At 60.1% G+C, this 56,723-nt stretch carries 56 protein-coding genes (1 of these 56 cut by a window edge); 42 read left to right on the top strand and 14 right to left on the bottom strand.

The features are described from left to right. Window positions 1-817, bottom strand: an 817-nt coding sequence (locus tag AC2GXZ_RS26535) for an ABC transporter family protein (RefSeq protein ID WP_483762245.1), incomplete at its 3' end; no start/stop codon positions are given. A 208-nt stretch (window positions 818-1,025) separates the two neighbouring features. On the opposite strand from AC2GXZ_RS26535, the gene paoA reads away from it, so the two are divergent. Genes paoA through paoC form a run of 3 tightly spaced genes read left to right on the top strand, consistent with a single transcriptional unit; the run spans window position 1,026 to window position 4,816 of the window. Further along, complete coding sequence (paoA, locus tag AC2GXZ_RS26530; RefSeq protein WP_483762228.1) at window positions 1,026-1,661, top strand: aldehyde dehydrogenase iron-sulfur subunit PaoA; 636 nt, start codon at window positions 1,026-1,028, stop codon at window positions 1,659-1,661. Beyond that, window positions 1,658-2,608, top strand: a complete 951-nt coding sequence (locus AC2GXZ_RS26525; protein WP_483762227.1) for an FAD binding domain-containing protein — start codon at window positions 1,658-1,660, stop codon at window positions 2,606-2,608. The genes paoA and AC2GXZ_RS26525 overlap by 4 nt, the downstream gene beginning before the upstream one ends. Before the next feature lie 3 nt (window positions 2,609-2,611). After that, window positions 2,612-4,816: an aldehyde oxidoreductase molybdenum-binding subunit PaoC gene (paoC, locus tag AC2GXZ_RS26520; RefSeq protein ID WP_483762226.1), complete on the top strand. Its 2,205-nt coding sequence runs from the start codon at window positions 2,612-2,614 to the stop codon at window positions 4,814-4,816. A gap of 75 nt (window positions 4,817-4,891) precedes the next feature. Here paoC and AC2GXZ_RS26515 read toward each other — a convergent pair whose 3' ends face one another. The 4 genes from AC2GXZ_RS26515 to AC2GXZ_RS26500 form a co-directional block, all read right to left on the bottom strand. Next, window positions 4,892-5,125: a hypothetical protein gene (locus AC2GXZ_RS26515; protein ID WP_483762225.1), complete on the bottom strand. Its 234-nt coding sequence runs from the start codon at window positions 5,123-5,125 to the stop codon at window positions 4,892-4,894. 184 nt (window positions 5,126-5,309) lie between these two features. Continuing rightward, window positions 5,310-6,206 (bottom strand): hypothetical protein, encoded by an 897-nt coding sequence (locus AC2GXZ_RS26510; RefSeq protein WP_483762224.1) that lies wholly within the window; start codon window positions 6,204-6,206, stop codon window positions 5,310-5,312. Between the two features lie 184 nt (window positions 6,207-6,390). Further along, window positions 6,391-6,837, bottom strand: coding sequence for a hypothetical protein (locus AC2GXZ_RS26505; RefSeq protein ID WP_483762244.1), 447 nt, complete (start codon window positions 6,835-6,837; stop codon window positions 6,391-6,393). 848 nt (window positions 6,838-7,685) lie between these two features. Further along, the gene (locus tag AC2GXZ_RS26500) at window positions 7,686-7,937 is read right to left on the bottom strand and encodes a membrane lipoprotein lipid attachment site-containing protein (RefSeq protein WP_483762223.1); all 252 of its coding nucleotides are present in this window, start codon (window positions 7,935-7,937) and stop codon (window positions 7,686-7,688) included. A gap of 279 nt (window positions 7,938-8,216) precedes the next feature. On the opposite strand from AC2GXZ_RS26500, the gene AC2GXZ_RS26495 reads away from it, so the two are divergent. Further along, window positions 8,217-8,474: a hypothetical protein gene (locus AC2GXZ_RS26495; protein WP_483762222.1), complete on the top strand. Its 258-nt coding sequence runs from the start codon at window positions 8,217-8,219 to the stop codon at window positions 8,472-8,474. A 6-nt stretch (window positions 8,475-8,480) separates the two neighbouring features. Continuing rightward, entirely contained in the window at window positions 8,481-11,114 is a 2,634-nt protein-coding gene (gene ligD / locus AC2GXZ_RS26490; protein WP_483762221.1) for a DNA ligase D, read from the top strand. Between the two features lie 10 nt (window positions 11,115-11,124). On the opposite strand, the gene ku (AC2GXZ_RS26485) is transcribed toward ligD, so the two are convergent. The 3 genes from ku (AC2GXZ_RS26485) to AC2GXZ_RS26475 all read right to left on the bottom strand — a co-directional run bounded on the left by ku (AC2GXZ_RS26485) (window position 11,125) and on the right by AC2GXZ_RS26475 (window position 14,052). Then, window positions 11,125-11,937, bottom strand: coding sequence for a non-homologous end joining protein Ku (gene ku, locus AC2GXZ_RS26485; RefSeq protein ID WP_483762220.1), 813 nt, complete (start codon window positions 11,935-11,937; stop codon window positions 11,125-11,127). A 15-nt stretch (window positions 11,938-11,952) separates the two neighbouring features. Next, window positions 11,953-12,840 (bottom strand): non-homologous end joining protein Ku, encoded by an 888-nt coding sequence (gene ku / locus AC2GXZ_RS26480; protein WP_483762219.1) that lies wholly within the window; start codon window positions 12,838-12,840, stop codon window positions 11,953-11,955. A 321-nt stretch (window positions 12,841-13,161) separates the two neighbouring features. Continuing rightward, window positions 13,162-14,052, bottom strand: coding sequence for a LysR family transcriptional regulator (locus AC2GXZ_RS26475; RefSeq protein ID WP_483762218.1), 891 nt, complete (start codon window positions 14,050-14,052; stop codon window positions 13,162-13,164). A gap of 255 nt (window positions 14,053-14,307) precedes the next feature. Between AC2GXZ_RS26475 and AC2GXZ_RS26470 the strand changes: the two genes are divergently transcribed. From AC2GXZ_RS26470 to AC2GXZ_RS26350, 25 genes are all read left to right on the top strand, one after another. Beyond that, window positions 14,308-15,723, top strand: coding sequence for an NAD(P)H-dependent oxidoreductase (locus AC2GXZ_RS26470; protein ID WP_483762217.1), 1,416 nt, complete (start codon window positions 14,308-14,310; stop codon window positions 15,721-15,723). A 55-nt stretch (window positions 15,724-15,778) separates the two neighbouring features. Then, window positions 15,779-17,161, top strand: a complete 1,383-nt coding sequence (locus AC2GXZ_RS26465) for a CitMHS family transporter (protein WP_483762216.1) — start codon at window positions 15,779-15,781, stop codon at window positions 17,159-17,161. Window positions 17,162-17,228: 67 nt separating this feature from the next. Beyond that, a complete protein-coding gene (locus tag AC2GXZ_RS26460; RefSeq protein ID WP_483762215.1) occupies window positions 17,229-17,900 on the top strand; it encodes an arylsulfatase in 672 nt (223 codons plus the stop codon). A 4-nt stretch (window positions 17,901-17,904) separates the two neighbouring features. After that, entirely contained in the window at window positions 17,905-19,182 is a 1,278-nt protein-coding gene (otnK, locus tag AC2GXZ_RS26455) for a 3-oxo-tetronate kinase (RefSeq protein ID WP_483762214.1), read from the top strand. Further along, window positions 19,179-19,814, top strand: coding sequence for a 3-oxo-tetronate 4-phosphate decarboxylase (gene otnC, locus AC2GXZ_RS26450; protein WP_483762213.1), 636 nt, complete (start codon window positions 19,179-19,181; stop codon window positions 19,812-19,814). Before otnK ends, otnC begins: the two co-directional genes overlap by 4 nt. Before the next feature lie 29 nt (window positions 19,815-19,843). Continuing rightward, a complete protein-coding gene (locus tag AC2GXZ_RS26445) occupies window positions 19,844-20,578 on the top strand; it encodes a TSUP family transporter (protein WP_483762212.1) in 735 nt (244 codons plus the stop codon). Between the two features lie 237 nt (window positions 20,579-20,815). Beyond that, window positions 20,816-21,313, top strand: coding sequence for an RNA polymerase sigma factor (locus AC2GXZ_RS26440; protein WP_483762211.1), 498 nt, complete (start codon window positions 20,816-20,818; stop codon window positions 21,311-21,313). 27 nt (window positions 21,314-21,340) lie between these two features. Then, window positions 21,341-22,339, top strand: coding sequence for a FecR family protein (locus AC2GXZ_RS26435; protein WP_483762210.1), 999 nt, complete (start codon window positions 21,341-21,343; stop codon window positions 22,337-22,339). A 159-nt stretch (window positions 22,340-22,498) separates the two neighbouring features. Then, entirely contained in the window at window positions 22,499-24,907 is a 2,409-nt protein-coding gene (locus AC2GXZ_RS26430; RefSeq protein ID WP_483762209.1) for a TonB-dependent siderophore receptor, read from the top strand. A gap of 12 nt (window positions 24,908-24,919) precedes the next feature. Then, window positions 24,920-25,759, top strand: a complete 840-nt coding sequence (locus AC2GXZ_RS26425) for an ABC transporter ATP-binding protein (RefSeq protein ID WP_483762208.1) — start codon at window positions 24,920-24,922, stop codon at window positions 25,757-25,759. Next, window positions 25,752-26,783 (top strand): FecCD family ABC transporter permease, encoded by a 1,032-nt coding sequence (locus AC2GXZ_RS26420; RefSeq protein ID WP_483762207.1) that lies wholly within the window; start codon window positions 25,752-25,754, stop codon window positions 26,781-26,783. Before AC2GXZ_RS26425 ends, AC2GXZ_RS26420 begins: the two co-directional genes overlap by 8 nt. Further along, a complete protein-coding gene (locus tag AC2GXZ_RS26415; RefSeq protein ID WP_483762206.1) occupies window positions 26,780-27,859 on the top strand; it encodes a FecCD family ABC transporter permease in 1,080 nt (359 codons plus the stop codon). Before AC2GXZ_RS26420 ends, AC2GXZ_RS26415 begins: the two co-directional genes overlap by 4 nt. Next, window positions 27,856-28,833, top strand: coding sequence for an ABC transporter substrate-binding protein (locus AC2GXZ_RS26410; RefSeq protein ID WP_483762205.1), 978 nt, complete (start codon window positions 27,856-27,858; stop codon window positions 28,831-28,833). Before AC2GXZ_RS26415 ends, AC2GXZ_RS26410 begins: the two co-directional genes overlap by 4 nt. Before the next feature lie 190 nt (window positions 28,834-29,023). Then, window positions 29,024-30,106 (top strand): LLM class flavin-dependent oxidoreductase, encoded by a 1,083-nt coding sequence (locus tag AC2GXZ_RS26405; protein ID WP_483762204.1) that lies wholly within the window; start codon window positions 29,024-29,026, stop codon window positions 30,104-30,106. A 35-nt stretch (window positions 30,107-30,141) separates the two neighbouring features. After that, window positions 30,142-31,338: an acyl-CoA dehydrogenase family protein gene (locus tag AC2GXZ_RS26400; RefSeq protein WP_483762203.1), complete on the top strand. Its 1,197-nt coding sequence runs from the start codon at window positions 30,142-30,144 to the stop codon at window positions 31,336-31,338. Window positions 31,339-31,367: 29 nt separating this feature from the next. Next, entirely contained in the window at window positions 31,368-32,246 is an 879-nt protein-coding gene (locus AC2GXZ_RS26395) for a fumarylacetoacetate hydrolase family protein (RefSeq protein WP_483762202.1), read from the top strand. Window positions 32,247-32,256: 10 nt separating this feature from the next. Further along, window positions 32,257-33,066, top strand: coding sequence for an ABC transporter permease (locus tag AC2GXZ_RS26390; RefSeq protein ID WP_483762201.1), 810 nt, complete (start codon window positions 32,257-32,259; stop codon window positions 33,064-33,066). 2 nt (window positions 33,067-33,068) lie between these two features. Next, window positions 33,069-33,884: an ABC transporter ATP-binding protein gene (locus tag AC2GXZ_RS26385; RefSeq protein ID WP_483762200.1), complete on the top strand. Its 816-nt coding sequence runs from the start codon at window positions 33,069-33,071 to the stop codon at window positions 33,882-33,884. A 28-nt stretch (window positions 33,885-33,912) separates the two neighbouring features. Beyond that, a complete protein-coding gene (locus AC2GXZ_RS26380; protein ID WP_483762199.1) occupies window positions 33,913-34,995 on the top strand; it encodes a PhnD/SsuA/transferrin family substrate-binding protein in 1,083 nt (360 codons plus the stop codon). Window positions 34,996-35,005: 10 nt separating this feature from the next. Then, a complete protein-coding gene (locus AC2GXZ_RS26375) occupies window positions 35,006-36,010 on the top strand; it encodes a ketopantoate reductase family protein (protein ID WP_483762198.1) in 1,005 nt (334 codons plus the stop codon). Window positions 36,011-36,237: 227 nt separating this feature from the next. After that, window positions 36,238-36,735 (top strand): hypothetical protein, encoded by a 498-nt coding sequence (locus AC2GXZ_RS26370; RefSeq protein WP_483762197.1) that lies wholly within the window; start codon window positions 36,238-36,240, stop codon window positions 36,733-36,735. Window position 36,736: 1 nt separating this feature from the next. Beyond that, a complete protein-coding gene (locus AC2GXZ_RS26365; RefSeq protein WP_483762196.1) occupies window positions 36,737-38,404 on the top strand; it encodes a GMC oxidoreductase in 1,668 nt (555 codons plus the stop codon). A 19-nt stretch (window positions 38,405-38,423) separates the two neighbouring features. After that, entirely contained in the window at window positions 38,424-39,476 is a 1,053-nt protein-coding gene (locus AC2GXZ_RS26360) for an ABC transporter substrate-binding protein (protein WP_483762195.1), read from the top strand. Continuing rightward, on the top strand, window positions 39,473-40,261 hold the full coding sequence (locus tag AC2GXZ_RS26355; protein WP_483762194.1) for an ABC transporter permease: 789 nt from the start codon (window positions 39,473-39,475) through the stop codon (window positions 40,259-40,261). The genes AC2GXZ_RS26360 and AC2GXZ_RS26355 overlap by 4 nt, the downstream gene beginning before the upstream one ends. Then, on the top strand, window positions 40,261-40,965 hold the full coding sequence (locus AC2GXZ_RS26350) for an ABC transporter ATP-binding protein (protein ID WP_483762243.1): 705 nt from the start codon (window positions 40,261-40,263) through the stop codon (window positions 40,963-40,965). The genes AC2GXZ_RS26355 and AC2GXZ_RS26350 overlap by 1 nt, the downstream gene beginning before the upstream one ends. A gap of 258 nt (window positions 40,966-41,223) precedes the next feature. On the opposite strand, the gene AC2GXZ_RS26345 is transcribed toward AC2GXZ_RS26350, so the two are convergent. Then, window positions 41,224-42,642, bottom strand: coding sequence for an FAD/NAD(P)-binding protein (locus tag AC2GXZ_RS26345; protein WP_483762193.1), 1,419 nt, complete (start codon window positions 42,640-42,642; stop codon window positions 41,224-41,226). Between the two features lie 234 nt (window positions 42,643-42,876). On the opposite strand from AC2GXZ_RS26345, the gene AC2GXZ_RS26340 reads away from it, so the two are divergent. The 12 genes from AC2GXZ_RS26340 (at window position 42,877) to AC2GXZ_RS26285 (ending at window position 54,065) form a co-directional block, all read left to right on the top strand. Then, on the top strand, window positions 42,877-43,809 hold the full coding sequence (locus tag AC2GXZ_RS26340) for an aliphatic sulfonate ABC transporter substrate-binding protein (protein ID WP_483762242.1): 933 nt from the start codon (window positions 42,877-42,879) through the stop codon (window positions 43,807-43,809). A gap of 12 nt (window positions 43,810-43,821) precedes the next feature. Beyond that, the gene (locus tag AC2GXZ_RS26335) at window positions 43,822-44,664 is read left to right on the top strand and encodes an ABC transporter permease (RefSeq protein ID WP_483762192.1); all 843 of its coding nucleotides are present in this window, start codon (window positions 43,822-43,824) and stop codon (window positions 44,662-44,664) included. Next, the gene (locus AC2GXZ_RS26330) at window positions 44,664-45,437 is read left to right on the top strand and encodes an ABC transporter ATP-binding protein (RefSeq protein WP_483762191.1); all 774 of its coding nucleotides are present in this window, start codon (window positions 44,664-44,666) and stop codon (window positions 45,435-45,437) included. Before AC2GXZ_RS26335 ends, AC2GXZ_RS26330 begins: the two co-directional genes overlap by 1 nt. Window positions 45,438-45,646: 209 nt before the next feature. Continuing rightward, window positions 45,647-45,841, top strand: a complete 195-nt coding sequence (locus AC2GXZ_RS26325) for a hypothetical protein (protein WP_483762190.1) — start codon at window positions 45,647-45,649, stop codon at window positions 45,839-45,841. Window positions 45,842-45,855: 14 nt separating this feature from the next. Then, window positions 45,856-46,002 carry a hypothetical protein gene (locus AC2GXZ_RS26320; protein WP_483762189.1) on the top strand — a complete coding sequence of 49 codons (147 nt, stop codon included), beginning with the start codon at window positions 45,856-45,858 and terminating at the stop codon, window positions 46,000-46,002. Window positions 46,003-46,257: 255 nt separating this feature from the next. Beyond that, a complete protein-coding gene (gene ssuD / locus AC2GXZ_RS26315; protein WP_483762188.1) occupies window positions 46,258-47,427 on the top strand; it encodes an FMNH2-dependent alkanesulfonate monooxygenase in 1,170 nt (389 codons plus the stop codon). 172 nt (window positions 47,428-47,599) lie between these two features. Then, a complete protein-coding gene (locus AC2GXZ_RS26310) occupies window positions 47,600-48,391 on the top strand; it encodes a MetQ/NlpA family ABC transporter substrate-binding protein (RefSeq protein WP_483762187.1) in 792 nt (263 codons plus the stop codon). A 2-nt stretch (window positions 48,392-48,393) separates the two neighbouring features. Further along, complete coding sequence (locus AC2GXZ_RS26305; RefSeq protein ID WP_483762186.1) at window positions 48,394-49,557, top strand: methionine ABC transporter ATP-binding protein; 1,164 nt, start codon at window positions 48,394-48,396, stop codon at window positions 49,555-49,557. Further along, complete coding sequence (locus AC2GXZ_RS26300; RefSeq protein ID WP_483762185.1) at window positions 49,538-50,191, top strand: methionine ABC transporter permease; 654 nt, start codon at window positions 49,538-49,540, stop codon at window positions 50,189-50,191. The genes AC2GXZ_RS26305 and AC2GXZ_RS26300 overlap by 20 nt, the downstream gene beginning before the upstream one ends. A gap of 21 nt (window positions 50,192-50,212) precedes the next feature. After that, window positions 50,213-51,463 (top strand): SfnB family sulfur acquisition oxidoreductase, encoded by a 1,251-nt coding sequence (locus tag AC2GXZ_RS26295; RefSeq protein WP_483762184.1) that lies wholly within the window; start codon window positions 50,213-50,215, stop codon window positions 51,461-51,463. A 4-nt stretch (window positions 51,464-51,467) separates the two neighbouring features. After that, a complete protein-coding gene (locus tag AC2GXZ_RS26290; RefSeq protein WP_483762183.1) occupies window positions 51,468-52,697 on the top strand; it encodes an SfnB family sulfur acquisition oxidoreductase in 1,230 nt (409 codons plus the stop codon). 15 nt (window positions 52,698-52,712) lie between these two features. Beyond that, window positions 52,713-54,065 (top strand): LLM class flavin-dependent oxidoreductase, encoded by a 1,353-nt coding sequence (locus AC2GXZ_RS26285; RefSeq protein WP_483762182.1) that lies wholly within the window; start codon window positions 52,713-52,715, stop codon window positions 54,063-54,065. 164 nt (window positions 54,066-54,229) lie between these two features. Here AC2GXZ_RS26285 and AC2GXZ_RS26280 read toward each other — a convergent pair whose 3' ends face one another. The 5 genes from AC2GXZ_RS26280 to AC2GXZ_RS26260 form a co-directional block, all read right to left on the bottom strand. Continuing rightward, on the bottom strand, window positions 54,230-54,391 hold the full coding sequence (locus AC2GXZ_RS26280) for a hypothetical protein (RefSeq protein WP_483762241.1): 162 nt from the start codon (window positions 54,389-54,391) through the stop codon (window positions 54,230-54,232). 139 nt (window positions 54,392-54,530) lie between these two features. After that, window positions 54,531-54,878, bottom strand: coding sequence for an SDR family NAD(P)-dependent oxidoreductase (locus tag AC2GXZ_RS26275; protein WP_483762181.1), 348 nt, complete (start codon window positions 54,876-54,878; stop codon window positions 54,531-54,533). A 178-nt stretch (window positions 54,879-55,056) separates the two neighbouring features. Beyond that, complete coding sequence (locus AC2GXZ_RS26270) at window positions 55,057-55,731, bottom strand: peroxiredoxin-like family protein (RefSeq protein WP_483762180.1); 675 nt, start codon at window positions 55,729-55,731, stop codon at window positions 55,057-55,059. A gap of 91 nt (window positions 55,732-55,822) precedes the next feature. Then, window positions 55,823-56,593, bottom strand: coding sequence for an enoyl-CoA hydratase/isomerase family protein (locus tag AC2GXZ_RS26265; protein ID WP_483762179.1), 771 nt, complete (start codon window positions 56,591-56,593; stop codon window positions 55,823-55,825). A gap of 83 nt (window positions 56,594-56,676) precedes the next feature. Then, on the bottom strand, window positions 56,677-56,723 hold the final stretch of the coding sequence (locus tag AC2GXZ_RS26260) for a glutathione S-transferase family protein (RefSeq protein ID WP_483762178.1). The gene runs 598 nt beyond the window's last position; the window shows 47 of its 645 coding nt (coding positions 599-645); its start codon lies beyond the right edge, outside the window; it ends in the stop codon at window positions 56,677-56,679.

Here is a 56,723-nt window from a genome sequence, read left to right as displayed (position 1 = left end):
CCTCCACCTGGTTTTTGACCTCGGAGATCTGCACGAAGTTGCGCGCAATGTAGGCGATCGATCCGGATGTCACGAATGCGTAGATAACCGCCGCGACCACGAGGAAGCCGGGGATCGTGATAAACTGTCCACCGACCGGCAGCGTCAGAGCGCCGCCGATCGTCCAGAGCACAACGATGAAGGTCGATGCAGATAGAAAGGCGGAGATGACACCTGATACAAAATCCACCGGTGACTCGGTTGCGATCCGCATATCTTCGGAAATGCGCGCTTCCGGGTTTTGATGGTCGCCGTCAATCAGGTTCAATTGGTAATACCTGCCATTGGCAAGCCAGCGTGCGATCAAAGCCTTTGTCAGCCAGGATCTCCAGCGTCGCTGGATCAGCATTCTGACAAATACCTGAATAGTCACCAATGTTACGCTGCCCAATACCAGCGGCGGGAATAGTGCTCCCAGATAATAGACCGACGATGCATCGCGCTGTTCGATCCCATCGAAGATTTCGCGATTCCAGACGTTGATCCCGTATTGAAAACCGACGTTGAGACCAATCAGTGCCAGGAGACCAATTGAGACCGGCCATGCAAACCTGTCGCCGCGGCCACTCCAATAGCCACGCGCGCTGATCCAGAATCTCTTCAAGAGATATGATTTGCGTGCCTGTTCAGCTTCCTCGGGTGTCATTTCCCGATCGGGTTCGATGGCTTCAGGTACTGGCTCGACCTCGCCACGTTGCTCGTCTGCTTGTGGAGCGGCCTCAGCGCCCTGTGATGTCGCCAGTTTGTCAGTTGCCGGATCGATTTTGCCATCGCTCATGAGCGCCATAACGGCGCTCGAGATAAAAGGTTTCACGCCGGCCAGCGGGCACTGCCTATGCGCGCCCAGATTGGTGAATTCAAACGATAGCACCTATCAGCGAGACCGTACTAATCGACCGCCGATCCCGCGCTAATTCGGTCCTTGCGGCTTTCGGCGTCATTCATGTCCGCCGAAAGCTGCTTACCTCACGAAAACGGAGTTGAAGATGCCGGCTACCCAACTCGAAATTTCCAGGCGGGCCTTGCTTATCTCGTCGGCCGCGACAGTTGCGGTAACGAGAGCCGGACCTGATGTCGCGGCAGCAGATGCAGCAGGGACTACAATGACGCATACGTCCACAGTTTCACTGAAGGTCAATGGTAAGGTCCACGACCTGAATATCGATAACAGAACCAGCCTCCTCGATGCACTGCGCGAGCATCTTCATCTAACCGGAACAAAAAAGGGTTGTGATCACGGTCAATGCGGTGCCTGCACCGTCATCGTTGATGGTCGCCGCATCAATTCATGCCTGACACTTGCTGTCATGCACGATGGCGACGAGGTAACCACGATCGAAGGCCTTGGACAGCCCGGAAACCTGCATCCGATGCAGGCGGCTTTCGTCAAGCATGACGGCTTTCAGTGTGGATATTGCACGCCCGGACAGATCTGTTCTTCCCTGGCAGCGCTTGAGGAAATCAAAGCGAATATCCCGAGCCACGTCACCAAGAACCTCACCGAGCAGACGACAATCTCGGACGCGGAAATCCGCGAGCGCATGAGCGGAAATATCTGTCGTTGCGGTGCCTATTCCAACATCGTCGCGGCCATTGCCGAGTTTGCGGGGACAAGAGCATGAAAACCTTCACCTATGAGCGTGCGGCATCGATAGACGCTGCGGCAAAGTCGGCTGCGGCCAATCCGGATGCGAAATTCATTGCTGGTGGCACCAATCTTCTCGACTTGATGAAGTTGGAGATCGAGACACCGACGCATCTGATCGACGTCAATGGGTTGGGTCTGGATGCGATTGAAGCAATGCCTGACGGTGGGCTGCGAATCGGCGCCATGGTTCGGAATACGGATCTCGCCGCTCACGAAACCGTCCGACGCGATTATGGGGTGTTGTCGCGGGCACTTGTCGCGGGTGCATCGGGTCAGCTTCGCAACAAGGCAACGACGGCGGGCAACCTTCTCCAGCGCACACGCTGTCCGTATTTCTATGACACGAACCAGGCCTGCAACAAACGACAACCGGGAAGCGGCTGTTCCGCCGCCGATGGCGTGAGCCGCCAGCTTGGGGTGGTCGGTATCAGCGACGATTGCATTGCAACCCACCCCAGCGACATGGCGGTAGCCATGCGGGCGCTTGATGCCGTCGTCGAGACGATCAAGGCGGGCGGTGAGACGCGATTGATCGCCATCGAGGACTTCCATCGTCTTCCGGGAGATACACCACATATCGAAGCCGCATTAGAACCGGGCGAATTCATTACCGCAGTGACCTTGCCGGCTCCTGTCGGTGGCCGACATGTGTATCGTAAGGTTCGTGACCGCGCGTCCTATGCGTTTGCGCTCGTGTCCGTCGGTGCGGTGATCCAGCCGGATGGCACCGGCCGCATTGCCGTGGGAGGTGTCGCTCCCAAGCCCTGGCGTATGGCGAATGCGGATGGCGAACTCTCGAACGGAGCAAAGGCTGCAAGTGCTGCTCTTTTCTCCGACGCCCGGCCGACCGTACACAACAGGTTCAAGATCGATCTCGTCGAGCGCACGCTCGGTGCGGTTCTGTCTGAAGCAAGGGGTTGAGCCATGAAGTTCGAGACACCCGCGAAAATCAATCCGATCGACAATCTGAAAGTGGTCGGCCAGCCGATCCATCGCATCGATGGAGAGCTGAAAACGACCGGCAGGGCCATGTATGCCTATGAATGGCACGACCCGAACATGCGTTACGCCTACGGCTACCCTCTTGGTTCTGCCATCGCGAAAGGCCGGATCAGATCCATGGATGTTGCCGCGGCGCAAAGGGCGCCGGGCGTTGTGGCGGTGGTTACGACGCTCTCGGTCGGCGAACTGGGCAAAGGAAAGCTCAATACGGCAAAGCTTTTTGGTGGCGACCTTATCGAGCACTACCATCAGGCTATAGCCGTCATCGTCGCCGAGACTTTTGAGCAGGCACGCGCAGCCGCCGCTCTCGTCAAGGTCGAATACGAAAAGGAAGAAGGCGTTTTCGATCTCGCGGCGGCCCGGGATAATGCATTCAAGCCGGAGGACGCCGGTGGGGCGCCCCCGGATACAGCCGTCGGAGATTTCGAGGGAGCGTTCCGGTCTGCCGAGATCACCCTCGACGAAACCTATACCACGCCTGACCAATCGCATGCGATGATGGAGCCTCACGCATCGATTGCCGCATGGAATGGCGACGAGCTGACTGTCTGGACATCGAGCCAGATGATCGACTGGTGGCGTTCGGATCTCGCGACGACCTTGGGCATCGACAAAGAAAAGGTGCATCTGATGTCGCCCTTCATCGGTGGCGGTTTCGGTGGCAAACTGTTCCTTCGATCGGATGCCGTCTTGGCCGCCTTCGCTGCAAAAGCTGCGGGTCGGCCCGTCAAGGTCGCGTTGCCGCGCCCCTTCATTGCCAACAATACGACCCATCGGCCGGCAACCATTCAACGCATCCGGATTGGTGCGGGACGAGATGGGAAAATCACAGCAATTGGTCACGAAAGCTGGTCGGGCGACTTGCCAGGCGGTGGCCTTGAGACAGCCGCGATGCAGACAAGGCTTCTCTATGCCGGTGCAAACCGCATGACGGCCATGCGTCTGGCTGAACTCCATCTCCCGGAAGGCAATGCTATGCGCGCACCGGGGGAGGCGCCAGGCCTGATGGCGCTCGAAATCGCTATCGATGAACTGGCTGAAAAGCTCGACATGGACCCGATCGAATTCCGCATTGCCAATGACACACAGGTCGATCCCGAAAAAGTCGAGCGGCCTTTCTCGCAACGTGATCTTATCGGTTGTCTCAAGCTTGGGGCGGAGCGATTTGGTTGGGGAGGCCGGAGAAAGCCAGGTTCTCGACGGGAGGGCGATTGGCTCATCGGTGTTGGCGTTGCCGCCGGCTTCCGCAACAATCTCGTCATGCCGTCAGGCGCACGCGTTCGCTTGGCCAGCGATGGGATGGTCACAGTCGAGACCGACATGACGGATATCGGTACAGGCAGCTATACGATCATTGCCCAGACCGCGGCCGAGATGATGGGCGTGACCGTCGACAAGGTCGGTGTCCATCTCGGCGACTCGCGTTTTCCCATTTCGGCCGGATCGGGCGGTCAGTTCGGCGCAAACTCTGCGACATCGGGCGTCTATGCGGCCTGTGTCAGCCTGCGCGACGCCGTGGCGAAAAAACTCGGCTTCAATTCCGGCGACGTCGTCTTCGAAAACGGCGAGGTGCGCTCGGGGAACAGATCCGTTCCGCTTGCAAAGGCAGCAGGTCCAGAAGGGCTCGTCGGCGAGGATACGATGGAATGGGGGGATTTGACCGACACCCATCAGCAGTCGACATTTGGTGGCCATTTCGTAGAGGTCGGTGTCGATGTCTTCACTGGAGAGACACGCGTCCGACGTATGCTTGCCGTGTGTGCGGCCGGCCGTATCATCAATCCGATTACGGCTCGCAGCCAAGTGATCGGTGCCATGACGATGGGTGTCGGACTGGCTCTTTCGGAGGAACTGGCTGTCGACACCCGGCGCGGTTTCTTCGTCAACCACGACCTTGCCGGATACGAGGTTCCGGTTCATGCCGATATCCCTCACCAGGAGGTTATATTCATGGATGAGACGGATCCGATGTCATCTCCGATGAAGGCGAAGGGGATCGGCGAACTTGGATTATGCGGTGTCTCTGCGGCAATTGCGAACGCGATTTATAACGCGACAGGGGCAAGGGTGCGGCATTATCCGATTACGCTGGACAAGGTCATTGGTGGCTTGCCGGAATTGGCCTGATATCGAGGATGGCGGCCAAATATCGGCCGCTATCGTCCTTTGGGAAAACCAGTCTACCGGCCTGGGCGCTCACCGTTATCGCTTGGCTGCCGGCTCGCCACTCTCATCATTTAACGAGGGAAGGAATGTCTCGACATCACGTCGATCTCTCTCCGGCAAAATGGCTATATGTCGCTTCCAGAACTCGTCTGCCTCGGGCGGATCGCCATCCCAGTCTCGCGATGAGCCCAGATTATCGTCGATAACAGCAACTCGCCGGCCGCCCAGCCGGATATATTCGTCCGCAAGTTTTTTGGATGCGTTTTCCATCGAATACCTCCTGTCTTTTCGCTTTTAACGGAAGCGCGATTTCGAATTCATCGTTCCGATCTTTGAGTGCCTCCATCGTGCTCGCAAACCACAGAACGGCTTCCATTTCACAAAGCGCCCAGATACGCTGATAGCCGGCATGTCGCGCATGCCGGCTATCTCAAGAGAGAAAGCAAAAAGCCGATCAGACTTTTGCCAGAAATGCGGTTTCCTCGTCGTCCCTCTGCCGGCCTCCCAACGCAGCTGCGGCAGAAGCGATGAAGGCGCCGACCAGAAGGGAGAGGGCGCCAAGCATCGCCGTTGTCGCCGCCGACTTTCGGGCCTTGTCGGCTGCCTGCTGCGCTTCAACCTTCGCTTGCTCAATCCGTTGAAGTACCGCATCAACCCGCGCGTTTGCTTCTTCAGGTGTCAGCCCGGTGTGAGACGCCACCAGAGCGGACAAGTATGTCTTGTCCTCGTCCGGCATACTACCGGCAGCGGCGGACTTGATCAGGATGCGCGATATTTCGGCAGCCGCAGCCGCATCGTCAGGCTGGGCGCGATTGCGCAGATCCTGCCGCCGAACCAAGGCATCTGTAAAATAGCCAGTAGCCATATCCGGACCTGCGTTGTTGCTGGCAGAAGAAGCGCCCGCGACGGTCGCTGTCGAGGCTGCAGACGTCAGTGCTTGAATGCCGCCGCCAACAAGGTTTGTGAATGCGGAGCCGGCCAATCCCGCGACGACGACTGTCGCCAGCGCCCAGCTCATAAAACCGTGCGCTGTATCGCGGAAGAACACCTCGTCCGTATGCAGTCCTGCCCATTTCGTGCGCAGGCGACCGGTGAGATAGCCTCCAAGGGCTGACGCCAGCCATTGCACGACCACAAACCAGATCGCTGCCGTGATGCTCACGGTAGTAAATGACGCGCTTTCTCCCGCCCACGGCGACACCATCGTGAGGCCGACGCCTGCACCAAGGAGAAGCAGGATCAGGGCGGTCGCCGACGCAGCGATCGCTCCACCGATGACCGGCCCCCAGCTCAGAGCAGGGACCGAGGATTCGACACCGATATCGGATATGCCGGATTGATAGAGAGGCATGTCACTCTCCTAGCGCATGAAGAGGGCGAGAAGGATGATAATCGGCAACGGCACGCCGAGAAGCCAAAGAAGAATACCGCGACCCATGGAAAACCTCCGATTAACGAATTGTTACTTGCACCGCCTCAACGTTCTCAAATCGTTGCGGTTCCCGACAATACTGCGTTCTAATGTGTGCTTAAATTCATCGCAGGCGCAGCGGCTTGATCACGTCGATTCTGACTTCGCCTTTGATCATGCCGCGATCGAGATCGTCTCGCCCGTGTTCGATTTCGATGACGGTGTAAAGCTTCTCATCTCGAAAGGCGCTGGCGTTTCTTGTGGACACATCATCTGCTGGCGCGGCATCGACCTCCATGAAATCCAGTTCCTGTTCCGCCGCCACCACCCTCGCATCGCCAGCTGTTCGTGCCGCCACAATGACGGCGCCGTGGCCGGGCTTGTTTTCCCAAGAAGGGTCGTTGCTCGAAGCACTCGGCACAAGCCGGTAGATATTCAGGACTTCGCCTGCCTCGGTAACACCCGGTCTGGAATCGGCAATCTGGCTTTTACTCTCCACAGATCGCCCGAATGTCGTCTCGCTTGTGGAAGGCCCGGCAAGCTCTGGATGTATGTCTCTTAATTTCGACATTGTTGTACCTCCGATTGAGGAGATAACAATCTTGACCAGGGGGTGTTCCTCTTCTTTCGGGTTGTTTCGACCTGTTGTGCACGGACATCGCCCTTTCTGCATCATCTACAGCGTCCATTTCTTGCCCGGAGAGCCGGCATGCCAGGACCCTGCGATGAAAGGCGAAACCAACAAGAACCCAATAGGTCCTGAACTGCCACTCTGAAGGACGACAGGTGATAACCCAGCATGTCTCCCTTGGAGGCCGGTGAGGTTTCGCCTTTGCCGATCACCTGCGAAAGCTGTCATGCCGAAGGCAGGCTGAGCGATGGCAGCGACATTCCAAGACTTGCCGGACAGTCGGAGGCGCATCTGCTGAATGCGCTCAGATCCTATGTGGATCGGAGACGCCACAGCGCTATCATGCAGGTTACCTTCGGGATTTGGCCGGGTCCGGTTTTACCGGAGCTAGCCAGCTATTCTGCCGGTCAAGCACCGGCTGTCCGCCAAGCAGCGAAAAATAACGATGCGGCGCTGACTGAAAAGGGCCGCATTTTGGCGGAACGGGGGCGTTCTGTGGACAAAATACCGGCTTGTCTGAGTTGTCACGACAAGGCGGATTCCAATCCTTCCTACCGAAGCTCTCCGGTCAGAACTCAGCCTATATCCGCAAGCAGTTGGCGCTTTTCAAGACCGGCCAGCGCGGTGGCTCCGCATACAGTCACCTGATGACGCAAGCCGCCAAAGAACTCACCAGCGACATATCACGGCGCTTTCGTCATACTTCAGTATCAGATAGCAGTCGGCTTCCATGGTCATCAATTCCGGAGCGGGGAGATTGAGGCAAGGAGCTTGCCTCAATCAATTTGTCAGCAACGATCCACATACCGATTGCCATTTCGATCACGATAGTAGCAGCGACCTGGCTGATCTGCGACATTGCCGATCAGAGCGCCGGATACGCCGCCGACGGCCGCGCCAACGGCTGCTCCTCTCACGTTACCGGTTGCAACACCGCCAATGACTGCGCCGCTCGCTGCCCCTATGCCCGCCCCTCGCTCGGTCGACGAGCATGCGGTCAAAGCCAATGTTGCGAGCAAGGGAATGATGATCTTTTTCATTTGAGCCTCCTACGGTACGGAGTGCAAACGCGGCCAAAGCTCGATCCGTTCCGTCGGAGTTGCGATGGATCGCCCGCCAAATGTTATCTACCATCAGCGTCAAAGCTGATGAAAGCCTATGGTCATCGGCGCCCGCAGCTGAACCTCGACGCGGCACGCCTAAAAGCCATGCGCCTAGCGGGAGGATTGCAGCCGAGCATTTTTCGACCAACCTATGGAACCAGCTTCCAGCCAGACGCTTCTTGGTGGATGAGAGCGCAATCGACAAAGGCTCAGACAATGATGGACGAACTGCACGTCCGAAATGCAATCATCCATGTCTTATACCTGAAGCTTAAGTCGGAGCGAGAGACACGGGAGACTGTTCTCGAAGCTGCTCGCTCGGGTGCGACAGCAGAAGTATTGGAGGCTATCGCATCAGATCCCGTTCCGTCGATCGACGATCTTGGGCAGCAAGCAACGGTGAAGTTGCTTGTCGATAGTTTTCTAAAGGGCTCCAACCAGCACTTAACCGACACGATCGGCCTACGTCGGTAACCGGACATGTCCAAGAAGCTCTTAACCTATCGAGGCAAACGCAATTTCAGGAAGACACAAGAGCCTTCCGGCGCGATCGAGGTCAAGCCATCCAACCGGCTCCGATTCGTCATCCAGAAGCACGATGCAACTCGCCTTCATTACGATCTTCGCCTCGAACTTGATGGCGTCTTCAAATCCTGGGCTGTTACCCGCGGTCCGTCTCTCGATCCGGCCGACAAGCGTCTGGCTGTCGAGGTGGAAGACCATCCCCTCGACTATGGTGACTTCGAAGGAACGATCCCCAAGGGTGAATACGGTGGCGGAACGGTGATGCTCTGGGATCGCGGCTACTGGGAACCGGAAGGAGCTATATCTGCGGATGCCGCCTTGCAGAAAGGTGATCTCAAGTTCGTTCTTGATGGTGATCGCCTGCAGGGTAGCTTCGTACTGGTCCGCATGAAGAAGGGTCGCGATAGCGGCAAGCGCACCAACTGGCTGCTGATCAAGCATCGCGACGAGCATGCTGTAAGCAGGAATGGTGGCGCGATACTTGCCCGGGGCAAAATATCGGTCGCCTCGGGCCGCGACATGGAAACTATCGCTTCGGCCAAGGGACGCAAACCGAAGCCATTCATGCTGAGCAAGCCCGTCTTGGGTGCTGACGCCGTCTGGGACAGCAGCGAAGGGATTGCTGCCGAACAGCGAGGCAGCCGGAAAATTCCAACGTCGAAGTCTATTCGCCGCTCAGACGGATCGGCAATACCTGCCTTCATTCCGCCGCAGCTATGTAAATCGCAAGATCGGCCGCCATCAGCTTCCGGGTGGCTGCATGAGATAAAGTTCGATGGTTACCGCATCCAGATCGGTATCGAGGCCGGCAGGGTCCACCTTAAAACACGCAAGGGCTTGGACTGGACGGAGCGCTTCAAACAAATTGCGGCCGATGCGAATGCCCTGCCGGATGCAATCATCGATGGCGAGATCTGTGCGCTGGACGACAACGGCGCACCGGATTTTGCAGCGCTGCAGGCCGCCTTGTCAGAAGGCAAGACCGACAATCTCGTCTATTTCGCATTCGATTTGCTGTTCGCCGGCGACAAGGACTTGCGCGAGAGGCGGCTTGATGAGCGGAAATCCCGGCTAGAGTCTCTGCTTGCCGATGCCAAGCCTGGACCACATATCCGTTATGTCGATCATTTTGAGACAGGCGGGGATGCGGTGCTTCGCTCAGCCTGTCGGCTTTCACTGGAAGGCATTGTCTCAAAGAGGGTAGATGCGACTTACCAATCGGGCAGAAACGATAGCTGGGTCAAATCCAAATGCAGGGCAGGACATGAGGTCGTAATCGGCGGCTATGCCACAAACGGCAGCCAGTTCCGCTCGCTTTGGGTGGGCGTCTACCGTGGTAACCACTTCGTTCATGTCGGGCGTGTCGGCACCGGCTTCGGACATGGTCGGGGCAAGATGTTGCTCGACACCTTGAAGCCACTAGGGGTAGCGCTTTCGCCCTTCACTGGGATAGGCGCTCCGAAAAATATTGACGGCACCCATTGGGTGAAGCCGGTTCTTGTTATTGAAATCGAGTTCGCAGGCTGGACCGCCGATGGCCAGGTGAGGCAGGCGGTCTTCAAAGGCTTGAGAGAAGACAAGCCGGCGAAAGACGTGACGGCAGAAAAGGCGGCTTCTGCCGAGCAGGTAAAACCTATTTCCGAAACCAGACGCAAGCCTGCGGAGAACACGTCCGGCCAGAAGGCCACGAAAGCCGAAGTCATGGGTGTTCTGATCTCAAACCCGGACAAGTTGATTTGGCCGGATGAGTGCCCTGCTATCACCAAGCAGGAGTTGGCGCTTTATTACCAAGCGGTTGGCGAGTGGATGGTTGGCCATGTCCGAGGCAGGCCATGTTCGGTCATTAGGGCACCTGATGGGATAGCGAAGGAGAGGTTCTTTCAACGCCACGCCATGCCCGGCACATCCAATCTGCTGGAACTCGTCAAAGTCCCCGGCGACAGGAAGCCTTACCTGCAAGTCGATCGCGTCGAAGGGCTTGCCGCACTCGCCCAGGTGGCGGCGGTCGAGCTTCATCCTTGGAACTGCTACCCGGGTGAGCCGGATGTGCCGGGTCGTTTGGTCTTCGATCTCGATCCTGGTCCTGATGTGGCCTTTTCCACAGTTGTCGAAACTGCCCGCGAGTTGCGCGACCGGCTAGTTGATCTTGGTCTTGCCAGCTTCTGCAAGACAACCGGTGGCAAGGGGCTCCATGTCGTCACCCCGCTCAAAGCCATGAGGGGCAGGCCAGTCGGCTGGGATCATGCCAAGGACTTCGCCTATCGCGTCTGCGAGCAGATGGCTGGCGACCAGCCCGACCTCTATCTGACCAAGATGGCAAAAAGGCTGAGAACCGGGCGGATTTTTCTCGATTATCTCCGCAATGACAGAATGGCGACGGCGGTCGCGCCGCTGTCGCCACGGGCGCGGCCGGGAGCAACCGTCTCGATGCCGCTGACGTGGAGCCAGGTGAAGTCGGGTCTGGATCCCAAGCGGTTCACGATCCGGACCGTACCGGCTCTTCTCGGCAGCAGCGATGCCTGGAGAGACTATCATCAATCCGGCCAATCGTTGACCGAGGCGATCAAGCGGCTCGACAGGAAACGCTGAGTCCGTAGCGCTACTTCCTCTTTGACCGGCGATTGTCGGCTTCCACCGACTTTCGAAGCGCATCCATGATGTCGATGACGTTACTCTGCCTGTCAGCTTTCGCAGGTTCGGCGGCTGAAACCTTGGCTCGGCGGTGCTTCTTCTTCGACTTTATGATGTCGAGAAGCCTTTCCTGTACCGGGTCCGATACCATGCCGGCATCCCAGTGGCGGGTCTGCTTCTTGATCAGCTTGCGGATGAGCGGGATCGCTTGCTTTTCCGGCTTCGCCTTGCTCAGGTCGTCAAAATAGTTGTTGGGCTCACGCACTTCGTCACCATAGCGTAAAGTCCACAGAACGATGCCTTGGCCACGCGGTTCAAGCATCACCGCGCGCTCGCGACGTCCGAGAACGAGCCGTGAAATACCAACCATCTTCTGTTTGTCCATTGCTGCACGGATGACGGAGAAAGCTTCTTCGCTCACCTTGTCGTTCGGCGTGAGATAATAGGGTTTATCGCGCCATATCCACTCGAGATCATCACGGGGCGTGAAGGTGGAAATGTCGATCGTCTTCGTGCTTGCCAGTGCCACATGCTCAAGATCATCATCATCAAGCATGACATATTCGTCTTCGCTGCGCTGGTATCCCTTCACCTCGTCCTGTTCGCGGACGATTTTGCCGGTAACTGCGTCGACATATCGGCTCTGAACCCGATTGTTGGTGTTGCGGTTCAGCGTATGGAACCTGATCTTTTCGCTGTCGGAGGTCGCCGGTGTCATCTCGACTGAACAGGTCACGAGCGACAACTTGAGATAGCCTTTCCAGTAGGGACGCAATGGCATGACGTTTCAGCTCCCTTATCCGGCCTTGCGACGAGACGTGGCTGCGGAAGTTTGTCTGCCACGCTTTGAAGTTGTCTTCGGAGAAGCATCGGAGTTGGCAGGCTGCCGTTTGCTCGCCGGTTCTTTCTGATCTGCTCCAGCGCTGTCCCGCAGAGCCTGGAGAAGATCGCTCGGCTTTGATGCCTTGGGCGGGGCAACCTTCTTGTAGGGCTTGCCCTCGATTTTTGCCTTCACGAGTTGAGCGAGAGCTTCGTCGTAGCGGTCGTCGAACTTGAAAGGATCGTAGCCGCCTTTCTTCGTACCGATGATGTGCGACGCAAGGTCCAGCATCTCCCCGTCAATCTTGATGTCGGGCATATCATCGAAGGCTTCATCAGCGGAGCGAACCTCGTAGTCGAAATTCAACGTGGTGCCCATCAGGCCATAGCCATATGGCCTGATCAGGACGGGCCGAAGTCGCCGGAACAGTACCGTACTGGAAATTGCCGCGACCCCTGCCTCCTTCATCCCATCGCGCAACAAGGCAAATCCCTCCTCTCCGGTTTCTTGCGGAACAAGGTAATAGGGCTTGTCAAAATAAACGTCGTCGATTTCATCGCATGGAATGAAAGCGCTGATCGCGAGTGTCTTGTCGCTATCGGGCACCGCTGCTGCGATTTCGTCAGGATCCAGCACGATGTAGCGGCCATTGCCGATCTCGTATCCCTTCACCTGCTCGTCATGCTCAACGACGTCGCCTGTCTCGCTGTCGACGAATTCGCGGCGCACTCGATTGCCTGTCTTGCGGTTGAGAATGTTGAAGCTCATGCGCTCGGAAGAAGAGGCCGCCGCGTAGAGCGCCACTGGACAAGTAACCTCGCCAAACCTGATGTGACCTTTCCAGTTGGCGCGGAGCGTTGCCATGCCTTTTCCTCCCTATACGGATATCGGCCATAACAGACAGAAGACACGAATCGTTCCGGAGGTAGGGACTGGTGAGTTGAGGAGCCAACACATGATTTTTTTATTTCTGCGCGTACAAAGAGCATTCTCGCTTCGAGCGTCATGTTTTTCAAAATGATCTGGGAGGTCGGACAAAACCGATGTTTGACCGCTACTTTTTCAGGCGCCTAGGTTCGGCTTTGCTAAAGAGCGACGAATTTACAAGTCTCGATGCGTTCAGGCCCGGTCACACACATTAGACAGTGTCAAGAGTTCGAAATGGTTCAAGGCCGTAAGGCGGTTTCACATCTTACTTTCGTTCGGGGCGTTGAGATTGAACCGATCGTTGAGGAAGCTTAAAAACCTTCCGACGATTGGCGGCTCCGCCTGTTTCCCTTTCCAGATCATCCAGAGTGCACGGGAAAGAGGCCGACCATCCTTGTGAAACAGCGGCATGCGAAACAGTCGTCGGCTTTCGTCGAGAAATTTTGGCGACAGGAAAATGCCGTAGCCAAGCCCGTTGGCGATCATCTCCAGGCAGGTGTCGCCATGGTTCGCCCGCATACCGATCCGGGGCGGTTGTACGAAATGGTCAGACCACCATTGTTCGAGCATCTTGGTGGCGAACGGGTCGCTCAGATAGGAGATCTGCGGCTTCTCCGGTAGATCTTCCAGCCTCAGGCTGTCGGCATTAACGAGGCAGGCCTGTTCGGTACCGATCTGCAGGCGGCTGAAATTGCCGGAAATGTCGCCGCAGATGAAACCGACCTGGATGTCGTCGCGCTCCAGCCTGTTGGCGATTTCCGAGCTGACGCCGGTCGAGACGCTGAAGTCCACGCCCGGATGGTCGGCCTTGTAGGCCCGCAGATGTGCCGGCAGCGTGTAGCGCACGAAGGAATTTGTCATTCCGAGCCGAATCGTGCCGGTGCGGTGATCCTGAAAGGTCAAAAGCGTCTGCTGCATCTCGGCGAGATGCGCGAGGGCCTTCTCCGCCTCGCGCGCCACATATTCGCCCTGCGGCGTGAAGGTGATGCCTTTCGAGCTGCGTTCCACCAAGCGTGTGCCCAGTTCGCGCTCGATCAGTTGCAGCCGTTTCGACAGGGCCGGCTGCGTCATGGCCAGGCGGTCGGCTGCATGGGTGATGTTTGCCGTGCGGCGCAGTTCCGCGACGACCTTCCAGCTGCGAGTATCCATCGCCTCCTCCCGAAACGCGGTACCGTCATTCCATTTGGGAATGGCTAGACATGACAGATCGCAATTTTACAGACCGGTCAAGCTCTCCTATGACAGATTGATGAAGTCGTCTTTGCATGGCGACCGGGATGGAGATTGCGCAACCGGCCGATGCCGGATCGCGCGGAGGGGAAAAGGCAACGTCGTCGGTTTCGAGACGGAGGCGCAGGGATGCGGTCCGTGGCGGCGGAGCTTTGCAATTAGCGGAGTTGAACAGTGATCTATCATCATCTCTACAAGAAATTTGCGAAAAAGGACTGCGTCCGCGTCGGCGTGATTGGTGCCGGGAATTATGGCACGGCGATCGTAACGCAGGATCCGTATACGCCGATGATGACGGTGGTGGCGGTGGCCGATATCTCGGTCGATGCGGCCAAAGGCGCCTATGAAAAGGCCGGCATCGATCCCTCGACGGTCGTCTATTGCGGCACTGCCGAAGAGGCGCAGCAGGAGATCGAGGCTGGCCGCCGCATCTATACTGATCGCTGCGAGCTCGTTGCAGAGATTGCAGCCGTCGATATCGTCTGCGAGGCGACCGGCATACCTGAGGCCAGCGCCGACTACGCCTTGAAGGCGATCGACAACGGCAAGCATGTCGCGATGATCACCAAGGACTGCGACGTCACCATCGGTCCCATTCTCAAGAAAAAGGCCGACGAGGCTGGCGTCGTCTACACCCCTGTCGACGGCGACCAGCATGGCCTGCTGATCCAGTTCTACGAATGGGCGAAGTCGATCGGCCTGGAGGTGCTGAGCGGCGGCAAGGCGACCGATGGCGAATTCATCTATGACGAAGCGCAGGGCACCGTCACCATCAAGACCGACAAGAAGATCCATGCGCCCTATGTCGAAACGGTCACCATCGCGCCGGAAGACCGCAAATATCTTGGCATGATCCCAAAAGGGCATGCGGCCGAATATATCGCCAAACGCCGCGAAATCCTGGCCCGGCTGCCGCAGCCGGGATCCTACGATCTCTGCGAGACGACGGTCGCCGCCAACTATACCGGTCTCGCGCCGGCCATCGATACGCTCGTGCATGCGCCGCTGCGGATCACCGAAATACCTGTCGCCTATTGCGAAACCGATAATGGCGGCATCTTCGAAACCGGCGGCGTGATCGATTTGGCGACCTGCCTGCGCACACCCACCGAAGGCGGTCTGGGCGGCGGCGTCTTCCTCGTCGTCCGTTGCGACAACGCCTATTCCAACCATGTCCTGACGACCAAGGGCCAGATCGCCAATTACGACGACACGGCCGCCGTCATCTATCGGCCCTATCACCTGTGCGGCGTGGAAACGTCGACCTCGATCCTCGTCGCCGGACTGCTTGGGCTCAATACCGGCTCCGACGATTACCGGCAGCGCTACGACCTCGTGAAGGTTGCGGCCCACGACATCAGGGCGGGCGAAGTTTTCGGCAACGATCACAGCCCGCAGACGACGGCGCGCATCGTGCCGGCCCGGCCGGTTGCCTCCGGCAATGCCGCCTGTGCCCATCTTTTGACCGGCAATCGGGCATCTGTGGACATTCCCGCCGGCAAAACGATCACATACGACATGGTTGAGGAGCCGGTCGGTTCGACACTGTGGCGCCTGCGGCGCCTGCAGGATGAGGCTTTCCTGGCCTGAGCGCCGGGAAGGGGGAGCTTAGACGATAGACTGCACATTGCTTTGGGAGAGAGGCATGTTACTGACGATAATTGCGTGGTCCACGGTCATCCTGTTCATGGCATTGATCCTGACCAAGAAGATGCATCCGTTTACGGCGATCGTGCTGATCCCAGTGCTGATGGCGGTGTTGGGGGCGCTGCTGGGCCTCTATCAGGCGCCGGCGGCAAAGACGCTGGAAATCCCGGTCGGGGACGTGACGATCTGGGATCAGGTCAACGTGCTGGGCGCCTGGGTCAAGCAAGGGCTGACAAAGACATCGGGCACGGCCTTCCTGCTGTTCTTCGCGATCATGTTTTTCTCGCTGATGCTCAATGTCGGCGTATTCGACCCGCTGACGAAAAAGGTCGTCCAGCTGTCCAAGGGCGATCCGCTGAAAGTGCTGGTCGGCACGAGCATTCTGGCGACCGTCGTGTCGATGAGCGGCGACGGCACTACCACCACGCTGATCTGCTGCACGGCCTTCATTCCGGTCTACAAGCGGCTCAATCTCAAGATGATGCATCTGGCGGTGCTGCTCATCCTGCAGAACACCATTCTCAACCTTCTGCCGTGGAGCGGACCGACCGCGCGGGTGATTGCTGTGATCGACGGTATCGACGTGCAGGCGCTTTTGAACGCGCTTTTGCCCGGAATGATCCTGGCGAGCCTGTTCGTGACCGCCGGCGCCTATTTCCTCGGGCTTTCCGAACGCAAGCGCCTCGGCGTCCAGCATCTGAGCAATGCCGATATCGAAGAGATCTTTGCGTCTACGGCCGGCCCCGACGATGCGCTGAAACGCCCACATCTGGCACCGGTCAACGCCTTCCTGACGGTTGCGTCGCTCGTCCTGCTGATTGCCGGCACCTTCGATCCGGTCTTCATCTTCCTGGTCGGAACGGTTCTGGCGTTGGTGATCAACTACAAGACGCTGCAGGAGCAGAAGGAGCGGATCTACGCCAATTCCGGCGAAGTGTTGGCGACGGTCATCATGGTCATCGGCGCCGGCGTGTTCATGGGACTGTTCACCAATTCGGGTATGTCCGACGCGCTCGCCAGCAGCATGGTCAACGTCATCCCGCCGCAGATGGGCGGCTTCTGGGGCTTGATCGTGGTCCTGATTTCGGCGCCGGGCGGTTTCTTCCTGTCGAATGATGCCTTCTTCTACGGCGTGCTGCCGGTTCTGGTCGAGGCCGGCAAGGTCTATGGTTTCACCCCGTTCGAGGTCGGCTTCGCTTCGCTGCTCGGACAGGCCTTCCATATGCTCAGCCCGCTCACCGCCTTCATCTATCTGCTGCTCAGCATGACGGGTCTCGACATGGGCGAATGGCAGCGCGCGTGCTTCAAATGGTGCCTCGGCATCTTCTTCATCTTCATCGCGACCGCGGTCATGATGGGTGTGGTGCCGCTCTACCGATAAGACGACGACAACCGGTCGGGGCCGGATCTCTCGGCCCCGATTGCTCCAAAACCGATTGAGAGACAGCATGAGCAAGCCCGATCGCATCGTTCTCTTGCATGCCACGCCGGTGGCCATTGCGCCGGTCATGCAGGCATTCGCCAAAGTCTGGCCGCAGGCGGAAACGATCAACCTTCTTGATGACAGCCTCAGCATCGACCGCGCCGGACAGGAAGAGCTCTCCCAAACCCTGGCAGACCGCTTCGTGGCCTTCGGCCACTATGCATACGGTATCGGCGCAGGCGGCATCCTTGCCACCTGCTCGGCCTTCGGCCCGCCACTGGAACGGCTCGCGGCAGAACTGCCGGTGCCGGTTCTCAAACCCAACGAGGCGATGTTCCGGGCCGCGATCGCCAGTGGCGACAGGATCGGCATGCTGGCCACTTTCGCGCCGTCCGTCGCGACAATGCGTGACGAGTTCGATGCCTTCGTGGCGGCGACCGGCTCCGCCGCTACCCTCGACGTGATACTCGTCGAGGACGCGATCGAGCGGCTGCGTCAGGGCGATGCGGAGGCACACAACAGCCTGATCGCCGCGCAGGCGCCCGGCTTTGCCGGTTACGATGCCGTCATGCTTGCGCATTTCTCGACCGCACGCGCCGCCGATCTCGTGCAGGCCGTCGTCGCGGTGCCGGTGCTGGCCGCGCCCGAAAGCGCGGTCCTGCGGATGAAACAGTTGATTGAAAGCAAGGAGCGGTAAAGTCATGTTGCTGGGCGTTGTTGCAGACGATTTCACAGGGGCGGGCGACATTGCCAATACGCTTGCCAAGGGGATCTCGGGCGAAGGCGGCTTGGCGGTGACGCAATATCTCGGCATCCCGAAAGCGCCGGCAGCGGCTTCGGTCGAGGCAGGCGTGATTTCGCTGAAGACGCGTTCGGCCCCTGTCGAGGAGGCCGTGGCACAATCGCTGGCGGCGCTCGAATGGCTGCGGGCGCAGGGCTGCGAGCAGTTTGTGTTCAAATATTGCTCGACCTTCGATTCGACGCCGCAAGGCAATATCGGGCCGGTCGGCGAAGCCCTCGCCCGCGCACTCGGTGTCGGGGGCGTCATCGCATGCCCGGCGTTTCCGACGGTCGGCCGCACGGTGCATCAGGGCCATCTGTTTGTCCACGACCAGTTGCTGAGCGAATCCAGCATGCGGCATCATCCCCTGACGCCGATGACCGATGCCAATATACGCCGCTGGCTGGCGCGGCAGACGACCACGCCGGTCGGCCTTGTCGCGACCGCGACGGTGCGGTCGGGGGCAGGCGCGGTCCGCAAGGCGCTGGATGACGCTGCGGCAGAGGGGAAGACCCTAGTCATCTGCGATGCGTCGGTCGACGAGGACCTCGTCACGCTCGGAACGGCCGCAGCCGGCGCGCCATTTCTCACCGGTGGATCCGGGATTGCCATCGGTCTGCCGTCCAATTTTATCCGCAACGGTCGGGCGAAGGGCAGCGTTACGCCTTTTTCCGGCGTCGAGGGGCCGGCCGCGATCCTTGCCGGCAGCTGCTCCCTTGCCACGCGCCGGCAGATCGCCACACATGGCCAGAACCATCCCGTCCTTGCCCTCGACATCGATGCGGTCATGGCCGGTACGCTCGGCATCAATGATGTCGTGGCGTTCGTGGAAAGGCATGCGGGACAGGCGCCGCTTGTGTATTCGTCCGACGATCCCTCCGAGGTGGAGCTCTTGCAGGCGCGTTATGGGCGTGAAAAACTGGCCCAAAGCCTGGATGGGCTGTTCGCTGACGTGGCGCGCGCCCTCGTCGCGAAAGGGATAAGACGGCTGGTGGTCGCCGGCGGCGAGACCTCGGGCGCCGTGGCCCAGGCCCTTGATCTCGATGCGCTGACAATCGGGCCGGAAATCGATCCCGGCGTTCCCATTCTGGCGGGGATGGACGGGCGTATTGCATTGGCGCTCAAATCCGGCAATTTCGGCGCGCCGGACTTTTTCGCGAAGGCGTTGAACCTGCTGCAGAATGGAATGGACCCTTGAACGAAGACGGTTTTCGGTCGGATATCGTGAAATTTGGCGCCCTGCTGTACGCGCGCGGTCTGGCGCATGGCAGCGCAGGCAATCTGTCGGTGAGGCTCGCCGACGGTGCAATCCTGGTAACGCCGACCGATTCGTCGCTCGGCTTCCTTACGCCGGGACAGATCTCCAAGGTTTCGACCGACGGCACGCATATTGCCGGTGATCCGCCCTCCAAGGAGGCTTTTTTCCATCTCGCCGTCTATCAGGAGCAGCCGAAGGCGATGGCAATCGTCCACCTTCACTCCACCCATGCGGTTGCATTGTCCTGCCTTTGCCATGAGGACACGTCCGATGTACTGCCGCCGCTCACCGCCTACCAGATCATGCGGATCGGGCGATTGCCGCTTCTTCCCTATTTCCGGCCCGGAGACCGCAGGCTTGCGGATGCCGTTCGCCAGATCGCTGGTGGACACAAGGCAATGCTGCTTGCCAATCACGGCCCGATCGTTTCCGGTAAATCCTTGCAGGACGCGGTACACGCCTATGAGGAACTCGAGGAAACGGCCAAGCTGTTCTTTCTCATCGGGGACCGGCCCGTCTCGCGCCTCACCTGCGAGGCGATCGCCGATTTGAATGAAGTTTTCCCGAATTGATGCCGGTGCATGCCGTGTGAGGACCGATCTTGGAACAGTGGATCTTGCTGCTCGGTGCAGCACTCGGCGCCGGCGCGCTGAGCGGTGTGATCGGAACCGGCGCCAGCCTGCTGCTTCTGCCATTGCTGGTGCCGATGTTCGGTGCCGTCGAGGCGATACCGATCATGGCCGTCGCGGGTTTCATGGCCAACCTGTCGCGGGCGATTGCATGGTGGCGATCTATCGCCTGGAAAGCCGTTCTTGCCTATTCCCTGCCGGGCATACCGGCCGCAGCCCTTGGCGCCTACACGCTGGTACACATGCCGCGCGGGTGGCCGGAAATGCTGCTTGGTCTCTTCATCATGACTCTGGTGCCGCTGCGTCGGATGGCGATGAAGACCGTCGTCTCGATCAGCTTGGCTCAGATGGCCCTTGCCGGTGCGGTGATCGGCTTCCTGACGGGGCTTTTTCTCTCCACCGGGCCGCTCAGCGTGCCGGCCTTTCTGGCACTTGGCCTCGTGCGCGGTGCCTTCATCGCCACCGAGGCGACCGCCTCGCTGATCGTCCAGATGGCGAAGATTGTCAGTTTCCATGAGTTCGGCGCGATTTCCATGCTGGATCTGGTGAGAGGTGCGGCGATCGGGCTGGCGCTGATGCTCGGAACCTTCACCATCCGTCCCCTCGTGGCCCGGATCCGCGACCACCATTTTCGCGCCATGATGGATGTGGTCACGCTCCTGTCCGGTCTCTGGCTGCTGGTCTTCGGCCTCTTCCAGGCCGTGTGAAGAATTGTCGCATTTCGGCAACGATGCCGCAAAAGATGCAACATATGCGATTGGTGCGCCGCGGCTCTGCGCGGATAAGCGAAGGCCAATAATGCTGCAAAAACATGATAATAAGAAGAAGGTATTGCTTTTGGCTGCGCTGCGTTTGGCGCCCGCTCTAAGTTATTGAGGTTGAAAGCCTTATACGACTTTCGTAGCAATGGAGGATATTATCCTGAGCAACACAGCAAGCAATTTATGATCGCAAAGTCCGAACAGATTGCATCCTTGTATATCGCCGAGAGGGACCGGCTTGAGCGGCAGATTTTCCGCCGCATCGGTTGCAGGGCGACGGCCGGTGATCTGGTGCATGATATCTTCCTGCGACTGTGGGAAAGGGCGACCGATCGGGAAGGAAGCGAGGCGGCCTATATCAACCGTTGCGCGCGCAATGCGGCGATCGACCATCTTCGCGCCAGCCAGCGCTGCACCGATTTCTTCGGCAAGATCCTGCCGGAGCAATATGCGCCGCCGCCGCCATCGCCACATGATGTCCTGTCGGCCCACCAGTCACTCAATTCGATCGACGAGGCGCTTTCGGCCCTGCCGACACGCACCCGGCATATCTTCCTTCTCAACCGGATTCACGGTAGGAGTTTCTCCGAGATCGCCGGAGCCTTCGGCATTTCGCAAAGGGCTGTAGCCAAGCATATGGCGCGTGCGGTTGCCGCCTGCGTGGCTATCGCCGGGGATTGAAAGCGAGCGGCTGCGTTCCGGACTGTCATGACATCAAGCGAACGGCAATCGATAGCAGGACAAAGCCCTGAGCCGCCGGAACAGGCGCAGGCATGGTTCGTCACGCTTCTGGGCGAAACGACCGCGGCACAGAGAGCCGATTTCAACAGGTGGCTGAACGCGGATCCGGCGCATCTTGAAGCCTATCGGAATGTCGAGGCGACCTGGCAGACCATGGAAGCCCCCGGCCACCGCCTTGCCGAGCAAGAGGCAGATGAACTTTCCGTCTATCTCAAGGCCATGGACAAGACCAAGCGAGACCGCAGGATCGCCCGCAAGCTTGGTGCTTTGGCCCTTCTCGGGGCGGTCGTTCTGGCAGGGGGCATGTGGCTGGAACGTCCGGGCCTGATCGATGATCTGCGCGCCGATTATGCCACCGCGCGCGGCGAACGGCGGACGGTGACACTGGCCGATGGATCAACCGTGCTTCTCGATGCCGACAGCGCGCTGTTACTCAACCTTTCCGCCGGTGAGCGGCGCGTTCGTCTGCTGCGTGGTGGGGCCTATTTCGATGTCATTCCTTCCACCGTTCCCTTCGTGGTGGAGGCTGCAGATGGTAAGGTTAGCGTGCTTGGTACCGGCTTCGATGTTCGGCTCGTCGACGATGGCGGCTCCGTTACTCTGGTACATGGCCGGGTGGCTGTGAGTGCCGGGGATCCGTCTTCGCAGACGATCCTCCAGCCCGGCGAACAGGTGCTGTTTGGGCCGAAAGGTGTTAGGGGCGTCCAGTCGGTGGCGCTGGAGGATGCGCTTGCATGGCGGGGAGGGCGCTATACATTCTACCAGGCACGGCTTGCCGATGTCGTTGCAGAGATCGAGCGCTATCGCAAGGGGCGCATCGTTGTCCTCGGCGCGAGCTTAGCCGACGAGAGAGTAACTGGCAGTTTTGCGCTCAACGATACCGACGCCGCGCTTCAATCCCTGCAGGCGAGCGTTGGCTTCAGTCTGCACAGTCTCGGCGGGCGCCTGACAATCGTGGGTCCGTAATTTAAAATAACGAAATCAATGTTCTGCGAATTTTTTGTATAAATGTCGCCGATCGCGGTTCAGTGATCGCATCTCCCATACGTGAAGTCTTCAAGAGCACAGGAACCGGCTGAAAGCCCGGTCGGCGTTCGCGGGACAAAGTGTAGAGGGCGTATAGGCATGGCGGGATATGGGTTGCGCGGGGCGCGCAATGTGATGGTGGTCGTTCTGCTGGCAACGGTAAGCAGCTTCTCCATCGCGGTGGCGCAACAGCCGGCGGGCGAGCAGGGGCAGGCCGCAGCGAACCGTTATGATTTCGATATTCCGGCAAGACCGGTACCGCAGACCATCAACGATATCGGTCGGATTACCGGTTTCTCGGTCGTCTTCAGGGAAAATGGCAGCATGTTGGTGGGCGGTAAGCCGGTGCGTGGATCGATGACGGCCGAACAGGCGCTATCGACTGCGCTAGCCAGTACGGGTCTCTCCTATCGCTTCAGCAATGCACGGACGATCCAGATCTACAATCCCGCCCAGGCATCCGATGCCGGTGCGGCGGATGCGACGGAGCTTCAGCGGATCATCGTTCAAGGCGGCTCGGAAACCACGGAGGGCAGCGGTTCCTATCGGGCGGAAACGGTAACGATCGGCAAGATGACGCGAAATCTGCGCGAGATTCCCAACTCCGTTTCTGTCGTTACCCGCCAGCAGATCGAGGATCAGAATTTGACCAGCGTGCAGGACGTCGCTGCGGCGACGAACGGTGCCACGACGCTGAGGAACGACGAACTCAATGAACGCACGCAGATCGAATTCCGCGGTTTCGAGGCAACCAGTCTTCAAGTCGATGGCAGTTCGGTTTCAAGCAACACCGACGTGATGACGTTCGACACGGCGATCTATGATCGCGTTGAGGTCCTGAAGGGGCCAGCCGGTATCCTGCAAGGTGCGCGTGAGCCGGGCGGCACAGTAAATCTGGTGCGCAAGCAGGCGACCGATGAACGGCAGATCAAAATGGACGCAGAGGTGGGCTCCTGGGACCGCCGTCGCATTGAGGCGGATGTCAGCGGCCCGCTTTCCGCTGATGGTGGCGTGCGTGGACGTATCGTCGGTGCCTGGGACAAGGGAGATTCGTTCATCGACCTGGTCAATCATGATCGGAAGCTGGTGTACGGAACGCTAGATTTCGATATTACCGACCAGACCACGTTGACGATCGGGGGAACCTGGCAGGAAAGCGACGGTCGGAATTCCCGCGGCCTGCCGGCCTATGCCGATGGCCGCCCGCTTGACGTGCCGCGCTCCACATTCGCGGGAGCCGACTGGAATTTCAGCGAGACCCGATCGAAGGACGTGTTTGCCAAGCTACAGCACGAATTCGATGGTGGTGCGACGCTGAATATCAACACCACTTATCTCGACCGGATGCGTGACGGCAAGCTGGCCTATGCCAACGGCGCCGTTGATCCGGCCACTGGCTTGACGCGGCTTCTTCCTGAACACCGGATCGACCGTGAAAGCAATTTCAATTTCGACAGTTCGCTCACGCTTCCCTTCGATGTCGGCGGATTGGAGCAGAAGGTTCTTGTCGGAGCTGACTATTCCCGATCGACGGAAGAGCTGGACATGGCACGTGGTGCAAACGTGCCTTTCGACATCTATCATCCGGATTACAGCTTTGCCGAGCCGGACTGGGTCTTCGACCGCTTCGACGGGTTAAAGAGCGAACAATACGGACTCTACGGTCAGGCGCAGATCAAGCCAGTGGAATGGGGCACGATCATTGTCGGCGGGCGTCTCAGCTGGTGGGATAGCCGCACGACGGATCGTGGGACGGGCGAAGAGACCTCACGCGCCTCGGTGGATAACGAATTCACGCCCTATCTGGCAGGGATTATCGACATTACCGACAAGCTATCGGTCTATGCGTCCTATGCCTCGATTTTCGTACCGCAGGATGCGGTCACCGTGGACAATGAAATCATCGATCCGCGTGAAGGAAGGCAATACGAGATCGGGGTGAAAACCGAACTGTTTGACGGTGCGGCCAATGCCAGCTTGGCGCTCTTCCAGATCGAGGACAAGAACAGAGCGGTGGCGGATCCTGACGATGCGGATTTCTCGATCGCCGCCGGCAAGGCACGTAGCCGTGGTATAGAGGCGGAAATCAGCGGCGAAGTCATGCCATCCTGGGAAGTGACGGCGGGTTACACCTATCTCGCCAGCAAATATCTCGATGACCCGGACGCGGAAGGCTCGGTTTTCGAGCCGCGTGCGCCAAGACATTCCTTCCGACTGTGGAACAAATACACGATCGATACCGGCAGGCTCGAGGGTTTGAGCGTCGGTGGTGGCATGAGGGTTTTCAGCGATGTCTATTACATGGATGGCAACACGCGCTTCAGCCAGGGCGGCTACGCTGTGGCAGACCTGCAGCTCGGCTACAGGTTCAACGAGCACCTCCGAGCGAGTCTGACGGTCAGCAATCTGTTCGACAAGACGTATTACCAGTCGATCTGGAATGCCCGGCGCCAGAACTATTATGGTGAGCCGCGTGCCGTGACCTTCAAGCTTTCCTCGACTTTCTGAGGAGCGCTGGTCTTGAACGGTCCGCACAGAGACAGCCAAGGATATAAGCAGGCGGTCAGTCTCGCTGCAAGGGACGTCACTTTCTCCTATGGCAAGGCGGAAATCCTGAGGCAGGTCAGCGCGGCGATTTCGCCCGGCCGGCTCACTGCGCTGGTCGGGCCGAACGGATCGGGCAAGTCGACGCTGCTCGCCTCACTCGCGCGGTTTCTCACCCCGTCCGGTGGGGTGGTGGAACTGGACGGACAGCCGATCCTCTCGCAAGCCTCCCGGGCGGTGGCCCGCAAACTGGCGATCCTGCCGCAATCCCCTCCTATGCCGGAGGGGATTACCGTTTTCGAACTGGTCTCTCGCGGCAGGTTTCCCCATAGCGGATTGCTCGGCCTGTGGAGCGAGGCCGATCTTGCGGCGATCGACGGCGCCATGGCCATGACCGGGGTCAGGGATTTCGCCGACCGGCCGGTCAGTGGCCTTTCCGGCGGGCAGCGGCAGCGCTGCTGGATTGCCATGGCGCTGGCGCAGGAAACGCCGCTCCTGCTGCTCGACGAGCCGACATCGGCGCTCGACCTGCGCTACCAGCTGGAAATCCTCGCCCTCCTGCGGGATCTCTGCCGCCACCATGGCCGCACCGTGGTGATCGCACTGCATGACCTGAACCTTGCCGCGGCCCATGCCGACGAGATGATCTTCTTCCGCCAGGGAAGAGTGCATGGCGCCGGGGCGACCGCCGACATATGCACGGCAGACGTCATCGAGGCCGTGTTCGACATCACCGTCGACGTGCTCCGCGATCCCAGAACCGGAAAGCCGGTCTTCGTGCCGAGACTGCCGGGCGAGGGTGGGGCCGATGGCTGACGGCGTCCTCTCAGACATGACGGCTCGCCGGCGGGTGCCGATCCGCGCTTTCCTCTGGCTGACGCTTCTCATCGGCATCGTCATCCTCGCCGCTATGATGTCGCTTGCGGTCGGACCCAGGGCGATTTCCGCCAGCACGATCCTCACGGCCTTCGGTGCCTTCGACCCTGACGATTTCGATCATCAGGCGCTCATGCTCTTCCGCCTGCCACGCCTTGAGGCGGCACTTCTCGTCGGGGGCGCTCTGGGACTTGCTGGCATGTTGATGCAGGTGGTGATCCGCAATCCGCTGGCCGAGCCGCAATTGCTCGGGCTGAATTCAGGCGCGGCACTGGCGGTGGTCGCCATGTCCGCGGCCGGTCTCGACGCTGCCGGTCTGTTCCGGCCGCTGGCGGCAGCGATCGGAGCACTTGCCACTTTCGCCGTCGTGCTGGCGCTTTCCGGCATCGGACAAGGCGGCGCGACGCCGCTGAAAGTCACATTGAGCGGCGTGATCGTTTCCGCCTTCGCCTCGTCCGTCACCTCGGCCCTGCTTCTGATCGACGATCAGGCGCTGGCCGATCTGCGCTTCTGGCTTGCCGGTGATCTCGCGGGGCGTGCCGGCGCGCATATTGCCATCTGCGCAACGGCGATCGGCCTTGCCGTACTTGCCGCCTTCCTGCTTGCGCCGCGGCTCGCCGTGCTTTCTCTCGGTGACGATGTGGCACGCGGACTCGGCATCGATGTGAAGGCGACAAGGATCTTGGCGGTCGCCATCGCCGCCACACTTTGCGGAGCGGCGGTTACGCTGTCCGGGCCGATCGGCTTTATCGGCTTGATCGTGCCGCATCTCGTTCGCCGCGCAATCGGTGAGGGACTGCGCCTGCAATTTTCCGCCTGCCTCATCGGCGGCCCGATCCTGCTTCTCATTGCCGATATTCTGGCACGCCAGCTGATTGCGCCGGCCGAAATCGCTACCGGTGTGATCACCGGCGCCGTCGGCGCCGTCTTCTTCATCCTCATCGTTGCCCGGTATTTCCGATGAGCGGGCCGGACCGCAAGACAGGACACGCAGAGGCCGGCTACAGGAAGGCCGGATATCGCCGGGCCGGCGGGCGCCTTTCCTTCCTCCTCTACCGACCACTTGTCCTCATCTGCTTGGTTGTCGCATTCGTCGCCCTTGCCGCCGCATCCTTCGCCGCAATGGCGATCGGCAGCCTTTCGGTTCCGATCGAGACCCTGTTTTCCTGGCTCTCCGGCTCACTCGAAGACGATGTCGCCTCGCTCGTCATCGGCCAGCTGCGCCTGCCGCGCGTTCTTCTCGCCGTGCTGTGCGGCGCCGCACTTGGCGCGGCGGGCGCGGCGATGCAATCAGCCACCCGCAATGGTCTGGCCGATCCCGGTCTGATCGGCGTCAAGGAAGGTGCAGTTGTCGCCGTGGTCGCAGCTCTGCTGTTCCTTCCGCAGCTGTCGCCTTCTTGGCGCCCCCTATTGGGGATTGTGGGTGGTACAACTGTCGCGACTGTGGTGATCGCGATCGCCCGCTCGCTTTCCGGGCTCCGCTTCGTTCTGATCGGGATCGGCATTTCCTGGCTGTTTTCCTCCTGCATCGCACTGTTCATGACCATGGCGCGGATCAGCGAGGTGCAGACAGCGATGATCTGGCTCGGCGGCAGCCTTCATGCCGCCTCCTGGCACGATCTCCAACTGATCCTGCCCTGGACCCTTTTGGGTTTCACCCTGCTTGTCGCGACAACCCGATCGGCGGATGCAGCCATGCTTGGAGACATGGCGGCGACCGGTCTCGGCGTCCGCTCGGGCCTCCTCAATGCAGCAAGGCTCTCCGGTTCCGTGCTTTTGACCTGCGCCTGCGCATCGGTGGTCGGGGCACTGGGCTTTGTCGGGCTTGTCGCTCCCCATCTTGCCCGGCTTTCCTTCGGCTCGGCGCAGATGCCGCTTCTGTTCGGCAGCGCGGCCTTTGGCAGCCTTCTCGTGCTTCTCGCAGACACCGTCGGCCGCACAATCTTCGCCCCGGTCCAGATTCCCGCCGGCATTTTGATGGCCGTGCTCGGACTGCCGTTTTTCCTGTTCCTGATGTGGCAGAGGAGGGACACGCTTTGACGAGGCCCGGTTTTGCAATCCTCGCACTCGCCGCCTGCCTGACGCTCGGCGTGCCGCATCTGATCCCGGCCGCGTCTGCACGTGAATTTGTCGACGACACCGGGCGCCGGCTCGAGATCAGCGATCGGCCGCAACGCGTAGTCTCGCTCGACGATGCGGACCTGACTGTGCCTTTGCTCGAACTCGGCGTCGTGCCGATTGCGAGCCAGGGCAGGTTGGGCCGCGGCGGCCATCATTTTCTTCGCTCCGGTATGACGCTGACCGGCCAGGATTTCGACAATACCGGTATGATCTTCCTCGGGATGCAGCCAGTCGATGTTGAGGCTATCGCGGCACTGAAGCCGGATCTGATCCTGACATTCAAAGGGCGCCCGACGCCGCCTGAACAGTTGCAGGCGATCGCGCCGACCGTGGTAATCGACGACATCGCGCGTGGGCCAGACGCCATATACGATGTGCTTGCCGACCTGACCGGCCGGTCGGCGGCACTCGAACTTCTGAAACGCCGCTACCACGCCCAGATCGGCCAGTTGCGGCTGATCGCGGGAGACAAGCCGCCGGTGATCTCCGTCATTTCCGCGACCGGCGACCGCAAGCTCAGCGTCGAGCGGAGCTATGGCAGTATCGGTCTTGTTGCGCGCGATGCAGGCTTTGCCACCCCGGCGCTGACCAAGGCCATTGCGGTAAATTCCGGCGCGGTCTTCAGCCCGGAGGCGCTGCCCGATTTCGACGCGGATATCGTTTTCGACACCTATCGCAACGACCGCAACGAGACCGCAATGGATGCCAGGAACCGTCTGGAAAACATGCTGCCCGGTTATTGCCGTTTCCTCAGAGCGTGCCGGGAGGGGCACTATTATTTCTTACCGAGAGATGAGGCAAAATCGACGACCTATGCGGCCCGAATGATGGCAATCGCGTTTTTGACAGGAGTGGTCTCATCATTGCCATCGGACAAAGAGACTAGTCGTTGAAAATAGTGGATCAACGTTTCGACTCCTTTCAAGAGCTAAAGGCGGAACTGAAAAACCTGTAAATCCGCGTGCTGGGCATGGTCGGAAAAGTAATCTACTAAAATGATAGAATTTAGAAAGACAGGTCATTCTCGATCTTGATGCGCTTGACTAATGTCAACGCCATGACTTCCGACTTGAAGGGTGGCGAATGACCGTCGAATTTATCAGCATGATCACTCCGAACAGATCGAGTGACATAGCGCCTATTGCCGGGGCGCCTCTGGATCCCGCCTATATCGTTCGTTATGCGCGGGCACTTGAGGATGCGGGGTTCGACTACACGCTCATCCCCTATGCGTCAGATTCCTTCGACAATCTTACCATCGGCGCGACCATCGCAGCGGTGACGTCGCGTATCAAACTGATCATCGCGCTCCGTCCCAACACGATCTATCCGACGGTGGCGGCCAAGGCGCTCGCGACCCTCGACCAGCTTTCGAACGGTCGCGTCGTGGTGCATTTCATCGCCGGGGGCAGCGATGCCGAACAGGCGAAGGAAGGCGACTTTCTCGACAAGGAGGAGCGGTATGTCCGTCAGGAAGAATACATCGCCATCCTGAAGCGTATTTGGACCGAGACCGAACCATTCGATTTTGAAGGCAAGTTCTATAAGTTCGAGGGTTTCAGCAGCGCTGTGCGCCCGGTCCAGCCAACAATTCCCATCTCTGTTGGCGGTTCGTCCGCGCAGGCGTTTCGGCTCGGCGGCGAGGCAGACATATTCGGCTTATGGGGAGAACCGCTTAAGGAGACGAGGCAGCAGATCGATCGTGTTTTCGGCGAGGCAAAAAAGGCCGGCCGGGCTGACCGACCACGTATCTGGGTGACATTCAGACCCATCATCGCCGAGACCGACGAACTGGCATGGGCGAAGGCCCACCGCATTCTCGACAGTCTCAATGAGCACAATGGCGGTGCCAAGCCAGAGCCGCAAAACCTCGGTTCGCAACGGCTACTCGAATTTGCGTCGAAGGGCGAACTGCATGACAAGGCGTTGTGGTTCGCGCCGGCTGCTGCGACCAATGCGCGGGGCGCCTCGACCGCGCTTGTCGGCAGTCCGGAAACCGTCGCCAATGTCATTCTCGACTACATCGATCTCGGAGCCGACCTTATTTCCATCCGCGGTTACGACAATCTCTACGACGCAATCGATTACGGCCGTTATGTCCTTCCCCTCGTGAAGGCGGGCCTTGCCAGGCGCCGGTACGAGCCCCCGAGCGTCGCGGCCGAATAACCCGGCGTCAATCCGTTCAAAACAGAAGATTTCATATGTCAAAACTGAAACCCGCAACCTGGGTCACGGAGAACGTGCGCCCTGCAGACCTTGCTCGTCTTGACGATATCGTTCGGACAGCCGGTGAGCATGCGCCACGGCATGATTCCGAAGGGACTTTTCCCAAGGAGGCCATTGACCTATTGCACGAGGCCGGCCTGCTTACGGCCAGCGTCCGGCCGGAATATGGCGGCGCCAATTTCGGCATCGCCAGTCTGGTCCGCCTTGTCTCTGCCATCGGCCGGGGTGATCCGTCCGCCGCTCTCATCATGCTGATGAACCTTCAGTTTCATACCGGGCAGACCCGCGGCTCCAAACGTGCCATCGCTCCGCATCTTTACGAGAAAATCCTCTCGGAGTCGCTGCATAGGCCGACCTTGGTCAATGCCTTGAGGGCTGAGCCGGATCTCGGCGCCCCGGCCCGCGGCGGTCTGCCAGCCACGACGGCTCGGTATAGTTCCGAAGGATGGGTTCTTCGCGGTCGCAAGATGTTCTGCACCGGCTCGACAGGACTGAGCTACCACCTGCCATGGGCCGTGACCGATGAGAAGGAACCGCGCGTGGCAGAGTTCCTGGTCCCCGCGTCATCACCGGGCATCAGCATCATCCCGACCTGGGACCATCTGGGCCTGCGAGCGACGCAGAGCCATGACATCGTCTATGACGAGGTGGTGGTACCGCATGACCACATCGTCAGCCCGGAAGTGATCACTGCCGATACGAGACAGGATAACCGGGCCGTGGCGCCGGTCGTGCTGCTGATCCAGTCGCTTTATCTCGGTGTTGCGCAGGCCGCCCAGGAGGCTTTCCTCCGTTTTGCTCATCAGCGTGTTCCGGCCAACCTCGGAAGACCAATTGCCACCACCGATCATATTCGCGCGGCGGCGGGGCAGATCGAGCTCGGCATCATCCAGGCGCGGTCTCTGCTTTACCACTATGCCGGCCAGATGGATGCGGGTGAAGAAAGCGCATTCGCAAGCGTCGCGGCCGCCAAAAGCCTGATCTCGACTTCGCTGATCGCTTCCGTCGAAACAGCGCTGAAGACGCTCGGCAACCCGGGCCTTTCCCGTAACAATCCGCTGGAGCGGCATTTTCGCGACATTCTCTGCTCACGCATCCATTCACCGCAGGACGATTCCGTCCTTCTCACCGTCGGGACCGATAGCTTGCGGCGTCTGAGCCCATCCCTCTGACACCATCAATCAACACAAGAGAACTATCCATGACTCGTATTCTTAGTGATGCCGGACGTCTCAAGCTCGTTCTTAAGGATGGCATCCTCGACGTCGCCCGTGCCAGCGACGGCCGCTTCTCCGCCGATCCGCAGGCGATCTATGCTGAGTGGGATGCCTTCCTCGACTGGGCGAATTCCTCCAGCCTTTCGGCCGAAGAGGGCGTGCCGGAAGGAATTCGTGTCGGTTCACCGGTTTCGGCACCCCGCCAGATCATCGGTGTCGGTCTAAACTATCATTCGCATGTTCTTCACTCGGGACTGCAGACACCCACAGAGCCGGGCGTATTCGCGAAGTTCTTCACGTCGCTTGCCGGGCCTTATGACGAAATCCCGCTGCCAAGCGATGCGGTTCTGACCGAGGCGGAGCTTGCCCTCGTCGTCAAGCGCGAAGCCTTCCACATTTCTGAAAGCGAGGCCCTGAGCCATCTGGCAGGCGCTGCCGTGGCCCAGGACCTGATGGATCCCGCTTCGGTGGTAAAGATTCCCAAGCTCGACGGTGGCCCTGGCGCCAATTACCTCAATCCGTCGAAATCGCTTGCTGCCTTCACTCCGATCGGCCCCCAGGTGGTTTCGCTCGACGAGGCCGGCGATCTTGGCAATCTCGATATCGAACTCGACTTCAACGGCACGCCGGTCCAGCGCGGCAATACCAGCGATCTGATCTTTGCCGTGCCGGAACTCGTCGCCCGCCTGTCGCGCAAGCTGCGTTTGCTGCCAGGCGATGTGATCCTGACTGGAAGTCCGCACCGTCTGCACGAAGCTGAAAAGCTTGCGCTGAAAGCCGGCGACAAGATCCGCGCCACGGTTCGCGGATTGGGCGAACAGCATTCGCTGGCCGTTTCCGTCGCCCGCGCTGCGGCGGCCTGAGACCGACATCATGAGTGCGGATGTCCTGCAGACCCTCACGACCACGCCGCAGCGGGAACTTGTCCCGCTGCGCTGGTACGCCTCGCGAAATCTCCTGCGGTTTCTTCTACCGCTGGGGGCGCTCCTCGGCTGGCAGGCCGGCAGTGCGTCCGGCCTCATCCTGTCGCAAACGTTGCCATCTCCGACTGAGGTTATCGGGACATTTGCCGAGCTTTTCGAGACGGGGGATCTACAGGCAGCGCTGCCGGCGTCGCTGGCACGCGCCGGCGCCGGTCTTTTCCTTGGCCTGCTGATCGGCGTGGGCTTTGGTTTGCTGAACGGGTTGTCCCGGTTGAGCGAGGAAATCTTCGATTCCAGCTTCCAGATCATTCGCCTTGTGCCATTCATCGCGCTGGTGCCGCTCTTCATCATCTGGTTCGGAATCGGCGAGGAACCAAAGATCATCCTGATCACGCTTGCCTGCATCTTCCCCGCCTATCTCAATACCTATGCGGGCGTCCGCAATGCCGATAATCGGCTTGTCGAAGCCGCACGCACCTTCGGCCTTTCCCCGCTGAAGATCACGTTGCAGGTGCTTCTGCCGGCAGCGCTTCCCAGCGTTCTGGTCGGCGTGCGGTACGCGATGGGTATCTCGCTGCTCGCGCTGATCGTCGCCGAGCAAACCAATAGCCGCGCCGGAGTCGGTTACCTGATCTTCGTCGCCAGCGGCGCCATGCGCATCGACATGATCGTTGCCTGCGTCCTCATCTATGCCGCTCTCGGCATCGCAATCGATCTCATCATGCGGTTCGCCGAAAGATCGGCCCTACCTTGGAGATAATCATGCCCCTCGCCATCCAGACCAAGCAACCTGCGGCTAAGGGCGACGCCAAGACTTTGACCATTGCCCCCGCTTACGCCGTGGATCAGCGAAAGACCGTCGTCGACTTCAAGCGCGTATCGAAGACATTCGGCAGTCAGGTCATTCTTGATGAGGTCGATCTGACCATCCGGCAAGGCGAATTCGTCGCGCTGCTTGGCGCCTCCGGATCAGGAAAGACAACCCTTCTTCGCATACTGGCCGGACTCGACCAGGCCAACAATGGCGAATTGCGCGTCGCCTCCAACCGGTCGGTCGTGTTCCAGGAACATCGGCTGCTGCCATTCCGGCGCGCTTGGCGCAATGTCCTGCTCGGAACGAATTTCGGCCGCAATGGCCGAGCGGTGGCAGAGAAGGCGCTTGCGGAAGTGGGACTTGCCGCCAAGGCTGATTCCTGGCCAAAACATCTCTCCGGCGGGGAGGCGCAGCGTGTGGCGCTGGCGCGTGCCCTTGTCCGGGCGCCCAGCCTGCTCTTGCTCGACGAGCCTTTTGCTGCGCTCGACGCGTTGACCCGGATTCGCATGCATTCCCTGGTCGAGGCGCTGTGGGCCGAACACAGGCCGGGCGTTCTGATCGTCACCCATGACGTCGACGAAGCCATTCTTCTGGCTGACCGTATCCTCGTGTTGAAACAAGGCCGCTTTTCGCTCGGCATTGATGTCTCGCCTTCGCTCGTTCGCAATCGGCAGGCTCAGGAAGAGGCCGCCGAGGAAATCTATGACCTGAAACACCGGCTTTTGGCCGAACTCGGCGTCTCGGCGACAAAACAAAATCAATAACGTCAACGGAAACATCAAGGTGATCAATATGAAGAATAGGACCAAAGTTCAGGCCGCCGGTCTGAGCCTGAACATGCTGGCTTTGGGCGCGACCGCACTGACGTTTGCTGCGTTTGCCGGGCAATCCGCTCGTGCTCAACAGTTGACCCTCGTCGTCGGGCAGAACGGCACGGAGTTGCAGCCCGGCTGGGATGCGTCCGGGATCTGGAAGGATGCGCCTTACAAGATCGAGTTCGCAACATTCCCCAACGCCGTCGAAAATTCCACCGCGCTTGCGGCTGGTAAGGTCGATGTCAGCTATTTTGCCCAGTTCACGGCCATCCAGGCACAGGCCGCAGCCAATCCGGAGTGGACGAAGGACACGGTGCCCTACAAGTCTATCGTGGTTGCGGCGACTGCAGACACAGTCAATCATGAGCGTTTCGTCACCGTTGCCTCCAAGACGTCAGGCATAACCGACCTGAGCGCAACGGCCGTGCGCGGCAAGCGCTGGGCCTCGTCTCCGGGCGCGACGAACTTCCTTTTGTATTTGCAAAGCCTCAAACATCTCGGCCTGTCGCCGAAGGATGTTGTTCCGGTGACGCTCAATAATGAGGCTGGCGCCCTCGCCCTGCTGCATGGAGAAGTCGATCTCGTGTCGGGCGGGATTGATTCCTACGGTACCGCGATCGCGAACGGAGCCAATGTGATCGCCAAGAGCGGCGACGTTGGTCCCGGCAGTCCTGGCGGACTGATTGCAAACTCCAAGTCACTTGCCGACCCCGCCAAGGATGCAGCGCTTAGGGACCTCGTGCGCCGGTATGTCGAATACCAGAACTGGTACAACACCCATCCGAAGGAAGCGAAGCAGGCCCTGGTCAGGGTGCGGAAGCTGAAACCCGAGATCGCCGATTTCACCTGGTCCTACACCCGAGTGCTGCCGCAACCGATCGACGAGGCTCAGATCGACCAAGCCCGCAGTATTGCCGCCGTCACCCATGAATTCGGTGCGATCGGAAGGGTTATCGATGCCTCGCTGCCTTACGACAACCGCTACACGGACACGATCCAGGAAGCGCTGAAGGCGACGAATTTCGACAACAATCTGAAACAGTCGCTGGCTGGCGAGTGAGGGGGACACCATGACACGTTACATCATCATCGGTGCCGGTGCCGTTGGCGCCAGTCTGGCAGCACAGTTCGAGGAAAACGGCACTTCTTATGCATTGGTCGGCCGCGGCGCTCAGGCAAGGCATATCCGCGAGCACGGGCTGACCTACCAGCGTCCCGACGGCACGAAGACCGTCCGGCTTAATGCCTTCGATTCAGCCGAGCCACCGGAGCTCGAGGTGCTCGATGTCCTCGTTCTGGCTGTGAAGGCGCAGGATGTCGAGGATGCCAGCGCATTCTGGGCACGCCGGCCGGTGAAAGGCAGAGGAGAGACGGCGGGCTTCCTGTTGCCGCTTGTGACCTTGCAGAACGGACTTGCCGCAGAGCAGGTCGCAAGCCGGCGTTTTCAGGCTGTCTATGGTGCGAGCATTCTCACCCCCGCGCGCTTCACGGAGGTCGGTACCGTCGTCGCCGGGGGCGCGCCGCAGGTCGGCGTTGTTACGCTCGGCATCTATCCGAGCGGCCTTGATGATCGGGGCAGGGCGATTGTCGCGGATTTCGCCAAGGCGAATTATCTCGCCGAAGCACGCGCCGATATCACGCGCTGGAAGGCGGCCAAGCTTGTCTACAACGTCAAGAACGTTCTGGAGATCTTCGAAGGAAATGCCGACGACGCCACAAAGATAGGCGAGGCTTTGTCCCAAGAGGCGGCGCAGGTGTTGTCTTCAGCCGGTTACAGCATCGCCCAGCCGTCCGAGCGGTTGGTCAGTGTGTCAGGCTGGGGTGCAGCACCCGACAGCGGCATCAGGCCCGGGCAGCAATCGACCTGGCAGAGTTTTGCCCGCGGCGTGCCCAACGAGGTGGATTACCTCAACGGTGAAATCGTCCAGCTCGGCCGGATCCATGGCATCGAGACGCCCTGGAACAGGGCGGTGCAGGAAGCGGCTGCCCGACTTGCGCATGCCGGCGGAAAGCCTGGCACGATCTCTCTGTCAGAAGTCAAAACCATCGTGACGAGAGACGAGGTCGCAGCGTGAGAGAGAGGGGGCCGCAGCAGAATGCGGCCCGGCCCACGCCAAGGCCCGAAACAGAACCAGCGGTAAGTCGATGAAAGCGCCTGTACGGGAAGGCCTACTGAATGCGGCCGGAAATCTGTTCTACCAGGAAGGTGCCGTCGCGGTCAGCCGCGATCCATCGTCTGTGCTGGCCGCACGAGACGCAATGCTTGGCGTCTTCGACTCCACGCAACATGCGAGGACATGAGGTGGAAGAACACAATTTCGATCCGGATTTCTCAGGCCTGCCCCGCCTCATATCGCTGATATGGCCGCTGGAAGAGGCGAGCCCGATAGATCGCGACCTTGCCGGGCAGTTGAAACAGAAGGTGCTCGACAGGTTGTGCTCTGACTGGGGGAAAGGTGTTTCCTGTTACGCTGCAGCACCGTTTCTCGTGGATGCACACATATCGGCGGGGTGGCAGGATCCACGCAGTCCAAGGGATTTCGCCACCCAGCTCCTGTCTTATCTCGACGCAGAGAGCAAGAGTATCACCAATCGATCCTTTCGCGATCTCGACGATCGCACCGCCGAGGAAGTCTTGACCTCGGTGATATCAGACAGTTCCCGATCCGGAGATTCGAAGACCGGTTTCTCGGTCGTCAGACAACTCACCTATGACGTGCTTTTCAGCGACACCTTTAAGGCACCGGCGATCGGCTGGGATTGGCTGGATCGCCGGACTCAAGCGCAGGAAGAGGCGTGACATGGCGAAACATTACGACCTGATCATTGTGGGCGGAGGTTGGGCGGGTGCCGTCATCGCAGAAGAGGCTTGCCGCAACGGATTGCAAACCCTGGTGCTCGACAAGGGCGAGACCGCCGGCCTGATCGGTTCAGACATCTTCTACAGGCCCCGCGCGGCCAGCATTCCTGCGACGCGGTTGCCGGATCCTGCTCGGGAAACGTTTACGCTGCGCCACAACGGCCGGTCCGCATCTTTTCCGATGCGTACGCTCGGCGCTTTTCTGGCAGGCCGCGGCCTTGGTGGCGCAGGACTTCTCTGGGGCGGCATCAGCGCCCGTTTCCACCCGCATGGATTTCGCTCGAAAAGGGCTTACGAAGATCTGCTGGCCAGACCCTGGGCGCGAGACTTCGACTATGCGGACTGGCCGATAAGCTACGCAGATATCGAGGCGGACTATAGTTGGGCAGAGGCGGTACTGGGCGTTGCGACAACGGCAGGCCTTGCCCCGGAACGGTATGCGCGATCCAAACCGCTTCCCGGAAATCCGCTCGCCATGGGACACAAAGCTGCGCTGTTGGCAGATGCGGCCTTGGCAATTGGCCTCGCTGTCACCGAAATGCCCGCGGCGGTGAGCTTTCAGCCCTACACCAATCCGCTTGGCGTCACGCGCGGCATTAACACCCATTACGGTTATTCACTGGCCACGCCGCTCAACACGTTGTGGCCGGCGGCTCTCGCGACGGGCAATTTGGAGGTGCTTACCGGCCATGTGCACCGTATTCTGCACCGATCAGGCCTCGCCACGGGGGTCTCATATACCGACGAAGCAGGCGAGCAGCGGACGGTGTCTGGCAGTTCTGTGGCGTTATGCGGCTGGACGCTGAACAATGTTCGCCTGCTGCTTCTCTCGGCCATTGGTAAAGCCTATTCACCTGACACTGGAGGCACCGTCGGTCGCTTCTACGCCAATCACATAGGGGCTTCGGCAAACGGGTTTCTGTCTTCTCCGGTTCGGGATATCAGCCCGACAAGTGCTGCCGGCTGGGCGAATTCCGATTTCGACCCGGGCGATGTCGCTGCCGATTATCTCGGCGGAGCGCGCATTCATGTGCCGGGGCTGACCAATCTGTGGCGCGAAGCGCCGACTGCGCCACCGGATGCTCCTCAATGGGGCTCCGGTTGGCAGGATTCACTGACGGCTTATGCCGGACGAGCGGTCAGTGTTGGAATGCTGGGCGAGGTGGTACCGCATCGACATCGATATCTCGATCTCGACACGACATATCGCGATGCGTGGGGCGATCCGCTGCTGCGACTGAATTTTGACTGGCTCGACAATGATCGCCGTATGGTCCGGGCAGTTGGCGCACAGCTGGACGGCATTTTGCAGCGCGCCGGAGCAAGCCTGTCGAAAAGCGCGACCGAGCTGCCTGAACGTTACGACACCGTTCATTACACCAATTCACATGCCACAGGCGGTGCCGTCATGGGGAATGATCCGGCGACGTCCGTCGTTGATCCCGACCTTCAGTCCTGGGACGCCCGCGGTCTCTGGGTGGTCGGCGCATCGGCATTTCCGACCAGTCCCGCGCCCAATCCGACACTGACGGTCATCGCGCTTGCCCGACGCGCGGCGCGGTCGCTGGTGCGCCAGTCGGTCGGTGCCAGAATTTCCGAAACAGTCTAACCCCATGGAGAAACGCCATATGACATTCGCAATCAACAGACGTTATTTTCTCGCCGGCTCTGCCGTTCTGGGTTCGGCGGTCATTGCGGGTAGTCCGCTTGCTGCGCCCGCCAAGCTCGAGTTCAGCGATCCGCTTCCCACCGAAATCCCTAAAGGCACCAAGCTTCGCATCGCCGACCAGAACCAGAACAATGTGACGCTACTTCGTCTGTCCGGCGGACTTGCCGAACTGGAACAGGATATCGACGTCGAATGGCAGAATTTCAACGGCAATAATTTCGTGATCGAATCGCTTCGGGTCGGTGCGGCGGATGTGGGGTGGGGGAGCGATATCGCAGCCGCCTTCGGGCATGCCCAAGGAGCCGATATCTACAATATCGGCTACGCCCGGAACACCAAGGATTATTACGGCTTCTACTCCAAGCCCGGTAGTGGCATCACGTCCGTCACCCAGCTCAAGGGCAAAAAGATCGCATATCCCAAGGGCACCCAGATGTCGGCCTATATCCTGCGTGTGCTCGACAAGGCCGGGTTAAAACCGAGCGAAGTGCAGCTCATCAACGTCACGATCCCGGACGTGCCGGATACGCTTCGGGCGGGCGAAGTGGATGCGGCAGTAATCATTGCGCCGCTGCGCTCCCGCTTCGAAACTGAATTCAAGGGCGAGATCCATCTCCTGCCGGAAGGTGTCAACCAGGGGACGGGCTTGAGCCCGATCTATGCATCCCGCGCCGCACTTGAAGATCCGGCCAAAGCCGCTGCTATTGCGAAATTCAGCCGGCTCTGGACCATTGCCCAGCTCTACAAGGACGATCATCTCGATGAATACGCCGAGGCCATCTACGTCAAGCTTCGCAATTACGATGTGGCGACGGCGAAGAAGCTGGCTCAATTGGAAGGCAAGACCGATATCCCGCGGTTTACGCCGGAATTGGCTGCAGAATTGCAAAAGACGGTCGATTTCATGGCCTCAGTTGGTGAGTTGCCACAAGGACTGAGGTTCGCGGACTACTTCGACAACCGTTTCGATGCCATCAATCAGTCGGCCAAACAGGAATATACCGGCCTATGAGCGCTTGGGGAACCGTTCGTATCCGGCAGGAAACGCCTATACCCTTCCTTAGGCTGCTTGGTCCGGCTCTCCTTCTTGTCGTGTGGAGCTCGGCTTCTGCATCCGGTGCGCTGGATGTCCGAACCCTGCCACCTCCTTGGCAGGTCGCCGCCAGGGCCTGGCAACTGATCACCGACGGGGCACTGCAGAGTGCTCTATCGGCTTCGCTCCGGCGCTCGATGACAGGACTGGGGCTTGGTATCCTGTTCGGCATCGTCTTTTCGCTTGTCTCCGGCCTCAGCCGCTGGGGAGAGGCACTTGTCGACGGCCCGCTACAGATCTGGCGAGCAACGCCGGTCCTGGCCGTCATACCCCTGGCGATCTACTGGCTCGGGCTTGGCGAGCAGATGAAGATCACGCTCATCTGCCTGACGACGATGATACCGATCTACATCAATACGTCGGCGGCAATCGCCGGCGTCGACAAACGTTTCGTGGAGCTGGCGCATACGATACGGCTGACCCATTGGGAATTTGTTCTCTACGTTGTCATTCCCGGTGCGCTGCCGGGTTTCTTTACCGGATTGCGGCTTTCCGCGGTAAGCGCCTGGTTGGTGCTGGTGGTGGTCGAGCAATCGAACACGATCAATGGACTCGGTTACCTCGTCGGCGAAGCGCGATCCAATGGGCAAGTCGACATCATCGCCGTCGGGCTCGTCGTTTATGCTCTTCTGGGCCTGACGACCGACGGTCTCTTGCGACTTCTGGAAAAAAGGGTGCTGTCGTGGCGCAAGACATTTCGCTGATGTGTGGCAAACAAGGGGTAGCAGTTTGCGGTCTCACGCGACGGTTCAACGGGCGAAAGGTAATTGACGATGTCGGCCTGACGATTGCACCCGGTGAATTCGTCGCGCTGCTTGGTCATAGCGGGTCAGGCAAGAGCACGATGCTGAGGGTTCTGGCCGGCCTTGATCCCGAAGCGGAAATTGCCGGCAGGCTTGCTGTTCCCGAGGCCACAAGCGTCATCTTCCAGGATGCGCGTCTTCTGCCCTGGCAACGGGTGCTGACGAATGTCCGGCTCGGCTTGCGACCGGCCGACCGTGGTCGCGGTCTGTCTGTTGCGGCATTGACTGAGGTCGGTCTCGCCGGACGGGAAAAGGCATGGCCGGGTGATTTGTCGGGAGGCGAGCAGCAGCGAGTTGCGCTGGCGAGAGCCCTTGTTCGAGAACCAGAACTGCTGCTGGCCGACGAGCCGTTCGGCGCGCTGGATGCACTGACCAAGATCGGTATGCACAAGTTGCTGCGAGATCTCTGCGCCGCACACTCTCCCAGCGTACTGCTTGTTACTCATGATGTCGATGAAGCGGTGCTGCTGGCCGATAGAACCATTGTTCTCCATGAGGGCAAGATCGTGCTCGATGAGCGGGTGGAGGTGGCACATCCGCGCGATCGCGCTGCCCCTCCATTTGTGGCTCATCGAAGACAGCTTCTCGAAGCGCTTGGGGTGTAATTTTGGAGGGTAGTTCTCGAAGGCGATATCACGAGATCGAAACACGGGTCGGGTGAAGGCGCTGTCCCATGCGCGTACTCGACCGCCACTTGCGCCTATGGCGCGCACGAGAAGACCGATCTCTTTTGTCCGCTAGGCGGTCATACATCTGGGCCGCCTAACCAGATGATTCTCATGCGCAAATTGACGCGCGGCTACCGCCTCGCCTTAGGGTCCTGAAGGGCCAAGTTGACGTTGAAGATACAAGCAAAATATCAGTCAGACGACTGCGGCAATCCGCGCTGCCACGAGAACTGCGTGTTCGGGCACCTGCGGGAAGCCCATCAACTCGCCGAATTGCCCGCGCGCAAGCGGGCCCACAATGAACAAGCTGCGATTGGGCTCTCCATCTTTGCCGATGGCGAGGGCGTCGCGGTCGCAGTCGAGGCCCAGGCCGGCCGGATCGATCCTGATATATCCCGCCTCAGAAAGTTTCCGAAGCCAATCCTGGCTCGAAAGGAGCTCGCCATGGGCGGGGCCGGTCGTTACCACGATGGCATCGAATTGATGTGTTTCCAGGCGATTGTCGCCGCGAGGCCTGATGGCGATCCGGATCATGTCATTTACAATCTCTGCGTCTTCAATCGATCCGGCCATGATGTCGAGCATTCCCGTCCCGAGCTCTTGATCGAGCACGTTCTCGATCTGCGGCGCGATGCGGAAACGGTGTGCATCCCAATAGGGGCGCAGATGCCGGACAAGCCGGCGCTTCTCCAAAGTGGGAAGCGCCGACCAAACGGCACCACCCTGCGCTCGCACTTGATCCAGCACCGCATGCCAGGTTACCCCTTCTTTCGCGGCCTTGCGGATGGCCTTGCGAATACGGCGAACCAGTTTCGAAGCGCACGTTTCGGGCGATGACAAAAAGTCGCCATAGGGTTCCTGCGTAACAGCCGCGTGGCCCCGTGAACGCAGTCCGCGCCGCGATATGGCGATGATCTTGCCCTTGTGACCGCGTCGTTTAAGCGAGGCGATCACGTCGGCGGATGTCAGGCCGTTGCCGACGATGAGAACGCGATCGTCCGGCCGGATCGTCGCCAATGCTCCGGCTGCGGTCGAATTGGCGATGAAACGGGGATGTCTTGCAAGCGCCCTTGCAAGCCGGCGAGGCGGTGCCGGTGCAGGATGAGAGGTTGCGATGACGAGTATGTCGGCGTCGACGGCCTCACCGTCATTGCTGACGACATGCCAGCGCCCGCCGACATTCTCGACCGTTTTCGCCGCCGCGCGCACATGCCTTATCGCGCCGGTTTCAAGCAGCGGACGCAGGCAGGAAAACACATAGTTGCCGAAAACGCCGCGTTGCGGAAAGACTGCACCATCGGGGCGGACCGCTTCGGCGTCACCGGACAGGACATTGCTTGCCTCGATCCATCGGGTGAAGTGGTCCGGATCATCCGGTAGGAGACTCATGCGCGCTGCCGGAACGTTGATCCGGTGGACGGGATCGGCGGTGTCATAGGCCAGTCCCTTGCCGATCCTCTCACGGGGTTCGAATATTACGATCTCCGTCTCGGGCGCCTTTTCATGTCGGGCAAGATGATAGGCGACCGCAGCACCGCTAACACCTCCGCCGATGATTGCGATGACCGTCTTTGCGGAACTGGCTGACAATGGCTGGGATGAAGAATGGGTCACGGCTCAACGCTTCAATTGGACTGGCGGAACTTTGGATCGGCAGGGGAGCCTCATCAAAGCTATAATTTCCATAGACTAACCTGACAATGGAACGACTTTCCTTATCCTCCACGTGATCGACGCTTACGCTTTTGACAATCGCCAAGTGGTTGGTGGTGCCAAAACGTTGGTGGAGAGGAATTTAGCATGCGATCGATCATTGCAAAGCTTGCGGTTGTCGCCGCCGTTCTGGGGATGGGATTTGGCCTTACGTTGACACAGGCTTCGGCTGCGGATCTTTCCGAAATCCGTATCGACTGGGCAACCTACAATCCGGTGGGCCTGTTGCTCAAGAAGGAAGGGCTGCTCGAAAAGGAATTCGACAAGGACGGGATCAAGATCCGCTGGGTACAGTCCGCTGGTTCCAACAAGGCGCTCGAATATCTCAATGCCGGCTCGATCGATTTCGGTTCGACCGCGGGAGCGGCGGCGCTGATCGCCCGCGTCAACGGCAATCCGGTCAAGTCCATCTACGTCTATTCCCGTCCCGAATGGACGGCGCTGGTGACCGGCAAGGACTCCCCGATCAAGAGCGTCGCCGATCTGAAGGGCAAGTCGGTCGCGGTTACCCGCGGCACCGATCCGCATATCTTCCTCGTTCGCGCGCTGGCCGATGCCGGATTGAAGGATGGCGATGTGAAATTCGTCCTGCTGCAGCACGCCGATGGCCGACTAGCGCTCGCCCGCGGTGACGTCGATGCCTGGGCTGGGCTCGATCCGCTGATGGCGGCGGCCGAAGTCGAGGACGGTGCGAAACTGTTCTACCGCAAGCCGGAGAACAACACTTGGGGCGTGCTGAACACCACCGAAACCTTCGCCAAGGGCCATCCTGAGATCGTCAAGCGGGTACTTAGCATCTATGAACAGGCTCGCAAGCAGGCACTGGCCGATCCGGCGGCATTGAAGGCCGCCCTCATCGAAGCCGCAAAGCTGCCCGACGCGGTCATCACCAAGCAGCTGGAGCGCACCGATATCGGCAAATCTCGGATCGGCGACGAGCAGCGCGCAACAATTCTCAAGGCCGGGCTGGCCCTGCAGCAGGCCGGTGTCCTTCCGGCCGATGCCGATATCGCCAAGGTAACGGATCAGCTGATCGATCCGAGCTTCGGCGAAGCTCTTGTCCAGTAGGCGGGGCAGGCCGTGACCACGACCGACATTCTGACAGACCGGCTGCCGCGGGAAACCCGCGGCAATGCTGTGTCCGCCTGGCCCGGCCTGTTGAAGCGGCTTGGCCTGGCATTGGCGCTGCCGCTCGGCGGCTTCCTTCTCTGGCAGGCAGCCGTGTCGTTCGGCCTTGCCTCTGGCCGGTTAGTGCCGCCGCCGTCACGTATTCTTTCGACACTCTGGCAGCTTGCTCAGGCAGGCGAGCTTTACCAGCACGTCTCGTCGACCTCCCTGCGGGTTCTCCTGGGGTTCCTTGCGGGTTCGTTTGCCGGGGCGGTGCTTGGCAGTGTCACGGGGTTCTTCGGCTTTGCCCGGCAGGTGATCGATCCGACGCTCCAGGCCCTGCGAGCCATCCCGTCGATCGCTTGGGTTCCCCTTTTCATCCTCTGGTTCGGGATTTTCGAGACATCGAAGATCGTGCTGATCGCCACCGGTGTGTTCTTCCCCGTCTATCTCGGCGTGTCGACGGCGCTGTTGTCGGTCGACCGCAAGATCGTCGAAGTGGGCCGGATATTTCGGCTGTCGGGTTTCGAGTTGGTGCGTCGGATCATGTTTCCGGCGGTTCTGCCGGCCTTCATCGTCTCGCTGCGCTCCGGCCTCGGGCTTGGATGGATGTTCGTCGTTGCCGCCGAATTCATGGGCGCATCCGAGGGGCTGGGCTATCTGCTGGTCGATGGCCAGCAATTGGGCAAGCCCGACCAGATCGTCGCCGCGATCATCGTCTTCGCCATCATCGGCAAGCTTTCCGATGGGTTGCTGGTCTTGGCAACCAGTCCGCTGATTGCCTGGCAGGATAATTTCAAGCGGGAAGGCATCTGATGTTATCGCTGAAAGCATTGTCGAAGACGTTCGGCAACGGGGTGCAGGCCCTTGGCGGCTTCACCCTCGATGTGCCGGCCGGAGAAATCGTTGCCGTCATCGGCGGTTCGGGCTGCGGCAAGAGCACATTGCTCAGGCTCGCAAGCGGACTTGAGACGCCGACACGCGGCGAGGTGACGATCAATGGCGATATAGTGCACGCGCCTCATCCCTTGATCAACCTGATCTTCCAGGAACCCCGCCTGCTGCCATGGCTGACCGTTGGTGACAATATCCGCTTCGGGCTCAGGCATCTTTCGGCCGCAGAGCGAGACCGGCGCGCGAACGCGGTACTGGAACAGGTTCATCTTGCGGGATACGAGGACCGGTTGCCGAAGGAACTGTCCGGCGGGCAGGCGCAGCGCGTGGCAATTGCGCGGGCGCTGGTGACAAGGCCGGAAGTGCTGCTTCTCGATGAGCCTTTCTCTGCGCTCGACGCGCTGACCCGCGCCGCACTGCAGAACCATCTTCTGGAAATTTGGCAAGAAAGCCGGCCGACGATCATTATCGTCACGCATGATATCGATGAGGCGGTGGCGCTTGCCCATCGTGTTGTGGTGATGCAGCCCTGGCCCGGACGGATATTGGAAGAGATTGCCATCGATCTGCCGCTCCCGCGCGATAGCGAGGACGGCGATGTCGAACACTATCGACGCAAAGTGCGGGCAGCGCTCGATCGGTCGCTGGCGGGACGGCACGAGACCGCGCGCGAGGATCTCGCAGTTCCGCGGTGAGGCCTTGTTCTTCTGCCGGGAGCCTGGAATTGCGGCTTTTGAAGGCTCTCCCCTTGCAAAGACGCTCTTTTTCCGAGGCGCCGAATTAAGGGCAAGTTCATCTCCTGCCGGTGCACAATTTAGTACATGGTTTTAGTAGAAAATATTGGAATTCGATGCGTTTGCGTCGAAACTGGGCTTCCATAAATTCCAAGACACGGAGCTCGGTCATGATCGGTGGTGGCATTTCTATCTTCGGGTTCGATCTTTTCGGTCCGCTGCGCAAGGTCGTTGCGGATGCGAAGGAAGAGGCGCGGCGGTCGTCTGCGGCTTATCAGGACAAAGCCGCGGAAGACCGGAAACAGGGCGTTATAGAACGCGACGACAATGTCGTCTTCTACTGGAGCCTGCATTTCGGTTACTGACGAGGAAGAGATCGATGGCCCTGGTTTTCGAGCGTCAACCCGAGCTTCGCCGGGTGTTTCGCAAACCGGTGATCAATCTGGCTCAAGTCGACCGGTGGATGGCGCATTGCGCCATCACGGGGGCTTTCGGTTTTGTCACCGGTCTGCTCATTTTCCTGTAGGCGGTGAGCCACACCCCGCGTCGCGCGACCTCTCCACGGTTCGAAGCAGGTCGCAACGCGCGGGTTCCCATATCGGCAGTATCCGGAATGGAATTCTTCCAGAGCGACAAGGATTAGTCGTCCAATCCTATCGAAATTATCGCTCTGATCTTAGCCTGTCTCCCATACTGCTGTGCCGCCGATCCTTGACCGATTGCGCAAGCAGCCAATCGCTTCCGCAAAGAGCGGCAAGCTCCAAGGGAAGGACGAAACCTCATGGCAAATGCCGGCCAGCCGCTTGATTTTCTCTGGTTCATCCCCTCGTCGGGAGATGGTGCCTATCTCGGCTCGGATGATCTCAATCGCCCTGCGGACCCCGGCTATTTCCGGGAAATTGCCAAGGCTGCCGACCGGCTGGGTTATTCGGGCGTTTTGATCCCGACGGGTGCTGCCTGCGAGGAATCCTTCATTCTCGCCGCCGATCTCGCCGCCCACACGGAAAAGCTCAAGTTCCTGGTCGCAATCCGTCCCGGCGTCGCGTCTCCCGCGTATTATGCTCGCCTGACTTCCACTCTGGACCGCGTCTCCGGCGGCAGGCTTCTCCTTAATATCGTGGTCGGCGGCAGCGCACAGGAACTTGCCGGTGACGGTATCTTCCTGCCGCATGACGAGCGCTACCTCCATGCGGGCGAATTTTTCCAGGTGTTCAATTCGCTGATCGAGACCGGCCATGCCCATCTCGACGGCAAATATATCCAGGCCCATCATGCCGATCTCGGCCTGCCGCCGGTGCAGCAGCCGCGCCCGCCCATCTATTTCGGCGGTTCCTCCGATGCGGCAATCGATTTTTCGGCCGGCATCATCGACAAGTATCTCACCTGGGGCGAACCGCCGGCACAGGTGGAAGAAAAGATCACCAAGGTGCGCAAGGCGGCCGCCCTCCAGGGACGCGAGGTCTCCTTCGGCATCCGCCTTCATTTTATCGTCAGGGAAACCGACGAGGAAGCTTGGGAGGCGGCCGACCGACTGATTTCCAAGCTTTCCGATGAAACCATTGCCGCCGCGCAAGAGGTTTTCGCCAAGAATTCCGACAGTGTCGGCCAAGCGCGCATGGTGGCGCTGCATAATGGTCGGCGCGACAAGCTGGAAGTCTCTCCCAATCTGTGGGCAGGTGTCGGGCTGGTTCGTTCGGGCGCGGGCACCGCGCTTGTCGGCTCCCCCGAGACCGTTGCGGCAAGGCTTCGGGAATATCAGGAACTCGGCATCGATACGGTCATTGCGTCGGGCTATCCGCATCTGGAAGAGGCCTACCGGGTCTCCGAACTGCTTTTCCCCGAACTCGGCCTTGCCGGTCCGCGCAACCAGATCCGCTCTTCCTTCGGCACGAAACAGGTCTTCGGCGGCGGTGGCCATGGCGGCAATGTCAAGGTCGCATCCGGCTCGTAGGAGCGGGATGAAATGGGGCAGCCCGTCAATGTTGCAGAGCGGCAGAAGCGTTCGCGCTGCAATTGATCCGAGGCAATTTATTCCACGGCGCGATTTCCAATCGAAACGGCGTCTCTCTCAAAGCCCATTAAAACTATTAGATTGATAGACATTGGTCTTTTGAGAGGGTCACATGAAACTTCTGGCAATCATTTCCGCAGCCGTCATGGCTGTCGCAGCTCCCGCATTCGCTGAAACCGTCAAGATCGGCGTCGTCCCGGGCGTCTATGGCGATAGTGTCGAGGCGCTAGTACCCGAGGCCAAGGCCGCCGGCATCGACCTGCAGGTGATCGAATTCAGCGACTGGACGACGCCGAACGAGGCGTTGCAGGCTGGCGATCTGGATCTCAACTACTTCCAGCACAAGCCGTTCCTGGCCAATGCTGTGAAGCAGAAGGGCTACGAGATCGTGCCGATCGGTGTCGGCACGCTCGCCAACATCGGCATCTATTCGCTGAAATACAAGGATTTCGCCAGCGTGCCGGACAAGGCGGTCGTGGCGATCGCCAACGATCCGGTCAACCAGGGACGTGGCCTGCTGCTTCTGGAGCGTGGCGGCCTGATCAAGCTGAAGGACGGCGTCGGCTTCCAGGGCACGCTCGACGACATCGTCGAAAACCCCAAGCATGTGACGTTCAACGAAGTCGAGGGCCCGCAGCTGGCGCGCGTGACCGGCGATGTTGACCTCGCGCTCGGTTATCCGCATTTCATCATCGCCGCCAAGACCTTCGATCCCGGCTCGGCGCTGATCTATTCCGGTATCGATGACAAGCAGTTCGCCATCGTCTTCGCCGCCAACAAGGCCAAGGCCGACAATCCGGCGCTGAAGAAGGTTGTCGAACTCTACCAGAATTCCAAGGTCGTGCGTGAGGCTATCGACAAGGGCTTTGCCAGCAATCCGAAACTCTACACGATCGCGTGGTAAGAATGAGCACGGCCTTCTTCGACGCCGAATTCGAGGTCTCGCGCATGCCGGTTGAACCGGCCCGCGAGGGTGCCTCGACGCGCGATATCGCATCGACGCAAGGGGAGGCCGTTTCGGCCTCCGGCTCCATCCGGTTCGATGCGGTGGAGAAGACCTATATCTCATCCGCCGGGCCGGTTGAGGCGCTCAAGGGGATTTCGGCGGTGGTACCGGCTGGCACGATCTTCGGCATTATCGGGCGTTCGGGTGCGGGTAAGTCCAGCCTTTTGCGCACGGTCAACCGGCTGGAGCGTCCGACCGGGGGCAAGGTTCTGGTCGATGGGCAGGATATAGCCGCCTTCGACGAGGACGAACTCGTGCTGCTGCGGCGCCGGGTCGGCATGATCTTCCAGCATTTCAACCTCCTGTCCGCCAAGACCGTTTTCGGCAATGTCGCGCTGCCGCTCGTGGTGGCGGGCCTGCCGCGAGACGACATTCGCCAGCGGGTCGCCGAAGTGCTGAAACTCGTGGGCCTTGAAGGCAAGCAGAATACCTATCCGTCACGCCTGTCGGGCGGCCAGAAGCAGCGCGTCGGCATTGCAAGGGCGCTGGTCAGCCGTCCGCAGATCCTGCTTTGTGACGAGGCGACGTCTGCGCTCGACCCCGAGACGACCCTGTCGATCCTAACGCTGCTGAAAGACATCAACCAAAGGCTTGGCCTCACCATCGTGCTGATCACCCATGAGATGAGCGTGATCCGCGAGATCTGCGATCGGGTTCTGGTTCTGGAAGGCGGTGCCGCCGTCGAGACGGGACCTGTCTGGCAGGTCTTCGGAAACCCGCAACATGACGCGACCCGTGCCTTGCTTGCCCCGCTCAGCCGCGGTCTGCCGGAGGATCTTGCAGTATTAGTCGAACCCGTACCGGTTAAGGGCCGGCCGACGCGGATGATCGTCGAATTCGTCTTCACCGGCGTCGATGGTGCCGAGCCGGACCTGCTGCGCCTCATGACTGCACTCGGCGCCGGCGCGAAGCTGATCCAGAGCAATCTCGAACGCATCCAGGGCCATGTCAGCGGCCGCCTGTTCATGAGCGTGCCCCATCGCGAAAACCTCGAAACGCGGATTCTCGACCCGAGGCTTGCCGCCGAAACAAGGATTGTCGGTTATGTCGCCGCAGATGATTGAGCGCCTCTGGCGCGCCTTTTTCGACACGCTGACCATGGTCGGAGTGTCCACGCTCATTGCGTTGGCGGTGGGCATTCCGCTTGCCGTCTTCCTGGTTCTTTCTGCGCCGGGCGGGCTGATCGAGGCACCGCGTATCAATCGCCTGCTCGGGGGTATTATCAACGGCTTTCGCGCTACGCCTTTTGTCGTGCTGATGGTGGCGCTTCTGCCCTTCACCAGGCTCGTCACCGGCACGACGATCGGTGTCTGGGCAGCCATCGTGCCGCTGTCGGTCAGTGCCACGCCCTTCTTTGCCCGTATTGCCGAAGTGAGCCTGCGCGAGGTCGATCACGGGCTGATCGAGGCCGCACAGGCGATCGGCTGTCGGCGCTGGCATATCATTCGCCACGTCCTGTTACCGGAGGCATTGCCGGGGCTGGTCGGCGGCTTCACCATCACCATCGTCTCGATGATCGGCGCCTCGGCCATGGCCGGTGTGATCGGTGCAGGCGGGCTCGGCGACGTCGCGATCCGCTATGGCTATCAGCGGTTCGACACGACCGTGATGCTGACCGTCATCGCCATCCTGATCGTCATCGTCTGCCTTGTGCAGTTTGCCGGGGATTTTGCCGTGCGTAGGCTGCGCGTGCGATAATCTCCTTTCAGGGATAAAATCATGTCGAAAAGATCTATCCTGCCGGTCGGGTCCGAGCCGGAAGACCGGTTGGGCCCCTTGCCGCCATCGCCGGTCCATCGCATTTCCACTGACGCCGATGCGATCGCGATCGCCGGGACGCTTGCCGCGAAATTCAGGCAGGGAGCAGCGGCCCGTGACCGCGACCGTATCCTCCCTTGGAAGGAGATCGAGGACTATACGTCAAGCGGGCTCGGCGCGATCACCATTCCGAAGGCCTATGGCGGCGCAGGCGTCTCCTATGAGACGCTCGTGAAAGTCTTCGAGATCATTTGCGCGGCCGATCCGGCGCTCGGACAGATCCCACAGAACCAGTTTGGCGTTCTAGCGCTGGTGCAGGATATCGCCACGCCCGAACAGCGCGAGCGCATCTATGGTGACATTCTTGCCGGATACCGGATCGGCAATGCCGGGCCGGAGCGCAAGACCAAGGCGGTGAACATCACCACGACCCGGCTCGAACAGACCACCGATGGGCTGACATTGACCGGCCAGCGCTTCTATTCCACCGGCTCGATCTTTGCCCATTACATCCCGACGCGCGCGCTGGATGATAAAGGCCGGCCGGTTCAGGCCTGGGCGTCCTTCGACAGTCCCGGCCTTACAGTCATCGACGACTGGAATTCCTTCGGCCAGCGCACCACGGCAAGCGGCTCCGTCCAGTTCGATGCGGTGCCCATCGATCCGCTTCTGGTCCTGCCTGTCCATGCTTTTGCCGAAAGGCCGGGTCTCGCGGGTCCAGTGTCGCAGCTCATCCAGGCCGCGATCGATGCCGGCATTGCCCGGGCCGCGTTCGAGGACATGCTGTCCTTCGTGCAGGGCAATGCGCGGCCCTGGGTGGATTCCGGGCTTGAGCACGCGACCGACGATCCGACAATACTGCATGAGGTCGGCGCACTTGCCGCCAGCCTGCATGCCGCGCAGGAAGTGCTCTATTCCGCCGGACGCACGATCGACAGGATCGCTGCCGAACCGGTGACTATCGAGAGCAGTGCGCTTGCCTCGGTCGCCGTGGCGGCAGCCAAGATCCTGACGACCGAGATTGCGCTCGAGGCGACGGAAAAGCTGTTCGACTTGTCGGGCTCATCCGCAACGCGGGCCAAGCATGGGCTTGATCGGCATTGGCGCAATGCGCGTGTCCACACGCTGCATGATCCGGTGCGATGGAAATATCATCTGATCGGCAATTACGAACTGAACGGCGCCCTGCCGACCAGACATCAATGGAACTGAGATCATGAGCAGCGCACCGATTGCCGTTCCCGCCACACGCCCGGCCACCCGGCCGCATCTGATCAGGACCGATGCGGAGGCGATCGCGATTGCAACGGAGTTTGCCGAGACGCTGAGGACAGGGGCCTCCGAGCGCGATGCCGAGAGGCGATTGCCATGGCAGGAACTCGACGCCTTCGTCGCAACCGGCCTCTGGGGCATCAGCGTGCCCAAGGCCTTCGGCGGCGCGGGCGTTTCATCCGGCACGCTTGCCAAGGTCACGGCGATAATCGGCGCTGCCGATGGTTCGCTGTCGCAGATCCCGCAGAACCATTATTATGCGCTGGAAGTGCTGCGTGTCGGTGGCTCCGAGCCGCAGAAACGCTTTTTCTACGACAAGGTTCTGGCCGGAGAACGCCTTGGCAATGCGCTGGCGGAAATCGGGCACAAGGATTTCAAGCGCCGCACGAGGCTTGTCGGAGAAGACGGCAAGCTGTTCGTCGAAGGGACCAAATATTATTGCACCGGGGCGATCTACGCCCACTGGATCCCGACGCTGGTGACGAGACAGGAAGACGGAGCGGACCGGCTGTTTATCGTTTTCGTGCCACGTACGGCGCCGGGCGTGACGATCTATGACGACTGGGACGGGTTCGGCCAGAGGGTAACGGGCAGCGGCACGGTCCGTTTCGAGCGCGTTGCGGTCGAGCAAGAATGGATTCTGCCCTTTCAGGCGTCTTTCGAGCGGCCGACCTCGATCGGGCCGCTGGCTCAGATCCTTCATGCGGCGATCGATCTCGGCATCGGCCAGGGCGCCTATCGCGACACGCTGGAATTCGTCCGCAGCCGGGCGCGGGCCTGGATCGATGCCAAGGTGGAAAGCGCCGGCGAGGACCCGCTGACGCTGAGCGAGATCGGCAAGGTGCGCATAAGCTTGCGGGCGGCGGAAGCGCTGGTCGAACGGGCGGCACGGCTTGTGGATGCTGCGATGGAAACGCCCGACGAGGCGAATGTCGCGGCCGCCTCGATTGCTGTGGCCGAGGCGAAGATCATCACCACCAAGGCCGGGCTTTTGGCCGCAAACAAGCTGTTTGAACTCTCCGGCACCTCGTCTACCATGGCTGACGATAATTACGATCGTCATTGGCGTAATGTCCGCACCCATACGCTGCATGATCCGGTACGTTGGAAATATCAGGCGATCGGCCAATATTATCTGAACGGCCGACGGCCGCCGCGCCATGGTGCGATCTGAAAAGGCTTCTCCTGCGTGTCCCAGAAAAAGCAGATACTTCTCAACGCCTTCACCATGAATTCGGTCGGCCACATCAATCATGGCCTGTGGACGCATCCGCGCGACCGGTCGCATGATTACAAGACGCTGTCCTACTGGACCGATCTTGCGAAGACGCTGGAACGTGGGCTTTTCGACGGGATATTTCTGGCCGATATCGTCGGCGTTTACGATATCTACCAGTCCTCGGTGGATCTGACGTTGAAGGAAGCGATACAGCTGCCGGTTAATGATCCGACGCTGATCGTCTCCGGCATGGCATCGGTCACCAGCAATCTCGGCTTCGGCATCACCGTCAATACCAGCGTCGAGCATCCCTATATCTTCGCCCGTCGCGTATCGACGCTGGATCATCTAACCGAGGGGCGGATCGGCTGGAACATCGTCACCGGCTATCTCGATAGCGCAGCGCGGGCTCTCGGCCACGACGGAATGAGCGACCACGACCATCGCTATGACCGCGCCGACGACTATCTCGATGTTCTCTACAAGCTGTGGGAAGGTAGCTGGGACGACGATGCGGTGATCATCGACAAGGCAGCACGGGTCTATTCCGATCCGTCGCGCGTGCGCAAGATCTCCCATGACGGCCCCTATTACAAATCGGAGGGCTATCACCTGGCTGAGCCGTCGCGGCAGCGTACGCCGCTTCTCTTCCAGGCCGGCAGTTCAGGTCGCGGCAAGAAATTTGCTGCCCGACACGCAGAGTGCATTTTCATCAATGCGACGGATCCGGCGTCTGCGGCAAGGACGGTGCAGGCCCTGCGCAACGAGGTGGTGGCTGCTGGCCGTCGGCCGGGCGACGTAAAAATCTTCATCGGCATTACCGTCGTCACTGGCGCGAGCCGCAGCGAGGCGGAAGCGACGCTGGCCGACTATATTGATCATGCCAGCCTGGAAGCGGGGCTCGCGCATTTCTCCGCCGGCACGGGGCTCGATTTTTCCCGCTTCGAGCTTGATGAACAGATCAGCTATGACGGAGGCAATGCCATTCAGTCCGTCATGCAGCTTGCCAAGCTTAAAGGCTGGAGCAAGCGGCAGCTCTTGAAGGAACTTGCGATCGGTGGGCGATATCCCATGATTGTTGGCGATGGCGCGCAGGTTGCCGAAGAGCTGATCCTCTGGATCGAGGAAAGCGGTGCAGATGGCTTCAACCTGACACGAACCGTGGTGCCGGAAAGCTACGAGGCCTTCATAGAGCACGTCATTCCGGAGCTTCAATCGCGAGGAGCTTACAAGACTGCTTATGCGCAAGGAACTTTACGGAACAAGCTGTTAGGCGATGGCGACCGTCTGCGCGCCGGCCATTACGGATATCAGTTTCGCTAACCTTTCATCGGAGGAAGGTCGGCGCGATCTCACCCCGCCCTTTTTGTTGCGGATTCGCTGATGCATTTAGGTGGGCAGGCGGTCCATAAGTATATGATTTCGCGTGGTTTCGAGGCTGCGGGTCGACGGTTCGGATGCGGTCAATGCCTTTGAGCATCGTTGTACTACCGAAGTCGGAACTGAGATGGAGGTGACGCATTACGGCCGCGCTGTCGCTCGCCGAGTTTCATTCTGAAGTGCCTAGGCCCGGCCGACCGACGCCCCCCATCGACATGGAGCACTTGCCGGGTGATGAATGCGGCGGCATCTGACAACAGGAATTCTATCGCCGACGCGATCTCTTCCGGCCGGCCGAAACGGGCATTGGGACGCCCGCGAGATAGTGGGCCTCTCCTTCGATGCCGGGTGCATTATTGGCCCGGAACAGTTCTGTCTCCGTTGGGCCAGGAGCCACCGCATTGACGGCTATGCCGCTCCGCGCCAGTTCCAACGCCAGCTGCGCGTAAAACGTTCGAGCCGGCCTTGGCCCGCATAGCTCGTGCGATCGACGCTGCCGAGCACCGTCAGGCTAGAAATAGTGACGATCCTGCCCCATTCGCGTTCCTTCATGCCGACGAGAGCCGCCTGCGCCGCAACGAGTGCCGGATGCAGGTTGACGCGCAGCACCTCTTCCAGCTTATCGGCGGCAATAGTGCCGAGCGGTGCGGCGCGCACCAGGCTGACATTGTTGACGATGTCGCCAAGCGCTCTCGAGCGCTTCGCGGTTGCCGAGGTCGAGCAGATGTAGCGTGCCGGGAAAGTCGTCGACGGCATGCCGCCCAATGCAGCCCAATGCCGATCACCTCTCGGCCCTGGGCCGCGAGAGGGCTTGCGAGCGCCAGTCCGATACCCTTACCGGTAATCAGGAATCTCTTCTTCATTGGATGTCCTTTCGACCCTGCTTTCGGCAGGAAGCAGGGCCTTGTCTCCTGGTGTCTCGGTGAGGGGTCGATCAGGCGGCGAGGCTTGTTGCGCGACGCAGCGCCGGCAGCATGTCTTCCGGTTCCGGACGGCGGGTATAATCCGGGTTCACCTCGGCATAGAGGATCACGCCATCCTGGCCTACGACGTAGCGGGCGGGCATCGGCAAGGTCCAGCTTGGATCGCCGTTGAAGGCCGGAAGATCGTTCTTCAGCGACTTGTAGAGCTCGACCAGATAGTCCAGCATTTCGAAGCGCAGGCCGAAGGCGGCTGCGATATCGTTATGCGGGTCCGACAGGATCGGGAAGGTCAGGTTGTTCTGGCGCACCGCCTTGCGGCTGTTGACGGGGTTCTGTGGTGAGATCGCGACGAGCTTCGCACCCAGCGCCTCGAACTGCGGCAACGCTTGCTGCAGGGCTTGCAGTTCCATGTTGCAATATGGGCACCAGACGCCGCGGTAAAAGCTGATCACCAGCGGGCCATGCGACAGAAGATCAGCCGACGAGACCGGCTTGCCGTCGGGGTCCGACAGCGTGAATTCGGGCAGTCGGTCGCCGGCCTTCAGTGCCTTCTGGGCCGCGCCCGAAGCGATTAGCTCGGCAGTGGCGCGGTGCATCGTTTCGATTACCGAATAGGGAACGTTGTACGGCGGCTTGCCGGCTTCGAAATCGGCCCTGAAGGCGTCGAGTTTGGATTCAAGTGTCATGGGTCTTCTCCTTGGATTGGAATGGAAAGGGGAGCTGAGGCGTGCCGGGCGTCAGGATCGGACTGAGGTCCGGCTATGGGCGGGACAGTGATCAGCCGTTGGCGGTCATCGAGCGAGCGACTTCGGCGGCGCTGATGCCTTCGAGAGCGAGACCATAGCCGCCGTCCTGATCGATGATCCGGCGCAGCTTCTGCGTCAGCGCGATGCGGGTGTAGCTCGAGGTCAGCGGCGGCAGGGCTGCAATGCCCTCGGCGATCTCATGGGCACGGGCGAGCAGTCTGCCAGCCGGCACGATCTCGTTGACGACGCCCCAGTCCTTCGCCGTCTGGGCATCGAGCACTTGGCGGGTGAGGATGAAGTAACGGCCGCGGATGCTGCCGATCACTTCCGGCCAGAGCAGGTTGACGCCGTCGCCGGGCACGATGCCGAAATCGAAATGAGGCTTGTCCTGGAAGACGGTCTCTGGCGTCGCGAGGATGATGTCGGTCAGGAGCGCATATTCAGAGTGCAGCAGGACCGGCCCGTTCAGCGCGGTAATCATCGGCACCTCGATGTCGAGGATGTTCATCAGGACCTTGCGGCCTTCGCGAAAGATCTTGTCGTAACCGCGGGGCGAGAAGAAATCGAAGCCGTCGGGGCTGATCGCGTCCATGAAGGCATCGCCCGAACCGGTGAGGATGACGACGCGGTTGTCGGTGTCGGCGCCGATCCGGTGGAAGAGGTCGACGAACTGCTCATGGGTATGACCGTTGAAGACGAGCTTGCCGCCATCGGTATGCAGTGCGACCTCGAGGACGCCGCTCGGCGAACGGGTCAGGTGGGCATTCGCGAAGGAATTCTTGTAGCTGTCGAACTTGGACATGGTGGTTCTCCTTGGTGTCCGGGTTTTGCGAGTGGGGTTGAAGGAAAGGCGCGAGAAAAGGCCCATTGGTCGGATCTCGGGGCTCAGGCTGCCGAGGCGGGCACTTCGGTCAGGGCCTCGACCCCGGCGA

Source organism: Aliirhizobium sp. YIM B11859, assembly GCF_057163345.1.
Note: the sequence above shows the minus strand (reverse complement) of the source record. Positions and strands in the feature narration are given on the sequence as shown.

What these genes read in the sequence shown, in the direction of transcription:
- paoA (WP_483762228.1), top strand. Translation starts at nt 1,026, where the DNA reads ATGCCGGCTACCCAACTCGAAATTTCCAGGCGGGCCTTGCTTATCTCG.
- AC2GXZ_RS26525 (WP_483762227.1), top strand. Translation starts at nt 1,658, where the DNA reads ATGAAAACCTTCACCTATGAGCGTGCGGCATCGATAGACGCTGCGGCA.
- paoC (WP_483762226.1), top strand. Translation starts at nt 2,612, where the DNA reads ATGAAGTTCGAGACACCCGCGAAAATCAATCCGATCGACAATCTGAAA.
- AC2GXZ_RS26515 (WP_483762225.1), bottom strand. Translation starts at nt 5,125, where the DNA reads ATGGAAAACGCATCCAAAAAACTTGCGGACGAATATATCCGGCTGGGC.
- AC2GXZ_RS26510 (WP_483762224.1), bottom strand. Translation starts at nt 6,206, where the DNA reads ATGCCTCTCTATCAATCCGGCATATCCGATATCGGTGTCGAATCCTCG.
- AC2GXZ_RS26505 (WP_483762244.1), bottom strand. Translation starts at nt 6,837, where the DNA reads ATGTCGAAATTAAGAGACATACATCCAGAGCTTGCCGGGCCTTCCACA.
- AC2GXZ_RS26500 (WP_483762223.1), bottom strand. Translation starts at nt 7,937, where the DNA reads ATGAAAAAGATCATCATTCCCTTGCTCGCAACATTGGCTTTGACCGCA.
- AC2GXZ_RS26495 (WP_483762222.1), top strand. Translation starts at nt 8,217, where the DNA reads ATGATGGACGAACTGCACGTCCGAAATGCAATCATCCATGTCTTATAC.
- ligD (WP_483762221.1), top strand. Translation starts at nt 8,481, where the DNA reads ATGTCCAAGAAGCTCTTAACCTATCGAGGCAAACGCAATTTCAGGAAG.
- ku (WP_483762220.1), bottom strand. Translation starts at nt 11,937, where the DNA reads ATGCCATTGCGTCCCTACTGGAAAGGCTATCTCAAGTTGTCGCTCGTG.
- ku (WP_483762219.1), bottom strand. Translation starts at nt 12,840, where the DNA reads ATGGCAACGCTCCGCGCCAACTGGAAAGGTCACATCAGGTTTGGCGAG.
- AC2GXZ_RS26475 (WP_483762218.1), bottom strand. Translation starts at nt 14,052, where the DNA reads ATGGATACTCGCAGCTGGAAGGTCGTCGCGGAACTGCGCCGCACGGCA.
- AC2GXZ_RS26465 (WP_483762216.1), top strand. Translation starts at nt 15,779, where the DNA reads ATGTTACTGACGATAATTGCGTGGTCCACGGTCATCCTGTTCATGGCA.
- AC2GXZ_RS26460 (WP_483762215.1), top strand. Translation starts at nt 17,229, where the DNA reads ATGAGCAAGCCCGATCGCATCGTTCTCTTGCATGCCACGCCGGTGGCC.
- otnK (WP_483762214.1), top strand. Translation starts at nt 17,905, where the DNA reads ATGTTGCTGGGCGTTGTTGCAGACGATTTCACAGGGGCGGGCGACATT.
- AC2GXZ_RS26440 (WP_483762211.1), top strand. Translation starts at nt 20,816, where the DNA reads ATGATCGCAAAGTCCGAACAGATTGCATCCTTGTATATCGCCGAGAGG.
- AC2GXZ_RS26435 (WP_483762210.1), top strand. Translation starts at nt 21,341, where the DNA reads ATGACATCAAGCGAACGGCAATCGATAGCAGGACAAAGCCCTGAGCCG.
- AC2GXZ_RS26430 (WP_483762209.1), top strand. Translation starts at nt 22,499, where the DNA reads ATGGCGGGATATGGGTTGCGCGGGGCGCGCAATGTGATGGTGGTCGTT.
- AC2GXZ_RS26420 (WP_483762207.1), top strand. Translation starts at nt 25,752, where the DNA reads ATGGCTGACGGCGTCCTCTCAGACATGACGGCTCGCCGGCGGGTGCCG.
- AC2GXZ_RS26415 (WP_483762206.1), top strand. Translation starts at nt 26,780, where the DNA reads ATGAGCGGGCCGGACCGCAAGACAGGACACGCAGAGGCCGGCTACAGG.
- AC2GXZ_RS26405 (WP_483762204.1), top strand. Translation starts at nt 29,024, where the DNA reads ATGACCGTCGAATTTATCAGCATGATCACTCCGAACAGATCGAGTGAC.
- AC2GXZ_RS26400 (WP_483762203.1), top strand. Translation starts at nt 30,142, where the DNA reads ATGTCAAAACTGAAACCCGCAACCTGGGTCACGGAGAACGTGCGCCCT.
- AC2GXZ_RS26395 (WP_483762202.1), top strand. Translation starts at nt 31,368, where the DNA reads ATGACTCGTATTCTTAGTGATGCCGGACGTCTCAAGCTCGTTCTTAAG.
- AC2GXZ_RS26390 (WP_483762201.1), top strand. Translation starts at nt 32,257, where the DNA reads ATGAGTGCGGATGTCCTGCAGACCCTCACGACCACGCCGCAGCGGGAA.
- AC2GXZ_RS26385 (WP_483762200.1), top strand. Translation starts at nt 33,069, where the DNA reads ATGCCCCTCGCCATCCAGACCAAGCAACCTGCGGCTAAGGGCGACGCC.
- AC2GXZ_RS26380 (WP_483762199.1), top strand. Translation starts at nt 33,913, where the DNA reads ATGAAGAATAGGACCAAAGTTCAGGCCGCCGGTCTGAGCCTGAACATG.
- AC2GXZ_RS26375 (WP_483762198.1), top strand. Translation starts at nt 35,006, where the DNA reads ATGACACGTTACATCATCATCGGTGCCGGTGCCGTTGGCGCCAGTCTG.
- AC2GXZ_RS26365 (WP_483762196.1), top strand. Translation starts at nt 36,737, where the DNA reads ATGGCGAAACATTACGACCTGATCATTGTGGGCGGAGGTTGGGCGGGT.
- AC2GXZ_RS26360 (WP_483762195.1), top strand. Translation starts at nt 38,424, where the DNA reads ATGACATTCGCAATCAACAGACGTTATTTTCTCGCCGGCTCTGCCGTT.
- AC2GXZ_RS26355 (WP_483762194.1), top strand. Translation starts at nt 39,473, where the DNA reads ATGAGCGCTTGGGGAACCGTTCGTATCCGGCAGGAAACGCCTATACCC.
- AC2GXZ_RS26350 (WP_483762243.1), top strand. Translation starts at nt 40,261, where the DNA reads ATGTGTGGCAAACAAGGGGTAGCAGTTTGCGGTCTCACGCGACGGTTC.
- AC2GXZ_RS26340 (WP_483762242.1), top strand. Translation starts at nt 42,877, where the DNA reads ATGGGATTTGGCCTTACGTTGACACAGGCTTCGGCTGCGGATCTTTCC.
- AC2GXZ_RS26330 (WP_483762191.1), top strand. Translation starts at nt 44,664, where the DNA reads ATGTTATCGCTGAAAGCATTGTCGAAGACGTTCGGCAACGGGGTGCAG.
- AC2GXZ_RS26325 (WP_483762190.1), top strand. Translation starts at nt 45,647, where the DNA reads ATGATCGGTGGTGGCATTTCTATCTTCGGGTTCGATCTTTTCGGTCCG.
- AC2GXZ_RS26320 (WP_483762189.1), top strand. Translation starts at nt 45,856, where the DNA reads ATGGCCCTGGTTTTCGAGCGTCAACCCGAGCTTCGCCGGGTGTTTCGC.
- ssuD (WP_483762188.1), top strand. Translation starts at nt 46,258, where the DNA reads ATGGCAAATGCCGGCCAGCCGCTTGATTTTCTCTGGTTCATCCCCTCG.
- AC2GXZ_RS26310 (WP_483762187.1), top strand. Translation starts at nt 47,600, where the DNA reads ATGAAACTTCTGGCAATCATTTCCGCAGCCGTCATGGCTGTCGCAGCT.
- AC2GXZ_RS26305 (WP_483762186.1), top strand. Translation starts at nt 48,394, where the DNA reads ATGAGCACGGCCTTCTTCGACGCCGAATTCGAGGTCTCGCGCATGCCG.
- AC2GXZ_RS26300 (WP_483762185.1), top strand. Translation starts at nt 49,538, where the DNA reads ATGTCGCCGCAGATGATTGAGCGCCTCTGGCGCGCCTTTTTCGACACG.
- AC2GXZ_RS26295 (WP_483762184.1), top strand. Translation starts at nt 50,213, where the DNA reads ATGTCGAAAAGATCTATCCTGCCGGTCGGGTCCGAGCCGGAAGACCGG.
- AC2GXZ_RS26290 (WP_483762183.1), top strand. Translation starts at nt 51,468, where the DNA reads ATGAGCAGCGCACCGATTGCCGTTCCCGCCACACGCCCGGCCACCCGG.
- AC2GXZ_RS26275 (WP_483762181.1), bottom strand. Translation starts at nt 54,878, where the DNA reads ATGCCGTCGACGACTTTCCCGGCACGCTACATCTGCTCGACCTCGGCA.
- AC2GXZ_RS26270 (WP_483762180.1), bottom strand. Translation starts at nt 55,731, where the DNA reads ATGACACTTGAATCCAAACTCGACGCCTTCAGGGCCGATTTCGAAGCC.
- AC2GXZ_RS26265 (WP_483762179.1), bottom strand. Translation starts at nt 56,593, where the DNA reads ATGTCCAAGTTCGACAGCTACAAGAATTCCTTCGCGAATGCCCACCTG.